The 54,004-nt window shown below is 62.9% G+C and carries 48 protein-coding genes, 1 tRNA gene and 1 rRNA gene; 20 read left to right on the top strand and 30 right to left on the bottom strand.

Annotated elements, in window-relative coordinates:
• The 8 genes from A3AC_RS0128635 to A3AC_RS0128600 all read right to left on the bottom strand — a co-directional run.
• A partial coding sequence (locus A3AC_RS0128635) for a non-ribosomal peptide synthetase (RefSeq protein WP_035476053.1) occupies positions 1-3,764 on the bottom strand: 3,764 nt, incomplete at its 3' end.
• A 115-nt stretch (positions 3,765-3,879) separates the two neighbouring features.
• The gene (locus tag A3AC_RS0128630; protein WP_025603021.1) at positions 3,880-7,524 is read right to left on the bottom strand and encodes a condensation domain-containing protein; all 3,645 of its coding nucleotides are present in this window, start codon (positions 7,522-7,524) and stop codon (positions 3,880-3,882) included.
• A gap of 225 nt (positions 7,525-7,749) precedes the next feature.
• Complete coding sequence (locus A3AC_RS0128625; protein WP_025603020.1) at positions 7,750-8,568, bottom strand: ATP-binding cassette domain-containing protein; 819 nt, start codon at positions 8,566-8,568, stop codon at positions 7,750-7,752.
• A gap of 17 nt (positions 8,569-8,585) precedes the next feature.
• On the bottom strand, positions 8,586-10,232 hold the full coding sequence (locus A3AC_RS0128620; protein ID WP_025603019.1) for a cyclic peptide export ABC transporter: 1,647 nt from the start codon (positions 10,230-10,232) through the stop codon (positions 8,586-8,588).
• Between the two features lie 64 nt (positions 10,233-10,296).
• On the bottom strand, positions 10,297-11,181 hold the full coding sequence (locus A3AC_RS0128615; protein ID WP_025603017.1) for a YqcI/YcgG family protein: 885 nt from the start codon (positions 11,179-11,181) through the stop codon (positions 10,297-10,299).
• A 171-nt stretch (positions 11,182-11,352) separates the two neighbouring features.
• Positions 11,353-12,789 (bottom strand): peptide synthetase, encoded by a 1,437-nt coding sequence (locus tag A3AC_RS0128610; RefSeq protein ID WP_025603015.1) that lies wholly within the window; start codon positions 12,787-12,789, stop codon positions 11,353-11,355.
• Between the two features lie 64 nt (positions 12,790-12,853).
• On the bottom strand, positions 12,854-13,762 hold the full coding sequence (locus tag A3AC_RS0128605; protein WP_025603014.1) for a thioesterase II family protein: 909 nt from the start codon (positions 13,760-13,762) through the stop codon (positions 12,854-12,856).
• Between the two features lie 18 nt (positions 13,763-13,780).
• The gene (locus A3AC_RS0128600) at positions 13,781-14,014 is read right to left on the bottom strand and encodes an MbtH family protein (protein ID WP_025603013.1); all 234 of its coding nucleotides are present in this window, start codon (positions 14,012-14,014) and stop codon (positions 13,781-13,783) included.
• Between the two features lie 346 nt (positions 14,015-14,360).
• On the opposite strand from A3AC_RS0128600, the gene A3AC_RS0128595 reads away from it, so the two are divergent.
• A complete protein-coding gene (locus A3AC_RS0128595) occupies positions 14,361-14,996 on the top strand; it encodes a nitroreductase family protein (protein WP_025603011.1) in 636 nt (211 codons plus the stop codon).
• A gap of 137 nt (positions 14,997-15,133) precedes the next feature.
• The gene (locus A3AC_RS29735) at positions 15,134-15,658 is read left to right on the top strand and encodes a BLUF domain-containing protein (RefSeq protein ID WP_025603009.1); all 525 of its coding nucleotides are present in this window, start codon (positions 15,134-15,136) and stop codon (positions 15,656-15,658) included.
• A gap of 135 nt (positions 15,659-15,793) precedes the next feature.
• Here the strand turns inward: A3AC_RS29735 and A3AC_RS0128585 are convergent, their stop codons facing one another.
• The 9 genes from A3AC_RS0128585 to acs form a co-directional block, all read right to left on the bottom strand.
• Positions 15,794-16,582, bottom strand: a complete 789-nt coding sequence (locus A3AC_RS0128585) for an alpha/beta fold hydrolase (protein ID WP_025603007.1) — start codon at positions 16,580-16,582, stop codon at positions 15,794-15,796.
• 81 nt (positions 16,583-16,663) lie between these two features.
• Positions 16,664-16,975, bottom strand: coding sequence for a DUF4148 domain-containing protein (locus tag A3AC_RS0128580; protein ID WP_025603005.1), 312 nt, complete (start codon positions 16,973-16,975; stop codon positions 16,664-16,666).
• A gap of 376 nt (positions 16,976-17,351) precedes the next feature.
• Entirely contained in the window at positions 17,352-18,383 is a 1,032-nt protein-coding gene (locus A3AC_RS0128575) for an alpha/beta fold hydrolase (RefSeq protein ID WP_025603003.1), read from the bottom strand.
• Between the two features lie 378 nt (positions 18,384-18,761).
• Positions 18,762-19,889, bottom strand: coding sequence for a sensor histidine kinase (locus tag A3AC_RS0128570; protein ID WP_025603001.1), 1,128 nt, complete (start codon positions 19,887-19,889; stop codon positions 18,762-18,764).
• A 438-nt stretch (positions 19,890-20,327) separates the two neighbouring features.
• Entirely contained in the window at positions 20,328-20,516 is a 189-nt protein-coding gene (locus A3AC_RS30585) for a hypothetical protein (protein ID WP_156924677.1), read from the bottom strand.
• Positions 20,517-20,525: 9 nt separating this feature from the next.
• Positions 20,526-20,616, bottom strand: a tRNA-Ser gene (locus tag A3AC_RS0128560).
• Positions 20,617-20,676: 60 nt separating this feature from the next.
• Positions 20,677-22,695 (bottom strand): sodium:solute symporter family protein, encoded by a 2,019-nt coding sequence (locus A3AC_RS0128555; RefSeq protein WP_025602999.1) that lies wholly within the window; start codon positions 22,693-22,695, stop codon positions 20,677-20,679.
• A 4-nt stretch (positions 22,696-22,699) separates the two neighbouring features.
• Positions 22,700-23,152, bottom strand: coding sequence for a DUF4212 domain-containing protein (locus tag A3AC_RS0128550; RefSeq protein ID WP_025602997.1), 453 nt, complete (start codon positions 23,150-23,152; stop codon positions 22,700-22,702).
• 157 nt (positions 23,153-23,309) lie between these two features.
• On the bottom strand, positions 23,310-25,292 hold the full coding sequence (gene acs / locus A3AC_RS0128540) for an acetate--CoA ligase (RefSeq protein ID WP_025602995.1): 1,983 nt from the start codon (positions 25,290-25,292) through the stop codon (positions 23,310-23,312).
• A gap of 413 nt (positions 25,293-25,705) precedes the next feature.
• Here acs and A3AC_RS0128535 point away from each other — a divergent pair, with 413 nt between their 5' ends.
• The 9 genes from A3AC_RS0128535 (at position 25,706) to A3AC_RS0128495 (ending at position 33,403) form a co-directional block, all read left to right on the top strand.
• On the top strand, positions 25,706-26,599 hold the full coding sequence (locus A3AC_RS0128535; RefSeq protein WP_025602993.1) for a DMT family transporter: 894 nt from the start codon (positions 25,706-25,708) through the stop codon (positions 26,597-26,599).
• Positions 26,600-26,879: 280 nt separating this feature from the next.
• A complete protein-coding gene (locus tag A3AC_RS0128530) occupies positions 26,880-27,446 on the top strand; it encodes a TIGR00645 family protein (RefSeq protein WP_025602992.1) in 567 nt (188 codons plus the stop codon).
• Between the two features lie 52 nt (positions 27,447-27,498).
• Positions 27,499-29,034 carry a fumarate hydratase gene (locus tag A3AC_RS0128525; protein ID WP_025602991.1) on the top strand — a complete coding sequence of 512 codons (1,536 nt, stop codon included), beginning with the start codon at positions 27,499-27,501 and terminating at the stop codon, positions 29,032-29,034.
• Between the two features lie 181 nt (positions 29,035-29,215).
• Complete coding sequence (bfr, locus tag A3AC_RS0128520) at positions 29,216-29,695, top strand: bacterioferritin (protein WP_025602989.1); 480 nt, start codon at positions 29,216-29,218, stop codon at positions 29,693-29,695.
• A 123-nt stretch (positions 29,696-29,818) separates the two neighbouring features.
• Entirely contained in the window at positions 29,819-30,706 is an 888-nt protein-coding gene (gene murI, locus A3AC_RS0128515; protein WP_025602987.1) for a glutamate racemase, read from the top strand.
• Between the two features lie 213 nt (positions 30,707-30,919).
• Positions 30,920-31,156 (top strand): (2Fe-2S)-binding protein, encoded by a 237-nt coding sequence (locus A3AC_RS0128510; RefSeq protein WP_025602985.1) that lies wholly within the window; start codon positions 30,920-30,922, stop codon positions 31,154-31,156.
• Between the two features lie 308 nt (positions 31,157-31,464).
• Complete coding sequence (locus A3AC_RS0128505; protein WP_025602983.1) at positions 31,465-32,199, top strand: energy transducer TonB; 735 nt, start codon at positions 31,465-31,467, stop codon at positions 32,197-32,199.
• Between the two features lie 27 nt (positions 32,200-32,226).
• Positions 32,227-32,955, top strand: a complete 729-nt coding sequence (locus A3AC_RS0128500) for a MotA/TolQ/ExbB proton channel family protein (protein ID WP_025602982.1) — start codon at positions 32,227-32,229, stop codon at positions 32,953-32,955.
• 28 nt (positions 32,956-32,983) lie between these two features.
• Positions 32,984-33,403 (top strand): ExbD/TolR family protein, encoded by a 420-nt coding sequence (locus A3AC_RS0128495; protein ID WP_025602980.1) that lies wholly within the window; start codon positions 32,984-32,986, stop codon positions 33,401-33,403.
• 393 nt (positions 33,404-33,796) lie between these two features.
• Here A3AC_RS0128495 and A3AC_RS0128490 read toward each other — a convergent pair whose 3' ends face one another.
• The gene (locus A3AC_RS0128490; protein ID WP_025602978.1) at positions 33,797-34,783 is read right to left on the bottom strand and encodes a LysR family transcriptional regulator; all 987 of its coding nucleotides are present in this window, start codon (positions 34,781-34,783) and stop codon (positions 33,797-33,799) included.
• A 121-nt stretch (positions 34,784-34,904) separates the two neighbouring features.
• On the opposite strand from A3AC_RS0128490, the gene A3AC_RS0128485 reads away from it, so the two are divergent.
• The 4 genes from A3AC_RS0128485 to hemP all read left to right on the top strand — a co-directional run bounded on the left by A3AC_RS0128485 (position 34,905) and on the right by hemP (position 37,392).
• Entirely contained in the window at positions 34,905-35,783 is an 879-nt protein-coding gene (locus A3AC_RS0128485) for a pirin family protein (RefSeq protein WP_025602976.1), read from the top strand.
• Positions 35,784-35,908: 125 nt separating this feature from the next.
• Positions 35,909-36,307 (top strand): OsmC family protein, encoded by a 399-nt coding sequence (locus A3AC_RS0128475; protein ID WP_013339818.1) that lies wholly within the window; start codon positions 35,909-35,911, stop codon positions 36,305-36,307.
• Between the two features lie 95 nt (positions 36,308-36,402).
• Positions 36,403-36,885: an SRPBCC family protein gene (locus tag A3AC_RS0128470; protein ID WP_025602973.1), complete on the top strand. Its 483-nt coding sequence runs from the start codon at positions 36,403-36,405 to the stop codon at positions 36,883-36,885.
• Between the two features lie 240 nt (positions 36,886-37,125).
• Complete coding sequence (gene hemP, locus A3AC_RS0128465; protein WP_025602972.1) at positions 37,126-37,392, top strand: hemin uptake protein HemP; 267 nt, start codon at positions 37,126-37,128, stop codon at positions 37,390-37,392.
• 312 nt (positions 37,393-37,704) lie between these two features.
• Here hemP and A3AC_RS0128460 read toward each other — a convergent pair whose 3' ends face one another.
• The 5 genes from A3AC_RS0128460 to uvrB all read right to left on the bottom strand — a co-directional run bounded on the left by A3AC_RS0128460 (position 37,705) and on the right by uvrB (position 43,416).
• Complete coding sequence (locus tag A3AC_RS0128460; RefSeq protein WP_025602970.1) at positions 37,705-39,111, bottom strand: 4Fe-4S binding protein; 1,407 nt, start codon at positions 39,109-39,111, stop codon at positions 37,705-37,707.
• Positions 39,108-39,953, bottom strand: a complete 846-nt coding sequence (locus A3AC_RS0128455; protein ID WP_025602968.1) for an FTR1 family iron permease — start codon at positions 39,951-39,953, stop codon at positions 39,108-39,110. Before A3AC_RS0128455 ends, A3AC_RS0128460 begins: the two co-directional genes overlap by 4 nt.
• An 81-nt stretch (positions 39,954-40,034) precedes the next feature.
• A complete protein-coding gene (locus A3AC_RS0128450) occupies positions 40,035-40,367 on the bottom strand; it encodes a cupredoxin domain-containing protein (protein WP_025602966.1) in 333 nt (110 codons plus the stop codon).
• 117 nt (positions 40,368-40,484) lie between these two features.
• Positions 40,485-41,033, bottom strand: a complete 549-nt coding sequence (locus A3AC_RS0128445; RefSeq protein ID WP_025602964.1) for an iron transporter — start codon at positions 41,031-41,033, stop codon at positions 40,485-40,487.
• A gap of 289 nt (positions 41,034-41,322) precedes the next feature.
• Complete coding sequence (gene uvrB / locus A3AC_RS0128440) at positions 41,323-43,416, bottom strand: excinuclease ABC subunit UvrB (protein ID WP_025602962.1); 2,094 nt, start codon at positions 43,414-43,416, stop codon at positions 41,323-41,325.
• Positions 43,417-43,749: 333 nt separating this feature from the next.
• Between uvrB and A3AC_RS0128435 the strand changes: the two genes are divergently transcribed.
• Positions 43,750-44,949, top strand: a complete 1,200-nt coding sequence (locus A3AC_RS0128435; protein WP_025602960.1) for an amino acid aminotransferase — start codon at positions 43,750-43,752, stop codon at positions 44,947-44,949.
• A gap of 109 nt (positions 44,950-45,058) precedes the next feature.
• Here the strand turns inward: A3AC_RS0128435 and A3AC_RS0128430 are convergent, their stop codons facing one another.
• Both A3AC_RS0128430 and A3AC_RS0128425 read right to left on the bottom strand, forming a co-directional pair.
• Positions 45,059-46,297, bottom strand: a complete 1,239-nt coding sequence (locus A3AC_RS0128430) for a DUF3734 domain-containing protein (RefSeq protein WP_025602959.1) — start codon at positions 46,295-46,297, stop codon at positions 45,059-45,061.
• A gap of 10 nt (positions 46,298-46,307) precedes the next feature.
• The gene (locus A3AC_RS0128425) at positions 46,308-47,105 is read right to left on the bottom strand and encodes a 3-hydroxybutyrate dehydrogenase (RefSeq protein WP_025602958.1); all 798 of its coding nucleotides are present in this window, start codon (positions 47,103-47,105) and stop codon (positions 46,308-46,310) included.
• A 243-nt stretch (positions 47,106-47,348) separates the two neighbouring features.
• Here A3AC_RS0128425 and A3AC_RS0128420 point away from each other — a divergent pair, with 243 nt between their 5' ends.
• A complete protein-coding gene (locus A3AC_RS0128420) occupies positions 47,349-48,320 on the top strand; it encodes a potassium channel beta subunit family protein (protein ID WP_025602956.1) in 972 nt (323 codons plus the stop codon).
• A 237-nt stretch (positions 48,321-48,557) separates the two neighbouring features.
• Complete coding sequence (locus tag A3AC_RS0128415; RefSeq protein ID WP_025602954.1) at positions 48,558-49,403, top strand: 23S rRNA (adenine(2030)-N(6))-methyltransferase RlmJ; 846 nt, start codon at positions 48,558-48,560, stop codon at positions 49,401-49,403.
• A gap of 48 nt (positions 49,404-49,451) precedes the next feature.
• On the opposite strand, the gene A3AC_RS0128410 is transcribed toward A3AC_RS0128415, so the two are convergent.
• The 4 genes from A3AC_RS0128410 to cueR form a co-directional block, all read right to left on the bottom strand.
• Complete coding sequence (locus A3AC_RS0128410; protein ID WP_025602952.1) at positions 49,452-50,492, bottom strand: ABC transporter substrate-binding protein; 1,041 nt, start codon at positions 50,490-50,492, stop codon at positions 49,452-49,454.
• 222 nt (positions 50,493-50,714) lie between these two features.
• Positions 50,715-51,071 (bottom strand): hypothetical protein, encoded by a 357-nt coding sequence (locus tag A3AC_RS0128405; RefSeq protein WP_025602951.1) that lies wholly within the window; start codon positions 51,069-51,071, stop codon positions 50,715-50,717.
• Positions 51,072-51,302: 231 nt separating this feature from the next.
• On the bottom strand, positions 51,303-51,449 hold the full coding sequence (locus A3AC_RS30285) for a DUF3563 family protein (protein WP_006053111.1): 147 nt from the start codon (positions 51,447-51,449) through the stop codon (positions 51,303-51,305).
• 284 nt (positions 51,450-51,733) lie between these two features.
• A complete protein-coding gene (gene cueR, locus A3AC_RS0128395) occupies positions 51,734-52,171 on the bottom strand; it encodes a Cu(I)-responsive transcriptional regulator (protein ID WP_025602949.1) in 438 nt (145 codons plus the stop codon).
• 121 nt (positions 52,172-52,292) lie between these two features.
• Here cueR and A3AC_RS0128390 point away from each other — a divergent pair, with 121 nt between their 5' ends.
• The gene (locus tag A3AC_RS0128390; protein ID WP_025602947.1) at positions 52,293-52,556 is read left to right on the top strand and encodes a heavy-metal-associated domain-containing protein; all 264 of its coding nucleotides are present in this window, start codon (positions 52,293-52,295) and stop codon (positions 52,554-52,556) included.
• 12 nt (positions 52,557-52,568) lie between these two features.
• A complete protein-coding gene (locus A3AC_RS0128385; RefSeq protein WP_025602946.1) occupies positions 52,569-53,492 on the top strand; it encodes a dTDP-4-dehydrorhamnose reductase family protein in 924 nt (307 codons plus the stop codon).
• A 293-nt stretch (positions 53,493-53,785) separates the two neighbouring features.
• On the opposite strand, the gene rrf is transcribed toward A3AC_RS0128385, so the two are convergent.
• Positions 53,786-53,899, bottom strand: a 5S ribosomal RNA gene (gene rrf / locus A3AC_RS0128380).
• Between the last annotated feature and the right edge of the window lie 105 nt (positions 53,900-54,004).

Genomic DNA, 54,004 nt, shown 5'->3' with positions numbered 1-54,004 from the left:
GCAATCGCGCGCGACCATGCGTCGAGTTGCGCATAGGTCACCTGATCATTTCCGTCGACGAGTGCAATCGCGTCGGGACGCTCGCGGGCCTGCGCCGCGATTCGCGCCGTCACCGGCTCGTACGTAAACGAGACGGCAGATGTCGCGGCGAAATCTGCAGTGTGGCCTGTTGTCAGATCGCGCACCCGCACGTCGGTATCATGGCTCTCGACGAGCGCGGTCACGAGGCAATCCAGCATCTGCTCGAAATACCCGGCGACGCTCGCGACGCCCTCCGCTGACACGCGCGCCGCATGCCGGTGCCATTCCAGCCTGAGCGCGTCGCCTCCGCCCACATGACGGGGCGCGACGACCAGCATCAGCGGCAAGTGAGTGCGGTTGTGCGCCTCGACGGCGCGCACGCGCAGCGTGCCGCGGGTTTCGCTCGCTGCTCCGATTGCACCAAGCGCGTCGTCGAGCGGATAGTTTTCGAACACGATGAGGCTATCGAACAGCGCATCGACGCTCGAATCCGCCCATTGCTGCAAGCTCGCGAGCGGAGTGTGCTCGACGTCGCGCAACTCAGCGTTATGCCGCTGCAACGCGGCGAGCCACGCACGCACCGGCGCGTGCGATTCGACATCGACCCACAGCGGAAGGCTGTTGATAAAAAGACCAACCGTCGATTGTGCATCCGGCAGATCGACCGGCCGGCCCGACACGGTCATGCCGAATGCAACTTGCGTGCGCCCCGAGAAGCGCGCGAGCACCAGTGCCCACGCGGCCTGCACAAGCGTGTTCAGCGTGACCTGCGCGCGCTGCGCGGCGCGCTTCAGACGCGCGTGCGAGACGCCGTCGAGTTCGCGGATCAGCGCTTTTGCCTCGGCTCCAACAGCGCTGTTTTCGGACGACGGCCGCCACGCACTGCCGAGCGCATCGGCGAGGCGCGCCGGATCATCGCGCGTCGCGAGCCGCGCGCGCCAGAACGAAGCGGTGTCGGGCTGGCCATGCAGCCAGCGGACGTAAGCCTCATAAGGCACGCCGGGCGATGCATCAGGGGCGCCGCCAGCCTCGATCGCGGCATATGCGCGCGCCACTTCGGTCACTACCTGCGCGGTGCTCCAGCCATCCGTCAGAGCGTGATGATGAGTCCACAGAAGATCGTGAGCGCCGTCGGGACGCTGGAAAACATCTACGCGCATCAGCGGCGCGACGCCCGGTTCGAAGCCGCGCGCGACGAGCGCCTCGCGCGCGGCGTCGTATGCAGCCTCATATTGCTCTTCTGTCGACGCGTTGACAGGCGAACCCGGCGCCCCATCGGCAATGCGCGCATGCACTTCGAACGGCATGCGCACGTGCCGCTCGACGACCTGCAACGGCTCGCCGCCCGCGGGCCACACGAAGCGCGTGCGCAAAACCGGATGACGCGCGATCACCGCGTCCCACGCCGCGCGCATCGTGTCGATGCGGAGCTCGTCGATCGTGAGGCGCAACTGCGACACATACATGCCGGGCTCGCCGTCGAGCATGCCGTGAAAGAGCAGGCCCTGCTGCATCGGCGTGGCTGGGTAGACGGCCTCCACGGCGTCGCGCGAAACGCCGGCTTGCGCGAACCAGGGCTCGTTGGGAGCAGGTTCGATGGCGCGCGATGCGTTGGGTGCCTGAGTCGCTGCCGTTGGGGCCGCGGTGGTGTTGCCGGCGGTCCTGCTTGCGGTTGCGGCGCTAGTGATTGCGAAGGCCTCCGCGGAGGTGGCCGCGGATGCGCCAGAGGACGTGGCCACGCTTTCGCGTGTGCGCGTATGCGTAGTCGCAGGCGCACCGGCACTCACAATCGCGCCCGCCGGCACACTCGCACGCCCCCCCGCCACCGCCACAGCCACCCGCGCCGCTGCCTCGATAGTCGGATAGTCGAACATCTGCTTCGGCGTCAGCCGGAGTCCTGCGCCGCGCGCCTTCGCGATGATCTGCAAACTCAGAATCGAATCCCCGCCGATCTCGAAGTAGTTGTCCGTTACGCCGATATCGTCGCGTTTGAGCACTAGCTTCCAGATGCCTGCGAGCGTGCGTTCGGCGTCGTTGCGCGGCTCGACGCGCGCGGCATTCGCGGCCCCGCCCTGCTGCTGCGGGACCGGCAACGCGGCGCGGTCGACCTTGCCGTTGGCGGTGAGCGGCAACGCGGCCAGCACCTGTAGTGACGACGGCACCATGTAGTCCGGCAGATCCGCAGCGAGACGCGCGCGGATCGCGTCGACGTCGAGCGTGCCGGCCGCGCTCAGATAGGCGACAAGGCGCGGCGCCGCGCCCTCGCTGTCCGCATGCGCGATCACCACGGCGTCGCGCACGCCGTCCTCGACGCGCAGGCGTACGGCGACCTCTTCCGGCTCGACGCGAAAGCCACGGATCTTGACCTGGTCGTCGAGACGTCCGAGGAACGCAAATTCGCCGTCGGGCAGGCGGCGGCTGCGGTCGCCCGTCCGGTAAAGCCGCGTGCCGTGACCATGCGGGTCGGGCACGAAGCGCTCTGCCGTCAGCGACGGCCGGTTCAGATAGCCATACGCGACGCTCGCGCCGCCAATGCAAAGTTCACCCACCGCGCCCTTCGGCACCGGGTTGCCGTCGGCATCGACGATGCGCGCGTCAACGTGCGCGAGGGGCTTGCCGAGCGGCAGTGTCGCCGCCCGGCTTTGCGCGCCGCAGCGCGTGAGCACGCCGACGGTGGTCTCGGTCGGTCCATAGTGATTGATGAGGCGGCATTCGGGACGCAGCGCTGCAACACGCTCGGCAAGGCGCCTCGGCGCGGGCTCGCCGCCCATCACGAGGCAACGGCGCGGCAATGCCCGCTCGGGAAATTGCGCCTGCAGGAGCGCGTCGAGATGGCTCGGCACGATCTTCAGCAGATCGACGGCATGCGCGTGCATGTAGTTCGCGAAGGCATCCGGATCGGCGACGACATCGGCGTCGAGCATATGCAGCGTCCAGCCATGCCAGAGCGCGCCAAACAGCGACGTGTGGCCGAGGTCGGCGGCGGGTGTCGACAGATACGCGGCGCTCGCGATCTGCTCCGGCAGCCGTTCGGAGACGCCACGCAGATACGCGGCGAGCGCCGCATGGCTCAGCACGACGCCCTTCGGTCGACCAGTCGAGCCCGATGTGTAGATCACGTAGGCGGGCCAGGCGAGGATGCTGTCGTCGGCTTGCGGATAAGCAACGGTGAGATCGGCGCTATCCGCGCAAGTGGCGCTACTGGCGCCTGCGCGCAACGCGTGTGGGTTCAGCTGCACCACTCCGTTGGGCAGCCACGCGGGCCTGGCTGATGTTGGCGCGGCGCTGGTTCCTGAATTGGTGGCGGTGTTAGCGATGGTGTTGGCTGCGGTGTTGGCCGCGGTGTTGGCCACTCCTTCGCAACCCAGATCACCCATAGTTCCAACCACCGCCTCGAACGGCTCGCCGGTCACCACCACTCGCGCGCCGCAATCCTCAGCCTGCCAGCGCAGCCGCGCTTGCGGCAACGCGGGATCGAGCGGCACATAGCACGCACGCACTCGCCACACCGCGAGGATCGTCGCGACGAGCGCCGCGCAGCGCGGCAACGCGAGCACCACGCGGTCGCCGGGCCGCACGCCCGCGTCGACGAGCGCCGCGGCGAGGCCGCCCGACCAGGCCCACAAATCGCGCCAGCCGAGCGGCCCCGCGCTGTCGGCGAGCGCAACGGCGTTCGGCCGTTCAATGGCAAACCGCGCGACGCGCGCAGGCAGGAAATCGGTGTCGAAATGGATGGCTTGCATGGTGTCCGTGGTGTGATCCAGGTGTCTGACGCCCGCGCGGGCAAACGCGGGCCACTGTGTTTCGAGTCGAGTCGTGGTGACGAAGGCGACACGAAGGCGCCCTAAACTCGCGCGCTCAGGGCGCGTAAGCCCCCGCGCCGCGCGCAGTGCTTTCAGCCGCTTCATCGTCGTCGAGGCGGAATTCGCCGATAGCACGCAAAGGCGCGTCCGCAATCTGTTCGAGTAGTTCGACGTAGTGCCGCGCTAACTGCGCCACGAACGCATCGTCGTAAAGTGCAGCGGCGTACGCGAACACGCAGCGCAATTCGCCGGCGCGCTCGCGGAACACGTCGAGCGCGAGTTCAAAGCGGGCATCGCTCGCGTCGGCGTCGATCAGTTCGCACCGCACGCCGTCGAGATCGAGCGTCGTGTCGAATTCGTCGTGCAGCACGAACTTGATCTGCGCGAGCGGACTGCCGCCCGCGCGGCGCCCCGATTGCAGCGCCGCCGCAACGCGCTCGAACGGCACGTCGGCGTTCGCCTGCGCGTCGATGCTGTCGTCGCGCACTTCGCGTAGCAATGCGGCAAACGTCTTGGTGCTTTTCACGCACGCGCGCATCGCCAGCGTGTTGACGAAAAAGCCGATCAGCTCCTCGGTTTCGAGCCGGTCGCGGCCGGCGACGGGCACCGCGATAGCGACGTCCTGCGCGCCGCTGTAGCGCGACAGCAGCGCGGCGAATGCAGCGAGCAGCACCATGAACAACGTGGCGTTTTCCGCGCGCGCGAGCGACTCGAGGCGGCTCGCGAGAGCAACAGAAATGCGTGCGCCGACGCGCGCGGCAAGCGGCTCATACGCACGGCCGCGTTCGTGCACGGTCGGCAGATCGAGCACAGCGTCGTAGCCGGCGAGACGGCCGCGCCAGTAGTCGAGCTGCGCGTCGAGCTGCGCGCCGCCGTCGGCGCTAAAGCGCTCGCGCTGCCATGCGGCGTAATCGGCGTATTGGACTGCCGGTGCAGGCAGTCCGGGCGGCGTGCGCGTGCCGCCGCGTAGCGCGGCGCGATAACCGGCGGCGAAATCGCGCAGCAGCACGTTGATCGACCAGCCATCCGCGACGATGTGATGCATGACGAAATGCAGCACGTGCCGTCCATCGCCACGCGCGAACAGCGTCGCGCGAAAGAGCGGCCCGCGTGTCAGATCGAACGGCTCGCGGGCGCGTCGGCGCAACTGCGCGTCGAAATGTTCGTCGGTGCTGTTGCGCGCGTCGACGGTTTCCCAGTGCCACGCGTCGCGAAGATCCGCCGCGTCGGCCACTGGCGCAATCAATTGGCGCGGCGCGTCGCCGGTATCGTCAAAACGTGTACGCAGCATCTCGTGACGAGAAACCAGCGCATCGAGCGCGCATTTCGCGGTGTGAGCATCGAGCGGACCTGTCAACGAGAGCGCCGCAGAAACGTTGTACGCGGGGCTGTCCGGATCGACTTGCCACAATACCCAGAGGCGTTCCTGGGGCAAGGACAGCGGCGCCGCGCCGCGCTCGCTCGCAGCGCGTCGTGCAAGGCGGGCAACGCTCGTGCCTGCCTGCGATGGAGTTGCCCAGCGCGCATCCAACGCGGCGGCCAGATCCATAAGCTTCGTATGACTAAACATCAGCCCAACTGGCACGTCGCGCCCTAGTTGCACACGCAGCCGCGATGCGACCTTCGCCGCCAGCAGCGAGCGGCCGCCAAGCGTGAAAAAAACATCCGATGCGCGCGGTGTCGGCACGTCGAGCACCTCGCTCCAGACCTGCGCGATGATCTGCGCCGTCGGCGTCAACGTCGCGCCGCTCGCTTCTGATGCGCTCGCGCCCGTTGCGATGGCTTGCGGCCGCTCTGATCTCGCGTCGCGTACAGCGAACGGCATGAGCGCGCCGCTTTGCCACGCGGCCACACAGGCGCTGCGCTGAAGTTTGCCGCTGGAAGTTCGCGGCAGATCGCCGGGTTCGAGCAGCAGGATCAACGCGGCTTCGTACTGGAATGCGTCGCCGAGCGCTGCCGCGATCGCAGCGAAAATCGTCTCAGGCGCCACTTGCCGCGTCCTGCCTCGCGGGACTTCGGCCGCCACGCCAATCGCCTCCGCGCCGTCGGCCGTCTCGACCGCGAACGCGGTGACGCGCCCGCGGCGCAGCCATTCGACACGCTCCGCGAGCACCGTCTCGAGGTCCTGCGGATACACGTTCTCGCCGCGCAGCACGATCATGTCTTTGCGGCGTCCGCAAAAGAACAGCTGACCGCCGTGGACGAAACCGAGATCGCCGGTACGCAGCCAGCGTCCCGGAAAACCTGGCGCGTCGTCGAGAAACACCTCGGCGGTGGCCTGCGGGTTTTGCCAGTAGCCACGCGTGATGCTCGGACCGGCGCACCACACTTCGCCGACATAACGGTCCGGCAGGCGCGCGCCCGTCTGCGGCTCGACAATCGCAAGCTCATGGCCGAACGCCGTTACACCGCAACCGACGACGGCCTTATCGTCACCGTGGCCGGCGCGGTTACCGTGGTCGCCGTGGTCGCCGTAAGCGCCATGGTTACCGCCATTGCCAGCAGCCACAGACCGCGCGAGCGGAGACGGCTGCGCAAGTGCGGACGCAGAAAAACGCGTCTCGGGCGAGCCCGAGCCCACCTCCACGCCCGTGAAAAACAGCGTCGCCTCGGCAAGTCCATAACATGCGTACATCGCGCGCGGATCGAGGCCGTGGGCGCTGAAGCGCTCAGCGAAACCGTCGAGCGTCGTCTGGCGAATCGGCTCCGAGCCGCAGAACGCCACGCGCAGCGACGACAGATCGAGCCCGGCCAGCTGTGCTTCGCGTACGCGGTCCGTGCATAGTCGATAGGCGAAGTCGGGGCCGCCCGTTACGGTCGCGCGCTCGCGTGCGATGCCGGCGAGCCAGCGCGCCGGACGCTCCAAAAAATGCAGCGGCGAAATCAGCGTGACCTCAAAGCCGCACAGCACCGGCATCAGCACGCTGCCTATCAGCCCCATGTCGTGATAGAGCGGCAGCCACGAGAACATGCGGTCGCCCTGCCGGCAACCCATGCCGCGCGACATCGCGCTTACGTTAACGCATACGTTCGCATGACTAACCATCACCCCCTTCGGCGCCGACGTCGAACCGGACGTGTACTGCAGGAATGCTATCGCGTCGGGTTCGACGCGACCGATGCAGAAGTTTTCGTCGCGGCTCGCCTCGTCTGGCGACAGGAGCGTCGCACCGTTCAGCTCGAGCTCGTACTCCAACTCGCCCGACGGCGCACGCGAGGCGCGGTCCACCACTGCGATTCGTGCCATGGAATCGCCCGAGATGCGCTGCAACCGTTCGATATGTCCGCTTTGCAGCGCTTGCGGCGGATACGCCGGAACCGCGATCATCCCCGCATACTGGCAGGCGAAGAACGACGTCACGTAGTCGAGCCCGCTCGGCAGCATCAGCAGCACGCGGTCGTTCGGTGCGCCGTGTTGGCGCAGGAGCGCCGCGAGACGCCGCGCGCGTGCATCGAGTTCTGCGTAGGTCAGCTCGTGAGCGTCCGCGTCGCCGTCCGCGAGAAAACGCACTGCCAGTTGATCGGGGCGCTCGCGAACGTGCAGCTTCATCACCGCGACCATGTCCATCGCGGGCGCCGCAGCTGGCTTGAGCGGCGCGTCACCGAACAACGCGGTGCTGCTGGCTTCCTGGTCCTGAGCAGCGCGATTCGCCGCATGCTGGTCCGCGCCATCGTGGCGCGGCGTATTGATAACAGACATCCTCGCCTCCCGAGATTTGCCGCGCGCCGCGCGGCTGTCGTCGCCCTGCACCGCATCGGCGCGGCGCAAAGCAAGCGTCGCCGTCGCATGCGTTGCGCCGGCGGCGTGAATATCGTCATTGCGGGGAAAGCAAGGCGTCTCTTGGGAACGCCGTTATGTGACGCCGGTCAGCCGTGCCGGCCCGCTTGCATCATGGCGACGCAAGGGCCGGCCGGCGGGTGCCGGTCAATACGCGAAACTGATCGGCGTGCCGCCGCGCGGATGCGCAACGGTGCCCATCGGCACGCCGTAAATCGCGCCGAGCATCTTCTCTTCGATCAGTTCCGGCGCGCTGCCGCTTGCGAGCAGGCGGCCGCCCTTCAGCGCCACGAGGTCGTCGCAGAAACGCGCCGCCATGTTGACGTCGTGCAGCACGACCACCACGCCGAGACCACGTTGCTGACTCAGCGTGCGCACGAGGTCGAGCACTTCAAGCTGATGCGCGATGTCGAGTGCGGAGATCGGTTCGTCGAGCAGCAGGCACTGGCTGTCCTGCGCGACCAGCATCGCAATCCATGCGCGTTGCCGCTCGCCGCCCGACAGACTGTCCACCGCGCGGTCCGCGAAACGCGCGATGTCCGTCAGCTCCATCGCCTCGCGGACCTTGTCGCCGTCGACACCGGTAAAGCGTCCAAGCGCGCCGTGCCACGGATAGCGCCCAAGCGCGACCAGCTCGCGCACCGTCATGCCGCTAGCCGCCGGCTGCTGTTGCGGCAGATAAGCCACCTGACGCGCGAACTCGCGGTTCTCCCATTCGCGCAGCGCACGGCCCGCGAAACGCAGCGTGCCTGCGGTAGGCGCCTGTTGACGCGCGAGCAGCTTGAGCAACGTCGATTTGCCGGAGCCGTTGTGACCGATCAGGCCGCACACGCGTCCTTTCGGCAGCGTCAGCGCGAGCGGATGCAACAGCACGCGCTCGCCGATGTGAAACGACACGCCGTCGAGTTCGTACATCGGCTCGCCGTGCCCGACAGCTGCGGAAATAATGGACGGATTGGCGTTCATGAAAAATGAATCCTGAATCAGTGATAAGCGGACGCGAGGCTCGCGGCATGCGCCGCGCCTGGGCCGTCCTCGACGATCTGGCCGAAATCCAGCTTGATGAAGCGCTCGGCGAGATGGAAGTAACGATCGTCGTGCGTGATGACGAGCACGGTCTTGCCCTTGGCCTTCAGCTCGGGCAGCAGGCGCTTGTAGAACACGTCCTTGAAGAGCGGATCCTGGTCCGCTGCCCATTCATCGAACACATAGAACGGACGATCCTCCAGATACGCGACGACGAGCGCGAGCCGTTTGCGTTGCCCCTGCGAGAGGTCGAGGGTCGAGAACCTGCCGTCCTTCACGCTGACCTTGTGATCGAGTTGCAGATCGACGAGCAGTTGCTGCGCAAGCGCGTCGAGTCCTTCAGAGGGCATGCCGAGCAGCGTGTCGAACAGGAAAAAGTCGCTGAATACCACGGAGAAATGCTGCCGGTAGGCGTCGCGCCGCGCTTCGTCGACGGGCTCGCCGTTCAGCAGCACGCGCCCGCTCTCCGGCACGTAAAGCCCGACCAGCATTTTCGCGAGCGTGGTTTTGCCGCTGCCGTTGCCGCCGATCAGATAGACGAGCTCGCCTGGCCGGAACACGAGATCGACCGGCCCAAGCGTGAACACCTCGTTTTCCTTCTCGCGGAAATAACGATGCGTGGCGCCGTCGAGCGCAATGCTTTCGAACGATGCCGCGACCGGTGGTTCGAGCATGACCTCGCGCGGCAGTTCCGCATTGACCTGCTCGATGCGCTCCAACGCGACGCGCGCCGAACTGAGGCTCGGAATCGCGGAGAGCACGGCTTCGATCGGCATGATCATGTAGACGAACACAATCGCGTAGCCCGACATGACATGAGGATCGACTCTGATGTAGCGCGCGAACACGAAGAGCGTCAGGCCGATGAACGCGAACAGAATGAAGTTGCCCCAACTCGTCGCCGCCGCGTACAGCATGTAGCCCCGCGTACGCTGCACGCGCACGGCTTCGACGTTGCTCGCGAGCGTGTCCTCGACGAAAGCGGTCTTGCGGGCGCGATGCAGCTTCAGTTCCTTCGCGCCGTCAAAGAGCGCGCGGAAGTGCCTGACGAGATCGTCCTCGCGCTTGCGCGAGGCACGCAAATGGAACATCGCGCGGGTGTGCGCGTAGCGAAAGCCCGTCATTCCCAGCACGATGGTGACGATCGCGACGAGCAGGATCGGCCACGACATATAGCCGAGATACGCGAGACAGCCGACGATCACCGCGCTTTGCATCGCGAGCGAAGGCAGGCTCACGAAGAACACCACGATCGTGTCCAGGTCCTGCGTGAGGACAGCAAGCGATCTGGCCGCGCCCTGCTTTTCCAGCTGCGCAAACGCGGCGTCGCCAATGCGGCGGATCGTGCGCATGCGCAATGTCGCTTTCGCCTGCTGGCCGAGCCACATGAAGAGCGACTGCGCGAGCGCGCGCATCGCGAGCACGCCGAGACCCACTGCGAGGAACTGCATGCCGAGCCGCGCGAGACCATCCGGCGTCGCGACTAGCGCCTGATTGATGAGCGCGAGCAAGGCGGCATTGCCGAGACCGCCCAGCACGCTCGCAATGAGCGCGGCGGCGATCATCCAGCGCGACTTGCTGACCAGTTGCAAAAGTACGGACATGAAGCTCCTCTCAGTGCGGCCTGCTTTGGCGAGGACGCGAGCAGGTCCTCGCGCTCCGGCCGCGTCAGTTATCGACACCTCGCGCATCGTCTCCATGCGTGAAGGTTCTTTCGTGTTCGTTGCGCGCACCATGTGCGGACACATGACGGCGTGCCTGTGCAGCGTGAGGCATAACCTGCGCGCGGCGCTTCAGAAACGGACAGCGCTCCTCGATGGGCGCGTTTGCGTCGTCGAGAAAGTACTGCTTCCATTCCAGGTTGCCCGGATCGCCATAAAAGCCGAGATCGGGATGCGCGGGAATATCGTCCCACGTTTGCAGACGCTTGCGCACCTCGTTGCGTGCTTCGCGGCCGATCACCTTGTTCGTGATGGTGTCAACGAACACCGAACGCGGCTGGAACAGCAGCACCATGCCAGGCCCCAGATTGCGGCTATGGCGCGCGCGGAACGACGGGCACGCGCATACGACGAACATCTGCACGCCCGCATAGGAGAACTCCCACGCCTCGTCCATCGGGTCGGGCTGCTGGTCCGCCGCCGGATCCGGATCGATGTCGTGCAACTGCTGCAGGATGCCCCAGAACCGGGTCCTGTATGCATCGTGCGAAAGCGGTTGCGGGTCCGGCTCGAAAAACACGGCGATGTTGTTTCTCCTGTACTGCGGCTGCAACGCAAGCTCCGCGAAGGTTTGCATCGTCGCGGGCAGATCGCGCAGATCGCCGCCGTTGACGAACGAGTAGAACATCTCGCCGCGCCGCTCGGCCATCGTGCCGAAAAAACACGGATACGCCGGATCGAGCACCTGCTCGCGCAGCGTCGCATACGAAGCGTCCAGCCATGCGGGTGCGCGCACCGCCGCTCCCGTCGCCCTGCCGGCAATGATCCGGCTCTTCCAGTCGCTGACCTCGAATCGATCGGCCTCTGCCATAGCACTATTGCCTGCTTGCATCGTTCGCTCTCTCTTCCTGACCCACTGTTGTGCGCGCCGAACGCGCGAGGCATCCCGGACCGGGTGGCCGGAACATCGATACAGCTGTCGTGGGGAAGAGGCACCTTTGTTGTCGATCTTTGCCGTGGGCGCCTGCATGATGCTGCCGTTTTCTTGCTGCTTTGCCTGCGCTCAGTTCGACGCTGAGGCTGGCTCGTCGAGCTCGGCGACGAGGGCCGCGACCCACTCGTCGGGAATGATTGGCTGGTGATACGTGCATTCGCCCGATACCACCGTCGAGCCGTGCAGGCGGCCGTCCGGAATCATCACCATGTCGCCTTTGTGCATGGCGTGTTGCATGCCGACGTTGCCCCAGAACAGCATGTCGCCCTCTTCGATCGTGACGAGACGATGATCGTTGTGCACGTGCGTCGTCGAGCACATTTCGTGCGGCTCGACAAAGGTCTCGCGGTCGATGCCGGGACACTCAGCGTCGATACGCGAGCTGATGCGGCGCGCGAAAGCGACAAAGTCGCGAATCGACGAAAGCCAGCGCAGTTGCTCGCCGAGATCCCAGCGCGCGCGCCCGGCCAGCCGCTCGCCAGCGACGACGCCCTGCACGCAGTGAGCGCGCGCCGCCTCGCCGAAATTGTCGGCCACGCGCCGCAAGGCCCGCGCGCAGCGCTGTTCCAGTGCACTTTTCAATGCAGTCGCGTCGGCGGGAGCACGGCCGGCAGGCTGCAGATGCGCGCACGCGCGTTCCAGCGCAAGACCGAACGCGAGCCATTCGGCTTCGGCCGCGAAGGCCGCGCCGATCAGGCCAAACGCGCGGTCCGGCCGGCGCGCAAGCGCATACAGCAGGTTGCATTTCGCGGTGCTGGTCGGCAGATAGAACTGCCAGTACGCGTGCTGCCTGCGCGTGACACCGCTTGCGGCGGCCACGCGCTCAAACAGTGCGTCGTCCGGTGCCTGGCGATGAAGGCCTGGCCGCTCGTCGGGCGGCAGCATGTCGAAGAAACCGCTCGCGCCGGCTCGCGCGAGTGCGCGGCGCTTCGAGACCGCGAGCGCCCAACATTGGACCATGATGAAGCGCAGCCCGTCTTCGAGGTAGTCGTTGCGCATGAGCCGCTCGAACGTGGCGCTCCAGAATGCGAGTTCCTCGTCGACGATATGCGCGACGCGCGCGCTCGCGGCGCCGGCGCCTTCACTCACGTCGACGTCTTTCGTCAGGTATTCAAACGCATATGCTTCGAGAAACGGCGCGATCTGCGCACCCAGTTCGCGCGTATCTTCGCGGTAGAAGCCGGTGAAGCGCTGCCAGTCTGCCGGCTCCGCGCCCACAGGCGCACGCGCGACGTCGAGCTCGTAGATCGACATGAGCGTGCGACCCGACGCGAGCGCCGGCAGGCGGCTCACGTTGTGCTCGCGCACCGGCCTCATGAACTTGAGGAACTCGAAGTCCTCGGGCCGCAATGGGCGGCGATGGAAGTCGTCGTCAAGCAGCAGTTCGTCGACAGTCGCGCTGCGAAACGGCTGCGCCGCCGCGAACTGTTTGATGAGCGCGACGTAGCGCTCGCTGTGGCCAACGAACGGCGAGAAATCGAAGATCGGCAGCGAAGCCTGGCTCATGGTCATTCGGTCCTTATCCGGTTTGCCTCAAACTGCGAGTGATGGTGGTCAAGCGCTTCGCACGTTAGACTCGCGCAAGGGGTGTACGCGACGGTTTGGGCGGAGCACCTGCGCACCGCGAGTCGTCCGGCTGCTGTGTCTGCTGGGCGCTTTGCACATGTCGCACGTGTTGCGTCAGCTGCACTTGCCAGATCCGTTGCGCGAGCGATCCGGCGATGACCTCGAGTACCGCCTCGCGCGCCGTGTCGATGAAAAAATGCCCGCCGTCGAAGCGGTGCACCGTGCATGTGCCACGCGTCTGCTGCGCCCACGCATCGACGTCTGCGCGATGCGCCGTGGCGGGATCGTCCCGGCCGACGAAGACGTCGATGGGACAATCCAGCGTGGCCGCCGAGCTGTTCGCCACCTCCGCGCGCGTTTTCATGCGCGCCTTCATGTACGCCGGATGCATACCGCACAGATGAAAATCGGCGCGCAACAGCGGCAACATGAAGTCCACGAAATCCGCATCGTCCAGTAGTTCAGCAGGCGTGCCGCCGCGTTCGCGCAGACAGGAAATCATTTCGGCATGCGAACAGTTCAGCCAATGCGTTTCGTGTTTGCGGCGGGCCGGCGAAATGGTGGCCGACGCACCGAACCAGAATGGCGCAGGCTTGCCCCGCTCGCGCAGTGCATGCATGAGCTCCAGTCCGACGAGCGAGCCCATGCTGTGGCCGAACAATGCAAACGGAGCGCCGCCCCCGACCAGCGCGAGCAGTTCGTCCGCGAGTTGCTCGACGAGCGCGGGCCATTCGGTATGCGCCGGCTCGCAACGGCGCATTCCGTGGCCCGGCAGTTCGAGCATGCACACATGTACGAACGACGGCAGCCGGTCTTGCCACTCGCGATACAGCGCTACGCTGCCGCCGGCATGCGCGAGGCAGACGAGCGTGAGCGCGCTGCACGGGTGCGGCACGCGGTTTGACGAGTTCATCGGTTCAGTGCCCGCGCATCACGTGTTGCTAACGCCTTCGGGCGCCGCGCTGTCGGCCATTGCCTGGCGCAAGCTGAGCGGACGCATATCGGTCCACACTTCGTCGATCCACTGGAGACATTCGTCCTTCCTGCCAGACTTGCCTGCTTCGCGCCAGCCAGCGGGAATGGCCTTGTAGTCAGGCCAGATCGAGTACTGTTCTTCATGATTTACAACGACAACGAAATTGCTGTTTTCGTCACCCCAGCTCATCGCGGCTCCTGAATGAAGTTGTCTGCGTGTGGTTGATCTGGTGAAGGCGCTACATCGCCCTTCTGCATAAAGCACCTAATGGACCTCTGATTCACATCCAGCCCCGGTTTTATCCTTGGCGCATCTAAATGCGAATCATTTGCATTAAAATCTACTCGTCCGCCACGACGTGTGTCAAGTCGCGTGACCTGCCGGTTTCACCGGCCCGGGGCAACGCAAACGTGTGCGGCTCAGTGAAAACGCAGCTTAAGGCAAAACGTTTCGTCAGACAAGCAAATAAGAATCATTTGCATTCTCGTGCATTTCTCGCCATCATCCGGGTCATCGAAAACACGAGCGGATCGCCATGGATAACTCGCAGAGCTGCCATACCAACGACATCGCTTCCGACACCACGTCGCCAGCGCAGCAGGCTTTCTTCGACACTCTGCTGTCGCGCCAGTCGTACTGGCCGCTCGCCGAGCCGGGGCCGAACGACACCGAGCTGGGCCTCATTTGCGACGCCGCGATGCGTGCGCCGGACCATGGAGCGCTGCGTCCGTGGCGCTTTGCGCTGATACGCGACGACGCGCGTGCCGACTTCGGCGAGGTGCTCGTGGATGTCGCGGCGCGCCGCGAACCGGCGAAACCGCGCGCGGAGCACGAGCATCGGCGGCGACTTGCGTATACGGCGCCGCTCGTCATCGTGATAGCGGCGGCGCCTTCCGGCGACTCGCACATTCCGGAGACCGAGCAACTCCTTTCGGTCGGCGCAGCCGCGATGAACATGCTCAACGCAATACACGCACTCGGCTATGGCGGCTTCTGGGCGACTGGTGCGGACGCCTATGACCCGAACCTGCAAGCCGCGCTCGACTTTGAGCCGTCCGAGCGTGTGCTGGGCTTTCTGTTTGTCGGGACACCGAAATCTCGCGGACCTTCGGCCGCGCGGCCGCCGCATTCGCTCTACGTGCGCGAATGGTTGGGGCGCGCTTCGATCTGAGGTATCGATAGGCCATTTTCGCCGCCTTCATCCTGCACTGTGCGTCGAGCATTAGTCAGATCCCGACTACCCTCGCTTGGCAAGCGGCAAGCGAATTTATACTGTGCCCTCGCGATGTCTTTGCAGAGACCCATGGTATGCGCTCAGATGAATCCGGTTGCCCCGGCCCGCGCGGCGACGACGAGCCCCTGTTTGCCGCCGTATATATAAGCAACGTGTCTGCGGGCGTAGGTATAGCGGATGTCGAATCGATCGTGTCGGTCTCTCGCGTTCTCAATCGGGCCGATGCGCTAACCGGTTTTCTCGTCCATGCGGGCCGCAACTTCGTTCAGTACCTGGAGGGCGATCCAGCCGCTGTCAGAGAATGCCTGCGCCGCATCGGCAACGACCAGCGTCACTACGAGATGAGGATTGTCGCGATCGGGTCGCTTGAGCGGCGGCGTTTTGTCGAATGGTCAATGGGCTATTTCACAGGCGACCTGGACGGCTCCGAACGCATGGAAAGCGTGCTGACCAGCTGGTCGGGCACGGACCGCTCGCTGCTAGAGGAAGTGTGGCGCATCTGCCAGGCTGCGCGCACACTGCCAGAAGTGACCGAGTCGCATCTCGTAGCCGGCCGGTTCGACGTTCTTCTGCGGCGCGACGCACAATCGTCCCTGTGAGGTGCCCGCTCGCGCATGGCACCTCTTGGACCTCGCCGCAAGCGGCCCGCGGTCATCGTTTCGGCATGCTTATAGTTCCCGGCAACGTGCGGTCTCAGGCATGGGCGAAATGACGGCACGTAGCAAATTCCATTGCTACTGCGCGGCTTTCGCAGCGGCAATGATCGTCTCCGCCACCGCTCGCGGCTGGCTCAGCATTGCGACGTGACTGCTGTCCACCGTGGTGACATGCGCACCGATGTTTTTAGCCATGGCCTGCTGAAGCTTCGGATCGATCATCTGGTCTTTCGCCGCGACCACGAAGTAAGACGGCTTGTCGTGCCATGCCGCGGCCGTGACCTTTTCGGCGATACAGCCCGATGCCCACGGCACCTGTGTTGCCGCAATCAGGCGCCGTTGCGGCAAGGGCAGATCCGGTGCGAAGTCGGCTAACACGGCCTTCGTCGACAGCGTCAGGTAGCCAGCGGAGTCTTTCCGCAATTCGCTTGCCCAGGCCGGCGCGGGCTTATCCTTCGTTATGTCTTCGATGGACTGCCCGGTGTCGGGCGCAAAGGCCGCCACGTAGACGAGGCTCTTCACCTTCTCGTCATTGCCCGCCTCGCTGATCACTACGCCGGCCCACGAATGACCGACCAGCACGACGGGACCAGCCTGCTGGTCCACCGCGCGCCTCGTTGCAGCGACATCGTCAGCCAGTGAGCTCAGTGGGTTCTGCACCGAAACGACGTGAAGCCCGTGCTCCTCGAGGAGCGGAATCACTTTGTCCCAGCTCGAGCCGTCGGCGAATGCGCCGTGCACGAGCACCACGTTCTTGCCCTTCAGATCCTGGGGCGGCGCCGCATGCGAGACCTGCAACGCCTGCACCGCGAACAGGCCGCCGAATAGCATCGCGGCCCCGAAGAGTCTCTTCAATAGCGTGATCATCGTTCTTCTCCCCACAACTCGTAGTGATGTTGGCGTGTTCGTTCGATGGCAGCGCGCGTGAGCGTGCTGCCATCGTCAGGATTACGAATGAGCATAGATCCGACCGAGACCGATCGCGTCCTGCGACGAGCGCGAGCCCGCAGCCGATGCACCGTTCTCCACGCCGCCGTACGCGGCAGCAGCTGAGCCGTTTTGTGCGTCGATACGCATCTGCGCGGCCTGGATGTTGTTCGGATATTGCGTGTTATCGCTGGCCGGGCTGTACCCTGCCTTCTCGAGCTGAACCAGTTCCGCGCGCACTTCGGCACGCGTCAACGCGTGACTGGACTGCGCGAAAGAAAGAGCGGGAATGGCAACGAGTGCTGCAACGACAAGCGATTGAACGAGTTTCATGTGTGTTCTCCAGAAAGTAGCAGTATTCAAAGGTAAGAAGTTCAGGGACAACCCGTCTTGAGCAAAGCATGTAGACCGTCGCGTCGCCTGAATCCAGCGCAGTGTTGCGAATCAACCTTGCGTGTAGATATTTGAACGCGCCGACGTATCTGGAATGTGTTCGCGGACCCCATGCCCTGCAACGCAGTTTGTCGGCTCGCAGTCCGGATACACTGCGATACAAAATTGCTCCGGGAGTATTCAGGCGCCCAACGACAAAAGGCCCCGAAGCAGAAAAGTCGGGGCCAGCGAAGAGCTTGAAGAACAGCGCCGCGAAAATCCGGCGCAGGCACACTAAAGGGCCACGGCGAAATGCATCGGCGCCCCTTTGCTTCAGTTAAAGGCGGGCGACGTCGATAATGGCATCGGCGAAAGCCTTCGGCGCTTCCTGAGGCAGGTTATGCCCCACGCCCCCGCCGATATTGCGGTGCGCATACTTGCCGGTGAACTTCTTCGCGTAGGCGGCAGGTTCAGGATGCGGCGCGCCGTTCGCGTCCCCCTCCATCGTGATGGTCGGCACCGAAATGGTCGGCGCTTTGGCGAGACGCTGCTCCAGTTCATCGTATTGTGACTCGCCCTGAGCAAGCCCCAGACGCCAACGATAGTTGTGAATGACCACGGCGACGTGGTCCGGATTGTTGAACGACTGCGCCGTGCGATCGAAAGTGGCTTCGTCGAAATTCCATTTGGGCGAAGCGAGACGCCAGATGAGCTTGTTGAACTCGTTGCGGTTCTTGTCGTAGCCGACGTAGCCGCGCTCGGTAGTGAAATAGAACTGATACCACCATGCGAGCTCCGCCTTCGGCGGCAGCGGCGCCTGATTCGCTGCCTGGCTGCCGATCAGATAACCGCTCACCGACACCATCGCCTTGCAACGCTCCGGCCACAGCGCCGCAATGATATTCACCGTGCGTCCGCCCCAATCGAAGCCGCCGAAAATCGCCTTATCGATTTTCAATGCGTCCATCAACGCAATGATGTCGACCGCAACGACAGCCTGCTGTCCGTTGCGCGGCGTATCTGGTGAGAGAAAGCGCGTAGTGCCGTAACCGCGCAGATACGGCACGATGACCCGGTAACCCTGGGCAACGAGCAAGGGCGTGACTTCCGCGAAACTGTAGATGTCGTACGGCCAGCCATGCAGCAGGATCACAACGGGCCCATGCTGCGGACCCGCTTCCGCATAACCCATGTTGAGCGTGCCGGTGTTGACCTGCCGAAGGTTCTCGAACGAAGCGAGGCGCGACGCTGCCGCGGTAGACGTGGTCTGTGCGTTGGCGAGGCCGCTCAAGCCCAGTTCCATCAAGCTGAGGCCCGCGACAGTGGTGCCGAGCAGACGACGGCGCCGGGTATTGATCTGTTCAGACATGGCTCGTTTTCCTTTGTGTAGAGAGCTTTGAAAGAAGGAAGCAGTAGTCGAAGGTCCGAATGATTCGTGTCGCGCAACGCTGGCTACGTTTGCGCTTTCCGGCGGCAACGCCCGTTCGACTCGCGTGAATGCGATTAAACGCGGCGGATGTATCTGGCTGATGTCCACAGCGGCTACGGGTGCAACGTTATGTATCGTGTCACCGCCCGGATACATTGCGATACAAAGCGGACCTCCGCTGCCATCGCACGGCTGAGTGAAACGTATATATCAGGTCGAACTCGTTGACTGTTACGGACATCTAAATGAAGCGGCCGCAGCTCGCATGGCTATGGCTGCTCACTTCGGGCTCAATCTGATCCATTTCGGCCTGTTTGCTTATCCGTTCATTGTGCGTGGTAGCGACACCGAGAAGACGGTCTCCGTGTCGTCGGAACTTGCTTCTATCGCTCCGTGATGGGCCGTGGCGATCTCGCGTGCAATGTACAGGCCGAGCCCGAGGCTTCCGTCGCTGCCCGGTATCTGCGGGGAGCCCGCTCCCCGCGTCAGCGGTTCGAAGATGCGCGCGAGCGTCGCGCGCTCGATCGCAGGTCCGCGATTCCTGACGTCGATACGGATCTGCTGTGCATCGCCACTCACCTCGACGCGCACCGGCGTGTCCGGCGCGCCGTATTTGAGCGCATTCAGCACCAGATTCTGAAGGAGTTGCTGCAGGCGCCGGCTGTCCCAGCTTCCCTGCACATTGCCGCTGACGCTCAGTTCCAGTTGCCTGTGCGGATGCGCCGCGCGCAATTCGTCCAGTTCGTCGGCGAGTACGTCCGCGAGATCGACACGCGCCGGTACGACGTTGATGCCAAGACCAAGCCTCGTTCTGTTGAAATCGCAGAGATCGTCGAGCAGCGCCTGCATCCGCCCTCCGCTGCGGATCAGACGGTCAGCAGCGTCCGATACGACATCACCCGCATTCAGCGCCGCGAGATAGGATGCGGTCATCTGGATTGCCTGAAGCGGACTGCGCATGTCATGTCCCAGCATACCGAGCAACAGGTTGCGGTTCTGTTCGACCTGCGCGCTGAAGAAACTGATCGATTCCGCCAGAGCCTGGTCGATCGCTTCGTTGAAACGGACCATGTCCTCCAGATCGGGCGCGCGAGGCTCGCACTCGTCCATCCACAGGCGCAGCACGCTTGCGCGCAGAGCGCGGTATTCGGCAGCAAGCTGATTGATGTTGAATCCCGCCCGCGCCCGCAGCAGCGCATGCGTCTGGGCGGCGGTTTCGGTGGCGTCGATCAGCATCGGCGCGTGCCCCAGCGACTTCTCGCGTTGCGCCTGCCGGGTCTGGGAAGTCCGCAAGTCTTTTGCTACGGCGTGCAGGATTTGCTGCGCATGGTCACGCAGCGCGAGCGACTCCAGATGGGCCGCTGCCGGCAGGAGCGTGGCGGCGAACGCCTCCCACTGCGCCAGAATCGACTCCATGTCTCGCAGGATAAAGTCAGCCAGTCGCATCCAGGTCTCCACTGCTTGAGCGGGGGTATGACGAAGTAATCAGTGTCCTTTCATGTTACACGTGATTGGCGGCCGGCTTTGTATGGTGGAAGCCCGCAGATGCGCCATCCCCCCGCCCAATCACGAGAAACGAACCGTTAGCCGCCGCGTCACGTTCGCCCAGGACAGTTCGCCATCTTTGACTCTCGAGATGGCGACACGATTGCGCTAATCGAGGGTGCGGCCCGCGCGGCGAAGCTTTCGGCGGTGACGGTCGACGGGCTCAGGGCGACGCCGGTTTATACGGGGGACGGGTGTTGCGGTGAGGTTGGCGGGGGCGTAGTTGCTGCGGGCGGTGCTGCGGGGCGTCGAGCCGCAGCGCCCCAAGTCAAGGCGCTATGCCTGCGTGCGCCATTGTGTATTTGATGCCAGCCTCGAGGGCCGTACTGAGACGTTTCTTCACAACTGCCGCCGCACCGGATTGCCTTCAGCGAAGAACGAATAGAGGATGGCGAATGTTTTCGACGCAAACTTGTTGAAGCGATCGATGTTTTCAGCGTCGGCCATTGTGGTCGGAACAACAATTTGCCGATTGGCGGGTTCTTTGGCAGGTAGAAACAAAAAACGGGCCGAGTGGCCCGTATTCATTGATGTTCCTGGCGGAGAGAGGGGGATTCGAACCCCCGATAGGCTATTAACCTATACACGCTTTCCAGGCGTGCGACTTAAACCGCTCATCCATCTCTCCGCGGGGAGCCGAATTATAGCAAACTTCGCGCCGTCCGCCACTCCCCTCGAATGAAGTCGTCTAGGGATGGCGGATATAGTCCACCAGCGCCGTCGTATAAGCATCCGGCTTGCGGTCCAGAAGGCTTACGCCGATCGCCACCAGGAAGCCCGCCGGCACGCCGAACACGCCGGAGCTGATCGGCTCGATACCGAACCAGCGCGGTCCCGCGAAGCCCGTCATCTGCGCGAAGAAGGGATACGTCGAAACGATGTAGTAGATGCACACCAGAAGCCCCGCCAACATGCCGGCGACCGCGCCCACGCGCGTAGTGCGCTTCCAGAACACGCCGAGCACCAGCACCGGAAACAGGCTCGACGCCGCCAGCGAAAACGCCGCGCCCACCAGGAACAGAATATTGCCGGTATTCAGCGACGCCACATACGACGCGAACAGCGCCACCCCCAGCAGCAGAATCTTCGAAATCGTCACGCGCCGCTGACTCGACGCGCCGGGGTCGACCATGTGGTAGTACACATCGTGCGATAAAGCATTGGCGATCGTCAGCAGCAAACCATCGGCCGTGGAAAGCGCCGCGGCCAGCGCGCCCGCCGCGATAAGACCGGACATCACATACGGCAGCCCCGCAATCTCCGGCGCGGCCAGCACCACCATGTCAGGCTGCATCTGAATCTCGCCCCATCGCACGATGCCGTCGCCGTTCGTGTCCGCGAGGCTGATCAGACTCGGCTCGACCTTGCGCCATTGCGTGAGCCATTGCGGCAAATCCGCAAAGTGATGACCGACGAGGTTCGTCAGAATCTCGTACTTGATCAGCACCGCGAGCACCGGCACGGTCACGTAGAACAGCGCCACAAAGAACAGCGTCCAGCCGACTGAGCGCCGCGCCGAAGCCACCGAGGTCGTCGTGTTATAGCGCGTCAGAATATGCGGCAAGCTCGCCGTCCCGAGGGACAGGCACAGCAGCAGCGAAAGAAAGTTGCGCTCGTGCATGCGCCGGTCGTCGTCGCTCGTCGCGGGAAACGGCTCGTGCATCGGCAGCGGCGCGGCCGCACGCATCAGCATTTCATCGCGCTGTTGAGTCCACACCACCAGTGCAGCAGCGGCATCGCGTGGAAACTGCTCGAGCGCCTTTTCGCGCTCCTTGATCTCGCGCAGCGGACCATTGCGGCGCCGCAAGTCAGCCACCTGCTGCGTGAGCCGCAGTTTCTCCTCGACGAACGAATGCGGCAGCATGTCCAGCCGCTGCTGCATCAACGCGGCGCCGCGGCGATAGTCGTCGCGCACAGTCTGTTCGAGCGGCTCGTCGCGCACCTGCTTTTCGAGGCTCTCCATGCGCTCCATCAGTCGGCCGTAACTCAGTTGCGGCACCCAGCCGAGCCCGTCCTTATGCGCGATCATCGAAACCGGAATCAAGATCGCGGCGATCAGGATGATGTACTGCGCGACCTGCGTCCATGTCACCGCGCGCATGCCGCCCAGAAACGAGCACACGAGAATGCCCGCGAGTCCGCAGAAAATGCCGACGGCGAAGTCGACGCCAATGAAGCGCGTCGCAATCAGACCAACGCCCTGGATCTGCGCGACGAGATAAACGAACGAACACAGAATCGCCGACAACGCCGCGAGGCCACGCACCGCGTTGCTCGAAAAACGCGTGCCGAGGAAATCGGGAATCGTGTAGCGCGCGAGCTTGCGCACGTACGGCGCGAGCAGAAACGCGACGAGGCAATAGCCGCCGGTCCAGCCCATCAGATAAGCAAGGCCGTCGTAGCCGGTTGCGTAGATCGAACCGGCGAGCCCGATGAACGATGCCGCGGACAGCCAGTCCGCCGCCGTGGCCATGCCGTTGAACGCGGATGGCACGCGCCGCCCTGCCACGTAGTATTCGACGAGATCGGACGTGCGCGACAGCAGGCCGATCACCGCATACACGGCGATCGGCACGAACAGGAACACATACCCGATCCACATGCCCGGACCGGTGGTGCGCTCGATGCGCCACATCACATAGATGAAAAGCAGGAAGCCGAGCGTATAGAACGCGTAGGAGCGGATCAGCCGGTTCGTGAGCTTCATCGGCTCAGCTTCGGCGCGCGCCGGAATCTGCGGCGGCTGTGGGCTGCGTCGGTAGGCATTCTTTCGCAGCGGCGCGAGTGGCGTCATTTGCATCGCGAAGACTGTGTGCGCCATGAGCAGCGGCGTCGGCGTCTGCATCGAATGCGCGTTGCAACCGGCGGTCGGCGCGCTGCATCGACAGAATGTAGACGACGATCAGCGCAAGGTAGATCAGGATCGCGCCTTGTGCGCCGAAGTAGAACGGCAGGCTGAAGCCGGCAAAACGCACGCCGGCGAGCGCGGGCGCGGCGAGCGGCAACAGGAACGACACTGCGAAGCCGACGGTCATCAACGCGGCAATTAGTGCGACGTTGAAGCGCCAGTACTTCTGATGCGCGCGAGCCAGCGCCTCCGACACCGCCGGCGGTTCGGGTGCGGGATTATGCGTAACGTGAGAGACGGGGTGCGGCGCGGCCATGCGCCTATGTATCAAAAAGGCATCGCGCAGGCAATCGGGATTGTCCGCGCGATGCCGCTCGCGGCGCCCGGCGCGAGGCGCCCTTTGCCGGGCGCGTCATTCGACACACCACCGCCAACCACCGCCATTCATAGGCGCCGCAAAGACCAGCGCATGCTTACAGCGACTCGCCGAGCTGATCCAGAATCGCCGGATTCTCGAGCGTGGAGACGTCCTGCGTGATCGCCTCGCCCTTCGCAAGCGAGCGCAACAGACGACGCATGATCTTGCCCGAACGTGTTTTCGGCAGGTTCTCACCGAAGCGGATGTCCTTCGGCTTCGCGATCGGACCGATTTCCTTGCCGACCCAGTTACGCAGTTCGTTCGCGAGCTTCACCGCCTCTTCGCCTTCCGGACGCGCGCGCTTCAACACGACGAACGCACATACCGCTTCGCCGGTCGTTGCATCCGGGCGCCCGACGACTGCCGCTTCCGCGACGATCGGGTTGGACACCAGCGCCGATTCGATCTCCATTGTGCCGAGACGGTGACCGGACACATTCAGCACGTCGTCGATGCGGCCCATGATGGTGAAGTAGCCGGTCTCCTTGTCGCGCACGGCGCCGTCACCGGCGAGATACAGCTTGCCGCCCAGTTCCTCGGGGAAATAGCTCTTCTTGTAGCGGTCGGGGTCGCCCCACACGTTGCGCAGCATGGAAGGCCACGGCCGCTTGACGACGAGAATGCCGCCCTGCCCGTTCGGCACGTCCTGACCGGTTTCGTCGACGACCGCCGCCATGATACCCGGCAAAGGCAGCGTGCACGAACCCGGCACGAGCGGCGTCGCGCCCGGCAGCGGCGTGATCATGTGACCGCCGGTTTCGGTTTGCCACCACGTATCGACAATCGGGCAACGGCCGCCGCCGACGTTCTCGTGATACCACACCCAGGCTTCCGGATTGATCGGCTCGCCGACCGTGCCGATGATGCGCAGCGTCGACAGGTCATAGCTCCTGGGATGCACTTTGTGATCCGCCTCGGATGCCTTGATCAGCGAGCGGATGGCGGTGGGCGCCGTATAGAAGAGCGACACCTTGTGCTTCGCGATCATGTCCCAGAAGCGGCCGGCGTTCGGATAGGTAGGCACGCCTTCGAACACGACCTGGGTGCCGCCGAGCGTGAGCGGACCATACGTGATGTAGCTGTGGCCGGTGATCCAGCCGATGTCGGCCGTACACCAGAACACGTCGGAGGGCTTCCAGTCGAAAGTCCACTTCATGGTTTGCGCGGCCCACAGCAGATAGCCGCCGGTGCTGTGCTGAACGCCTTTCGGCTTGCCCGTCGATCCGGACGTGTAGAGGATGAACAGCGGATGTTCCGCGCCGACCCATTCGGGCGCGCATTCATCGGACTCGGCTTGCGAAAGCTCATGCATCCACAGATCGCGGCCTTCGTTCCACGCGATCTTGCCGCCGGTGCGCTTGTAGACGATCACGCTCTTCACCGCTTCGCAGCCGCCCATGGCCAGCGCTTCGTCGGCGATGTTTTTCAGCGGCAGTGCCTTGCCGCCGCGCATCTGTTCGTCGGAGGTCACGAGTGCGACCGCGCCCACGTCGACGAGACGCTCGTTCAGCGACTTCGACGAGAAGCCGCCGAACACCACCGAGTGCGTCGCGCCGATACGCGCGCAAGCCTGCATCGCGACTATGCCTTCGATCGACATAGGCATATAGATGACCACGCGGTCGCCCTTCTTCACGCCGCGCTTTTTCAACGCGTTCGCAAAGCGCGACACGCGCTGCAACAGATCCTGATAGGTGACGTTGGTGACGGTGCCGTCGTCGGCCTCGAAGATGATCGCGACGCGTGAGCCGTTGCCGGCTTCCACATGACGATCGATGCTGTTGTACGACGCGTTCAACTGACCGTCTTCGAACCAGGTGTAGAACGGCGCGTTCTTTTCGTCGAGCACCTTCGTGAAGGGCTTGTTCCAGCTTAGCGTCTCGCGAGCAAGACGCCCCCAGAAGCCTTCGTAGTCCCGTTCCGCCTCGGCGGTCAGCGCATGATAAGCGTCCATGCCGGAGATCGTGGCGCCAGCCGCTGCTTCAGCGGAGGGCGGAAAAACACGGCGTTCCTGAAGAACCGATTCAATCGCAGACATCGACAACCCCTTGGTGAAGATTAAAACCTGTGCCGGCGCACTTTGGGTGCGCCCTGTCATGTTGACGCCGCAATCGAAGCACGATTGACGACGCGCTGTCTCCCGCCCTCGCGCCAACGACCCGCGATGGATCGCCGCGCCGCGGCCGCTCACCTCTCATCGCTCATGTGGCATTGCACCATGAACGAAGACAAAGCCGCGTCCGCTCTCATGTTCAACCATAAGCGGTGCAACTTACCGGCCACTTACGCGAGCCCTGCCGACGTGCCCGCAAAAACCCTTACACAATTCGTACGACGCTTTCGATGCAGCGTCCATAGCATTGCAGCCACGCGCGCACGAACCCGCTCGCCTTTACGCTGCGTTCAAGCGCCTAATACAATGCTAACTGAACTAGCTGCCCGGATTCCAGTTTGAATCGCTACGCCCTGCTTCTCATTACTTCGATGCTGTTGGTCGGCAGCAATGTCGGTATCGGTAAATCGATTGTCGAGTTCGTCCCCGTGCCTCTTTTCGCGCTGTTGCGGTTCGTGATCGCAATGGCCGTACTATGGCCGCTTCTTCGCGTGGCAAAGCTGCGCCGCGTGAAGCGCGATGAGTGGCTCAATCTGTTCTTGCAGGCACTGTTCGGCACCTTCGGGTTTACGCTGCTGATGCTCAATGGCGTACAGCGCACTAGCGCGGTGGCGGCGGGCGTCATCACGAGTACGATTCCCGCGGTCGTCGCATTGCTGTCGTGGCTGATACTGAAGGAGCGTCCGGACCGGCGCGCGCTTGCGTCGATTGCCTTGGCGATTGCAGGCGTGGTCGTCATCAATCTCGCGCATGCCGGTGCTCATGGTGCCGGCGAAACCTCGCTTGCCGGCAATCTGATGGTGCTCGGCGCAGTGTGCTGCGAGTCGCTCTATATCATCCTGTCGCGCCGCCTCACGCAAACGCTCGCACCCATCGACATCTGCGCGTACACGCATCTGTTCGGCCTGCTGTTGATGCTGCCGCTCTCCGCGGGCGCCCTCGTGCATTTCGACTATCGCAGTGTGCCGGCGAGCGTCTGGAGCCTCGTGCTGTGGTATGGGCTGTCGGCAAGCATCTTCTCGTTCTGGCTCTGGATGAAAGGCATTCGCCACGTGCCGGGCAGTCTCGCCGGCGTGTTCAGCGCGGTGCTGCCGGTCGCCGCGGCCGTCTACGGCATTGCTTTTCTCGGCGAGCGGCCCACGCTCGCGCACAGCATTGCGCTTGCCTGCGTGGTCGCGGGTATCGGACTCGCAAGTCTCAAGGTGAGGCGCGTGCCGCCGGTTGCAACGTAAGGTAAGCGCGGCGCCTGGCTCCTGCCGCCGCCTGCCCGCCGCGCCGCAGCAAATCCGGCCGACGCTGTACAATAGCGCGCCTGACATGAGCGTTGCCGGCGGCTCGTCTGCTTGCTGTCTGCCTGCGCCGCGTCGTCCGCGCCTCGCTTGGCGTGCCCGATCCATGCGCGTGACCCGCACGCAGACCGGGCGCATCTGGCCCACGTTCCGTCACCTGCGTTAGATCCGACTCTTGCCTATGTCCGCTTCGCGACCCGACTCCGCGCGTCAACGCCGCCCCATGCGCCCGCTGCCTGTCGTCATCTTCATGAGCCGTTGGCTGCAGGTGCCGCTCTACCTGGGCCTGATTGTCGCCCAGGCGGTCTATGTGGTGCTGTTCCTGAAGGAAGTCCTGCATCTCGTCACCGCCTCGATGACGCTTGACGAAACCAACATCATGCTGGTCGTGCTCGGCCTGATCGACGTGGTCATGATCTCGAACCTGCTGATCATGGTGATCATCGGCGGGTATGAAACCTTCGTGTCGCGGCTCGGTGTCGAGGGTCATCCTGACGAACCGGAATGGCTCGACCACGTGAACGCGGGCGTGCTGAAAGTAAAGCTCTCCATGGCGCTCATCAGCATCTCCTCGATCCATTTGCTGAAAACGTTTATCAGCCCCGACCAGAACACCACGCATACCATCATGTGGCAGGTGATCATCCATGTTGCGTTCCTCGTCTCCGCGCTCGTGATGGCCTTCGTAGACCGCCTCACCACGCACACGCATCCAAGTCACTTTCAGGAACCCGCGGACTTGCAGCCGCTGGGTTCCGCCGGTTCCTCTCCCCTGAAAGCGCACGACTGACCGCATAGCCTGCGAACAGAAAAAAGCGCCACTGTCCCCACCGAGCTTAGCCATGACCGTCATCAAACAGGAAGATCTGATCCAGAGCATTGCTGATTCGCTTCAGTACATCAGCTACTACCATCCGCTCGATTACATCCAGGCCCTGGGCCGCGCGTACGAACTCGAACAGAGCCCGGCCGCGAAAGATGCGATTGCGCAGATCCTGACCAACAGCCGCATGTGCGCGGAAGGCAAGCGCCCGATCTGCCAGGACACCGGCATCGTCACGGTGTTCGTGAAGGTCGGCATGGACGTGCGTTGGGCAAGTGAAAACGGCAGTGCGACGATGAGCGTCACGGACATGATCAACGAAGGCGTGCGCCGTGGTTACCTGAATCCGGACAACGTGCTGCGCGCGTCGATCGTGAGCCCGCCCGAAGGCGCGCGTAAGAACACGAAAGACAACACGCCGGCCGTAATCCACTACGAGATCGTGCCGGGCGATAAAGTCGACGTGCAGGTCGCGGCCAAGGGCGGCGGCTCGGAAAACAAGTCGAAGTTTGCGATGCTCAATCCGTCGGACTCGATCGTCGACTGGATTCTGAAGACCGTGCCGACCATGGGCGCGGGCTGGTGTCCGCCGGGCATGCTCGGCATCGGCATCGGCGGCACGGCCGAGAAAGCGATGGTGATGGCGAAAGAATCGCTGATGGACCCGATCGACATTCAGGACGTGATCGCGCGGGGACCTGCGGACTGGATCGAAGAACTGCGCATCGAACTGCACGAGAAGGTCAACGCGCTTGGCATCGGCGCGCAAGGTCTGGGCGGTCTCGCCACCGTGCTCGACGTGAAGATCATGGCCGCGCCGACGCACGCCGCGTCCAAGCCGATCGCGATCATCCCGAACTGCGCGGCTACGCGTCACGCTCACTTCACGCTGGACGGCTCGGGCGTCGCGAAACTCGAAGCGCCTTCACTCGACGCATGGCCGAAAGTGCAATGGGAGCCGAACACGGAAACCAGCAAGCGCGTCGATCTGAACACGCTGACGCCGGAAGAAGTCGCTTCGTGGAAGCCGGGCCAGACGCTGCTGCTCTCCGGCAAGATGTTGACGGGCCGCGACGCCGCGCATAAGCGCATCGCCGACATGCTGGCAAAGGGCGAGAAGCTGCCGGTCGACTTCACGAACCGCGTGATCTATTACGTCGGCCCGGTCGATCCGGTGCGCGACGAGGCCGTGGGCCCCGCAGGCCCGACCACCGCCACGCGCATGGACAAGTTCACAGAGACCATGCTCGCGCAAACCGGCCTCATTTCGATGATCGGCAAAGCCGAGCGCGGACCGGTCGCAATCGAAGCCATCAAGAAGCACAAGGCCGCGTATCTGATGGCCGTGGGCGGCGCTGCTTATCTGGTGTCGAAGGCAATTCGCAGCGCCAAGGTGCTCGCATTCGAAGACCTCGGCATGGAAGCGATCTACGAATTCGACGTGCAGGACATGCCTGTCACGGTTGCGGTCGATTCGAGCGGCACCTCCGTGCACCAGACCGGCCCGAAGGAATGGCAAGCAAAGATCGGCAAGATTCCGGTCGCAACCGCCTGATTCACCGCTCACGCATGTTGCGTGTCGTGAGAAGCCGGGACCACGGTCCCGGCTTTTTTATGGCGGGCACGCGTTGCGCACAAAGCCTGACACGACGTCGAAAGATGTTCTGTTCTCTTGGCTTTTTCAGGCATGGCGTTTATTGTTGTTGAAAAATTGAAGTTCCCACAAAGGAAAGATCATGCAAGGCGACATTAAAGTTATCGAGTATCTCAACGCGCAGTTGAAGAACGAACTGACCGCGATCAACCAGTATTTTCTGCACGCGCGGATGTACAAGCATTGGGGCCTCGAGAAACTCGGCAAGCATGAGTACGACGAGTCGATCGGCGAAATGAAGCATGCCGACTGGCTGATCGAGCGGATTTTCATGCTCGACGGTCTGCCGAATCTGCAAGACCTGCACAAGCTTCTGATCGGCGAGGAAACGAAGGAAATTCTCGAATGCGATCTGAAGCTCGAGCAGATTTCGCAAAGCACCTGCAAGGAAGCCATTGCGTATTGCGAATCGGTGCGCGACTTTATCTCGCGCGAAATCTTCGTGAAGATTCTCGACGACACCGAAGAACACATCGACTGGCTCGAAACGCAGCTTGACCTGATCGACAAGGTCGGCATTCAGAACTATCAGCAAAGCGCCATGGGCTCGGTGGAGTCCTGAGCGGATACCACGCCAGCGCCACGCGTCGGTGCATGAACCGGCTTATCCGGGATAGCATGCGCCGCGCCGGCGATATACTTCCCGGATTTGCCTGAGCGCCGCGTCGCAGCGCCTCGATCGTCTATGTCCGCAGAATCGACTCCGAATGCATCAATCGCCACCGCAGGCTCGGCTTCATCTGCGCCGGTCGGCATTTTCGACTCGGGTCTTGGCGGTTTGTCGGTGTTGCGAGCGGTTCGCGCCCAATTGCCTGACGAAGCGCTGCTGTACGTCGCCGATTCGCTGTACGCGCCGTACGGCGAGCGCGACGACGACTTTATCGCGGACCGCACGCTCGCCATCGGCGACTGGCTTGCCAGGCAAGGCGCCAAAGCGCTCGTCGTGGCCTGCAATACGGCGACCGCACAATCCATCGCTCTGGTGCGCGAAAAGCTGCCCATCCCGCTGGTCGGGGTGGAACCGGGCATCAAGCCGGCCGCCTTGCAATCCAGATCGCGCGTGGCCGGCGTGCTCGCCACCCAGGTCACCCTGCGCAGCGCCCGCTTCCAGGCACTGCTCGAGCGCTACGCCGCCGATTGCCGCTTTATCTGCCAGCCCGGTCATGGGCTCGTGCAGGCGGTCGAGCGCTGTGACATCGGTTCGGCGGAACTGCGCACACTGCTCGCTGGCTATCTTGAGCCAATGCTCGAGGCCGGCGCCGACACCCTCGTGCTCGGCTGCACCCACTATCCGTTTCTCGATGCGGCGATCCGCGACATCGTCGGCGACCGGATGGCGCTCATCGACACGAGCGTAGCCATTGCCCGCCAGCTCGAGCGCGTGCTGGAGCAACACGGCATGCGTGCGGCTCCGCAAGCGGCGGCGGGTGCCCCGCTGCCGCGCTTTTTCTCCACCGACGACGGCACGCATCTGCGACAGCTTGTCGCTACGCTGCTCGACATCGATGCCCGTGTCGAACGCGTGCCGATTCCTTCGCGCCGTACCGCGGTGCTGTCCTCACAGCCCGCCTGAAGGCCGCCGGAGGCCAGTTTGCGGCGGGAATTCGCCCTTTTTATGCCGTTTGAGTGGGTTTATGGCGTCCGGCGGCACCGCTGGGCACCCGTCGCCAAACCGCCGAAACCCTTCTAACAGTCTGGTTTTGCTAAAAAATCGACCCGGGACGCTTGCCAAACGGCCCAAACAAAATGATAATAATTCGCATTAACGTTAGCTATGACGCCAACCATGATTGTCTGTGTCTGCAAGTCTGTCTCTGACCGAAAGATCCGTGCCTCGATCGCGGAAGGCGTCGACTCGTTCGACGAGTTGCAATTCGAGCTCGGCGTGGCCACGTGCTGCGGCAAATGCGCGGACTCCGTGCGCGACGTCATGATGCAAAGCGGCGTGTGCGCGAGCCGCTGCGGCTTCGAGCATCATCCGCAGGCCGTGCCGGTGACGTTTTACGAACGCAAAGCGGCGTAAGATCGACTACCGCGGCCGGCGCAGCATGCCGGCAGCGCCCGCGCCGTATTGTTTGCCGCTGCGACTGCCACTGCTTCTGCCCCGCCTTCCGTTTTAGCGCTGATTCAGCGCTGTTTCGCTGTTTGGTTAACCCACTGCCGTCAGCAAGCCAGTATTGCTACCAGCCAGCTACCGCTCGTCCATTTGAGGAGCTTGAGATGGAACTGCTGATTGGTTTCGTGACCACATTGTGTATTTCGCTGCTGATCTTCCGAACATGACGATGTCTTGTCAGGCCTGCTGCATCGACAGCGCGCCGCCACGCTAATATGCAGGCTTCGCATACCGTTTCAGCCGGCACCGCGCCGGCTTTGTCCACCCGAATGAATCCCCGCGTCCTGACCGCGACCGCGATGGTTGCGGCCGTTCACGTCGCATTGCTGGCCGTCATCCTGACGGTGCGGCACGAGCCGGTTCAGCCGGCGCTCGAGTCGCGCGTGATGACCGCTCAACTGCTGCCGCCGGCGCCGCTTGCCGCGCCGGCCGCCGTTCAGTCGGTCGCGCCGCCGCCGCCCACGCCCACTCCGCCCGTGCGCAGCAAGCCGAAGGTCCAGCCCAAGCCGGCGCCAAAGCCCACCCCTGCGCCGCTGCACGAGGCGCCCGCGCCGTCGCGAACGCCCGTCGCCGCTGCCGAACCGGCGCCGGCTGCGCCGCCCGCTCCCGCGGCACCGCCTGCAGCGCCGGCCGCGCCCGCCATCGGCCGTCAGACGATGGAAATCGCCGCGCCGAAAAATGTCTCGCATCTCGACTGCAACATCGCCAGGCCCGACTACCCGGCGCTCTCGCGGCGCCGCGGCGAGACCGGCACCGCGTATGTGAAGTTCGTGGTCGGTTTGACGGGCAAGCTCGAGAACATAGAATTGAAAAAGAGCAGCGGCTTCAGCCGTCTGGACGACGCCGCGCTCGCCGCCGCGCATGCGAGCGCATGCAAGCCCTATCTCGAGGACGGCCAGCCCGTTCGCGCCGCTTATACCCAGCCTTACAACTTCAATCTCGAAGATTGAAGCGGATTTCAAAACAAAGGAATTGCAATGCAAAACTACGGATTGGCGCACGTGTGGGCGCAAGGGGATTTCGTCACGCGCGGTATCGCGCTCGCCTTGCTGGTGATGTCCGTCATGTCGTGGAGCGTGATCGTCATCAAAGGCTGGAATGTGGTTCGCCTGAACCGCCTCACGAAGAACGCCGAGCAGGCGTTCTGGCATTCGGACGACCTCGCCGACGGCGTGAACAAGCTGGGCGCCGGATCGTCCACGCCGCAGAACAACCCGTTCCTCGCGCTTGCGCTGTCTGGCCAGGAAGCGGCCGATCATCACCATCAGACACAGCCGCATTTGCACGACCGCATGGACGTGTCCGATTGGGTCACGCGCTGCCTGAAGGACACCATGGATGAAAGCGTCGCGCGCATGCAAAGCGGTCTGGCGATTCTCGCGTCGATCGGCAGTACCGCGCCGTTCGTCGGTCTGTTCGGCACCGTGTGGGGCATCTATCACGCGCTGCTCGCCATCGGCGCGAGCGGCCAGTCGTCGATCGATCAGGTGGCCGGTCCGGTCGGCGAAGCGTTGATCATGACCGCATTCGGTCTCTTCGTTGCGATTCCGGCCGTGCTCGGCTACAACGCGCTGACGCGTGCCAACAAGGCGATCGTCGCCAAGCTGAGCCGCTTCGCGCACGGTCTGCACGCATTCTTCGTGACGGGCGCGCGGCTTTCGTCGACGAAGCGCGACGGCCTGCGCCTCGCCACTCGCGCCAACTGAAGCGCCAACTGAACAGCGAGGCACACAGATGGCAATGAGCCCCTTCGCCGGCGACGATGACGACGGCCTGATGAACGAAATCAACATGACGCCGCTCGTCGACGTCATGTTGGTTCTCCTGATCGTTTTCATGGTCACGATTCCCGTGATCCGCCATGCGGTGAAAATCGATCTGCCGCATGCAAGCAGTCAGAAGGAAGACACGAAGCCCGCGCAAGTGACAGTCGCGGTCGATGCCAACGGCAACGTCCTGTGGAACGACAGGAAGGTCGACGAAGCACAGTTGAGCGCGAAAATTGCAGAGGCCGCGGCGGCGAATCCGCAACCCGAACTGCATCTCGACGCAGATCGTAAAGTGCCTTACGAAAAGGTCGCGCAGGTGATGTCGGCGGCGCAGGCAGGCGGTCTGACGAAGATAGGTTTCGTCACGCAGCCCAAAGGCAAATGATGCGTTCGAGGCCGAGCGACGCGCCAGGCGCGAGCTTCGCGAAATGAAGAAAGGACCTTGAAACAGGGGCTGAAAAGTAAAAGGCCTTCATCGTCAGATGAAGGCCTTTTTTTGTGCGCGCTCGGCGCCTTCGGGCGGCGGGATCATTTGCCATTGGTCGAAGACTGCTGGCTCGGGTCTCCGCATGCGACAGCCGTGCTCGACACGGACAGCGCGGTCAGCCCTATCAGGCTCGCTATGATAGCGGCCATGAGTTTTCGCATAAGAGACTCCTTAGCGAAGGGATTTCAATATAGCGCCGCGAGCTCACGCATTCAAGCAAACGGTCATTGAAAGTACTCATGACAGGCCGCGCTTCAATGCTAAAAGCGATGCCGCGATGCGCGCGATCTGCTACGAGGCGACCGCTGCCGCGGTTCGCGCAATGGTCGCCCCCTCGCCTGCCGGGCACTCGCGCATGATGTGCTTTCCTTCGTCGGGATCGAGCATCTCGACCAGATAATCGACGAACGCGCGCACGGCCGGCACCATCCCCTGCCGCGAGACGAAAACGGCGTATAACTGCGGCGCCGGAAAAGTCCAGCCCGGCATGACCGGCGAGAGCTGCCCCGCGCGCAAGGCGGCGCCGTACATCATCTCGGGCAAGGCGGCAATGCCGACGCCGCAAAGCACCGCTTCGCGAATCGTGGACAGATCGGCGGTCACAAGACGCGGCTCGTGTTCGTGCACGTGACGGCTGCCGTCCGGTGCAATCAGGTTGTAGACATGCCGTCCGTCGCTTGTCGGCACGTCGAGCGTTTCAAAGCGCGACAGATCGTCCGGCTGCAACGGCGGCGCATTCTGCTGCAACAGGCTCGGCGCGCCCACCAGCATCTGCTGCGTGCGCCACAGCGGACGCACGACAATGTTGGCGTTTTCCGGCGGAGCGGAGCGCACGCGCAATGCGACGTCGATCGCATCTTCGAACAGATCGACGACGCGATTCGTCACACGCATGACGACGCGCACTTCCGGATAGCGATGCATGAACTCCGGCAGAATCGTCGACAGAATGGTCTGCGAGATAGTGACCGGCACGCTCACGCGCACCGTGCCGCGCGGCGACGAGCGCAGCTGCTGCACGACGTTGACGGCCGCCTGGGCCTCGCTCAGCATTGCCTGGCAGTGCTGGTAGAAGAGTTGACCGGCTTCGGTGAGTGCAAGCTTGCGGGTCGAGCGCTGCAGGAGCCGCACGCCGAGCGACGCCTCAAGCTCGGTCAGACGGCGCGACAGACGCGACTTGGAGATACCCAGCACGCGTTCGGCGGCAGAAAAACCGCCATGTTCGACGACCTGCGAGAAGTACATGAGGTCGTTCAGGTTGTGTGAATCGATCTTCATCTATCGTTCCAGTAATAGAACAATCCATTGCGTGGCGGCGGCTGGCACCCGTAAAAACGGTCCCTATAATAGCCCCATGTTTCAAAAATAACGCTATTCCCGAATTTTCGAGGTGATATTGATGACCGCGACACGCACGATCGAACGCACATATCCCGCCGTTCGCACGACCGAAGGCGGCGGCTTCGTGGTCCACCGCCCGTTTCCGACCCGCATGCTGATGGACTTCGACCCATTTCTGCTGCTCGACGAAATGGGCCCGGTCGATTACGCGCCCGGCGAGGCCAAGGGCGCGCCGGACCATCCGCATCGCGGTTTCGAGACCGTCACCTATGTGCTCGAAGGCGAGTTCGGACATAAGGACTCCGCCGGCCACTCCGGCACACTGCGCACCGGCGACGTGCAATGGATGACGGCCGGCGCGGGCGTCGTGCATAGCGAAATGCCTGACCCATCGTTCGTGCGTACAGGCGGACGCGTGCACGGCTTGCAACTGTGGGTGAATCTGCCGCGCCGCGACAAGATGATCGCGCCGCGTTACCAGGACGTGCCGTCGGCGAAGATTCCGGTCGCAACCTCGGCCGACGGCAAAGTGCGCGTGAAGGTGATTGCAGGCGAGGCGCTCGGCGCGAAAGCCGCGGTCGAGACGCGCACGCCCATTCTGTACCAGCACTTTTCCTTGCAGCCAGGCGCAACGATCCGCCAGCCGGTGCCCGCCGACTATCGCGTGTTCGCCTATGGGCTGTCGGGCAAAGGCTTCTATGGCGAAGGCGAGGCTCGCCAGGAAATCGACGCGCGCCAGATGGTCGTGTTTCGCGACGACGGCGACTCGGTGACGCTCGCAGCCGGCGACGAACCGCTCGAAGTATTGCTGCTTGGCGGCGTGCCGCTGAAGGAGCCCGTCGTGCGCTACGGCCCGTTCGTCATGAATACGGAAGATGAAATCCGCCAGGCGGTGGTCGATTATCAGGCTGGCCGGATGGGCACGATCACGCACTGAACGGGCACACGGCGCAAACGCCGCCGACTTCGTTCACAATAGCGATTCCTGCCGCGCGCGCTCTTTCGACCTTGAGGCGATGCAGCCGCCGCGCGGCGATTTTCGTCCCTGCTTCAGGAGCGCGCATGGCAGAAGCCACCGTCACCGCCCATATCGGTTCGACGAATTACCAGGTCCATTTCGACGACGGCAAGCACACGTGGCTCGCCGACGAACCCGAATCGCTCGGCGGCGGCGATCGCGGCCCGACGCCGGTCTCGTTGCTGCTGTCGAGTCTCGGCGCATGCACGTCGGTCACGCTGAAGATGTACGCGCAACGCAAGGGCTGGCCGCTCGACGAAGTGCACGTCACGCTTGACATCGAAACCGGTGACGAAGGCTCGACCATCGACCGCAAGATCCAGCTGCGCGGCGAGCTATCCGACGAGCAGCGGGAACGGCTCTTGCAAATTGCCAATGCGTGCCCGGTTCACAAGATTCTCACGCGCTCGATCACGATCCGTTCGGGTCTCACCGTCGCGTGACTCGCGCATGGCAGGCGAAGAAAAATGGACTGGTCCGCGTTAACGTTTTTGCAGCGTTTGCGGCCTTTGCAACGCTTTCATAGGATGCTGTCGTCTTGAATTTCGAACACCTTATCCAGATCAACGACCCGTTGAACCCGTTTGTCGACTCGATGACACGCGAGCAGTTATGGGAAGGGCTCGTGCTGCGCGCCGAACAGCCGCAACTGTTCGTGATCGGACTCGACAGCTGCACGATTCTTTCGCGTGAAGGCAATACGCTCGAGCGGGAACTGCACTATGGTCAGGCCACGGTCCGCGACCGCGTCACGCTGCGGGAAAGCCAAAGCGTGCGCTACGACATCCTGCCGACGGCCGATTATGTCGGCGGTTCGCTGACCATGACCATCGAGCAGCCGGACGAACTGCAACTGTTCCTGCGCTTCGAATACGCGACCACGCTGCCGGTTTCCAACGACCAGGACGCCGTGCAGACGCAGGAGATCGTCAAGTCCGCTTATCGCGAGAACGACATTGACACCGTGCGCCTGATCCGTCAGTACGTGCAGGCAAAGCAGGAGCCGGGTTCGCTGCACTGAGTGCGTCTTGCAGTCCGCGCCGGGCGCCTCCTTGACGAGTTCCAGGCAGCGATGTCCGCACCGGCACGGCTGCTGCCGCCGCCTGCAACTTGCGGCTGTTGTCCATTTCCCAGCAGCGTCGTTCGCTTCCCCCTGCCCCTTCGACTATCGAAAGTCTGATCCGATGAATTTTCGGCCCTTGTAAATAGGAATGGTTATCATTTAGAATTCATCCATCGAATCAAGCAACAGCAAAGACGAATGACAGATACCACTCGCTCTTCCACGCTCAGCCTGCGCCGCCCCGCCGCCGCGTTGACCAGCCGCCCGAAACCCGCGGTGGCCACGGCAACAGCCGTCGCAAAGCAGCCCGCAGCGAGCCGTGCGAACGATCCGGCACAAACGGCCGAGCGCGTGGTGCGCAGCGAGGCTTTGCTGCAGGGACACAGTCACATCAGCATCGTGCATAACGGCGAGACGTATCAACTGCGCGCCACGCGTCTCGGCAAGCTGATCCTGACCAAGTAACCACGAACGAGATTGCAGTACCGGGTATTGTGGGGACCACCTCCTCTGAGAGGTGTTGGGCATTAGCCAGCCACGACGGCTTGCACGCGAGAACTAGACCCCTTCGTGCAGACACCAAGCCAGCCGTCGCAGCCAGCCAGGCCGCTTTTTTGGTTCCCGCCGACGCGAGCACGAAAACGCCGCGCACCGTCATGTCAATGAAAAAAAGCCGTGGAGATGAACGACGTCATCTCCACGGCTTCTGTTTTTGTGTTGCCGGATTCAGCAAGCCCAGCGGCCAGCTGCTTCGCTACAGCGCTTTGACTAACGCATTTACTTCGACGCCCAGCCCCAGAACATCAGCCACCACGCGCTGTCGACCACGGCGAGGGCCGCGGCGAACCAGAGCATGGCGAGTGCGCGTTGCACGAAGCGCTCCCTGTAGCGTCGCGTGACGAGCCATGCAAGCCATGCGCTCCACAGATTGGCGATCGCCAGAATCGCGATGCGCACGTCGGACGCCCACCATAGCGGCACATGCTCGGCGCGCAGCAGCGACAGCGTGGTCGCCGACAAACCGAGAAAGACGCCGGCACCGGCAAGCGGAATCAGCCCTTGCGTCAGATGATGCAAACGCACGCTGCTGAAACGCCCGAGCATGCGCGTCGCGCCCATCAGCAGCACGAGCAGCACGGTGCCGTAGACCAGCGCCGTCGCGAGGATGTAGCCGATCACCATCGTGCCGTCGAGCCACGAGAAGACGTCGTTCTGTTCGGGGTAATGCGTGAAGAGGAACCAGGGCGCATTCGTGTCGAGCGGCCACGTGACGTCATGATCGACGAGCCAGGTCGCGAAGAACATCTTCAGGTCGATGAACCAGCGCGACGCGGTCCAGTGAAACGCGCCGATCGCAATGCCGAGCAGGCCGTACAGAATCAATGCGGTATCCCACACGCTCGCGTTCTTGTCGCCGAGCTGCACCACTTCCGACGACGGCGCGCGCCACGTCAGCGCAATCGCGTCGCGGTGGCCGCTGCAACGGCCGCACATATGGCAGTCGGACGCGCCCTTCATGTTGCGCAACGGCACGAGCGGCGCGCAATTGATCGGAATCACACGATGGCCGTGCTCTCCGTTCTTGTACGAACGGCGCCACGCGTCTTCATCGACTTTGTAGTGGAACGGCGCGAGACGCGCCAGAAGCGAAAACACCCCGTTCACGGGGCAGAGGTACTTGCACCAGACGCGCTTCTCGCGCCCGTAGAGCAGACCGATGACGATAGCCGCCAGCGTCGAGCCGCCGAGCACCAGCAGCACCGCCTTCGGATACTGATACACGCTCACCATCTGACCGTAGATGGTCGTGATGCCGAACGCGACGAAGGGCCAGCCGCCCCAGCGCATCCAGTGCGGAATCGCCTTGCCACGGCCGTGCTTGCTCGCGAATTCCGCGAGCGCGCCTTCGGGACACAGCACGCCGCACCACACGCGTCCGAGCATCACCATCGAAAGCAATACGAACGGCCACCAGATGCCCCAGAACACGAACTGGGCGGCAAGCGTCAGGTTGTTCCACAAATGCGCGCTTTCGTCCGGCAGCGGCATGACCGCCGGCACGATGATGAGGAGCGCATACACCGCGACCACGACCCACTGCATACCGCGGATCACCGAGCCGTGGCGCTGCATCCACTGCCCCGCCGCGGCAAGACGCCCCGGACGGGTCATGACTGTACTCATGCTGCGCGCTCTGCAGTTTGCCGTGTCGGCTTGCGGTTCGCGCGCCGCAGCAGAAGATAGACGACGGCCCAGTACACCGCGTACGCAACGAGGTTCATCAGCGCCGGATGCGCGCGATAGCCGGTGAGCGTCGCGACCAGGGAGCCGAAGGTGCTCGAATCGTCGAGGATGGCGGATGTGTTCCAGACCTGGTCGACGATGGTCGGCAGCAATTCCTTGTCGATCAGCTTGTCGACACCCGTCTCGAACAGACCCGCGCCGAGGAACAGCAGCATGATTTCGGTGACGCGGAAAAAGAGCCGCCACGAGAAGATCTTGCCGCCGAGCTGCAGCATGTAGAACGTGAGGAACGCAAGCGCGAGGCCGATCGCGACCGCAAGCATCTGGGCGCTGTCCACGTGACCCGACTGGCCGAAGCCGAGACCGTACAGGAAGATCACAGTCTCGCTGCCTTCCCGCGCGATAGCGAGCGCGACGAGCAGCGCCACGCCCCACCAGTTCGAGTCGCGTTGACTTTTCTGCAGCGACTGTTCCATGTCGCGCTTCAGCGAGCGGCCGTGCTGCTTCATCCACAGCACCATTTGCACGATCAGCACGCAGGCGACCAGGACCATGGCCGTCTGGAAATAGTCCTGTGCGTCGCCGGAAAGCACTTCGGTGAAGCCGACCAGCGCCGCGCCGAGCGCCACCGCCGCAATCAGGCCGGCCGCGACGCCGCCCCACAGGTACGGCAAACCGCGGCGCGCGTCGTCGTCGCCATTTTTCAGCCATGCGTACAGGATGCCGACGACCAGCAACGCCTCGACACTCTCACGCCACACGATGAATAGAATCTGACCCATCAAGCACTCCCGTTCTGCTCTGCTACTACTGTCGCGGACGGTAGCGGGGGCCGAGCCCCGCGCCCGCCCCGGCAACGCGTGCTACTTCGCGACGATCACGCCCTGCGCCTGCTGGTGGAAATCGTCAAAGAACTTGTACTCGCCCGGCGTAAGCGGAGCGATCACCACGAACGAATCCGCTCCCGGCGCGAGGACTTTTTCCTTGCGCAACTGCACGCTTTCGAACTCGGCCGCGCCCTTGCCGGTATTGCGCACCTCGATCTTGATACGCTGCCCCGCCGGCACTTCGATGCGCGCCGGCGTCAGCTTGCCGTCGTTCATTTCGAGCTTGAAGGTGGGCAGATCGGCGGCATGCGCCGCGCCCGCCAGCAAAATCGACGAGGCAAGAACCGCGATCTTTCGGTTGATTCTCATTGGCGTTTCCAGAAAACGCGGCGCGATGCGAAAAGCCCGCGCCGCCTGCTGCATTCACTCACCCGTCACAGCTCGCTCGCACATCGCTCAATCGCAAGCTGCGACGACGCGGGGAGATCAGTACCCGCCCTTCTTGCCGATGCCGGCGAACGTGAAGTCGTATTCCAGCGTGATCGGCTTGAACCACGGACCCACGCCGGTTTCCTTGTCGACGTGACGGCCAAACGCCATGTGGCCGGTTTGCATCGGCGCTTCGACGATCAGCTTCAGGTGGTATTTGCCCGGGCCTTGCAGCTTGACGTTGTCGCCATAGTGGGGACCGTCGTTGGCGACCATTGCCATCAGGTCGCCCTTCTGCGTGTCTTTGGAACCGGCTTTCGTCAACTCGTAACGCACTTGCAGATACGGCATCCAGTCGCCTTCCGCGAAGCCCGTCGGATTGTTCTTGACTGCGTGGATGTCGGCTTCGAGGTGGATATCCGAGTCCGACGCCTTGCGCATCATGCCTTCCGGCTCCATCGTGATCGGCTGCAGATACACCGCGCCGATTTCCATGCCGCCCTGGATCTGCTGCTTGCCGATCGGATATTCCGCTGCCGTTGCCGAGAGTGCCGCAAGCGCTGCGGCCGCTGCGACGCCGCCACGCACAAATGAAGAAATCCGCATTGAAACTCCTTGTTTTTATCTGATTCGATTCGATTCCATTGGAACAGTGCGTCGGACGACAAACCGAAGCAGATCGCATAGTTGAACGTTAATGCGAACCATTCTCAATATTGGGCGAGTTTATCATTGTTCGTCTGCGGGAACAATTGCGAACGCACGCCGAGCCTTGTGGCAGCAGGGTCTTAAGGGTGTCTTAAGGAACGAGGTGTGGGGGTGATGGGCGTGGCTGGAGCGGCTTTTGGGCTGTAAGGGAGGCGCGGCGGATTGCCGCGCCCTGTGCAGTCGAACCTTACTCGACACCCGACACGTGATCGCCGACGTTCGCCCCGAACACGCGCTGCCGCAGTAGCGCGAGCTGATCGCGCGTTTGTGCGGCCTTCTCGAATTCGAGGTTCTTCGCGTGCTCCATCATCTGCTTTTCGAGGCGCTTCAGTTCCTTCGCGAGCTGTTTCTCGGACATGTCCTCGAACCTGGCGCGGGTTTGCTGTTCCTTCAGCTCGGCGCGAGCGTCGTCCACGTTGTACACACCGTCGATAATGTCGCGAATGCGCTTGACCACGCCGCGCGGCGTAATGCCGTGCTCGAGGTTGAAGGCGATCTGCTTAGCACGCCGCCGCTCGGTTTCGTCGATAGCACGGCGCATCGAATCGGTCACCTTGTCCGCGTAAAGAATCGCCTTGCCGTTCACGTTACGCGCCGCCCGGCCGATGGTCTGGATCAGCGAGCGCTCCGCGCGCAGGAAGCCTTCCTTGTCGGCATCGAGAATCGCGACGAGCGACACTTCCGGAATATCCAGACCCTCGCGCAGCAGGTTGATGCCGACGAGCACGTCGAAGGTGCCAAGCCGCAAGTCGCGGATGATCTCGACGCGCTCCACCGTGTCGATATCGCTGTGCAGGTAACGCACCTTGACGCCGTGGTCGGCGAGAAACTCCGTCAATTGCTCGGCCATGCGCTTGGTCAGCACCGTGACCAGCACGCGGTCGCCTGCCGCAACGCGCTCATTGATCTCGGCGAGCACATCATCCACCTGGCTGCGCGCGGGGCGCACCTCGATCTCCGGATCGACAAGTCCCGTGGGACGCACCAGTTGCTCGGCCACCTGTCCCGAGGTCTTCTTCTCGTAGTCCGCCGGCGTGGCCGACACGAACACGACCTGGCGCATCTTGCGCTCGAACTCGTTGAACTTCAGCGGCCGGTTGTCCAATGCCGACGGCAGGCGGAAGCCGTAGTCGACCAGATTTTCCTTGCGCGCGCGGTCGCCGTTATACATGCCGTTTAACTGGCCGATCAGCACGTGCGACTCGTCGAGCAGCATGATCGCGTCGGACGGCAAATAATCGACCAGCGTGGGCGGCGGCTCGCCGGGCGCCGCGCCGGAAAAATGCCGCGAGTAGTTCTCGATGCCTTTGCAGAAACCCAGTTCCTGCAGCATCTCAAGGTCGAAACGCGTGCGCTGTTCGAGGCGTTGCGCTTCGACCAGCTTGCCTTCGCTATAAAAGAACTCCAGCCGCTCGCGGAGCTCCGCTTTAATGGTTTCGACGGCCCGCACGACGGTATCGCGCGGCGTCACATAGTGCGACGACGGATAGACCGTGAAACGCGGAATTTTCTGACGCACGCGTCCGGTGAGCGGATCGAAGAGTTGCAACGTTTCCACTTCGTCGTCGAATAATTCGACGCGCACGGCCATTTCCGCGTGCTCGGCCGGAAAAATGTCGATCGTGTCGCCGCGCACGCGGAACGAGCCGCGCTGGAAGTCGGCTTCGTTGCGGTTGTACTGCATGGCGATCAGCCGCGCGATGATATCGCGCTGGCCGAGCCGGTCGCCGGTGCGCAGCGTCAGGATCATCTGGTGGTATTCCGACGGATTGCCGATACCGTAAATGGCCGACACGGTCGCGACGATCACGACGTCGCGCCGCTCCATCAGGCTCTTGGTGGCCGACAGACGCATCTGCTCGATGTGCTCGTTGATCGACGAGTCTTTCTCGATGAACAGGTCGCGCTGCGGCACATAGGCTTCCGGCTGATAGTAGTCGTAGTAGGAAACGAAATACTCGACCGCGTTGCGCGGAAAGAACTCGCGAAATTCCGAGTAAAGCTGCGCCGCGAGCGTCTTGTTCGGCGCGAACACGATAGCCGGCCGGCCGAGCCGCGCGATCGTGTTGGCCATCGTGAAGGTCTTGCCGGAACCGGTCACGCCAAGCAGCGTCTGGAACGAGAGACCGTCCTCGACGCCTTCGACGAGCGTGTCGATCGCTGTCGGCTGGTCGCCGGCAGGAGGATACGGCTGATAAAGCTGAAACGGCGAGCCTTCGAATCGGACGAATTTGGATTCGTCGAGCGTATCTTCGGCTTCTGTCAGATGTTGTTCGGACATGGGGCGGCAGCGGCCTTGGGCAAAAAACTATTCTAACGGGTTGCAGAAACCCGGATCGGGGACGGACTGAACGGATCCGCGTAGGATCGCAGCGCGCACAACTCAGCCCGTGTCAGGCATGTGGCGCCGCCCTGCCTCTTTTTCAAGCAAATGAGTCCGCCAACGGACGTTATCGTCCGAAAAACGTTCGCAGATTCGTTACAATGCGAAGTTGCGCTCGCTTGCAGTTGTCCGCGTTTTGCGTCATTCGGCGCTTGCGTTTTGCATAAACGCAGCCGGCGCGGTCGCGCATGCTCGTAGCCGCCCTCTTTTTACTACTGCTGGCCACCCACCATGTCTCTGTTCTCCGCCGTCGAACTTGCTCCCCGCGACCCGATTCTGGGCCTGAACGAAGCCTTCAACGCCGACCCGCGTCCTACCAAGGTCAACCTCGGCGTTGGCGTGTATTTCAATGAAGAAGGCAAGATTCCGCTGCTGCGCGCCGTGCGCGATGCGGAAAAGGCACGCGTCGAAGCCGCGTTGCCGCGCGGCTATCTGCCGATCGAAGGCATTGCCGCATACGACGCAGCAGTGCAAAAACTGCTGCTCGGCAACGATTCGCCGCTGATCGCCGCGGGCCGCGTCGTAACGGCGCAAGCACTGGGCGGCACCGGCGCGCTGAAGATCGGCGCGGACTTCCTGAAGCGCCTCGACCCCAACGCCAAGGTCGCCATCAGCGACCCGAGCTGGGAAAACCACCGCGCGCTCTTTGAAGCCGCGGGCTTCGAAGTGGTCTCGTACCCGTACTACGACGCGCATACGCACGGCGTGAACTTCGACGGCATGCTGAGCGCGCTAAACAGCTACGCAGCCGGCACCATCGTCGTGCTGCACGCGTGCTGCCATAACCCCACCGGCGTCGACCTCACCGTCGACCAGTGGAAGCAGATCGTCGAGGTGGTCAAGGCACGCAATCTGGTGCCGTTCCTCGACATCGCGTATCAGGGCTTCGGCGACAACATCGAAGCAGACGCCGCGGCCGTGCGCCTCTTTGCCGCCTCGGAACTGAACGTGTTCGTTTCGTCGTCGTTCTCGAAGTCGTTCTCGCTATACGGCGAGCGTATCGGCGCACTGTCCATCATCACGGGCAGCAAGGAAGAAGCGACTCGCGTGCTGTCGCAACTCAAGCGCGTGATCCGCACGAATTACTCGAACCCGCCCACGCATGGCGGTTCGGTGGTCGCCGCGGTGCTCGCTTCGCCGGACCTGCGCGCCACGTGGGAAACGGAACTCGCCGAAATGCGCGACCGCATCCGCGCAATGCGCAATGGTCTCGTCGAACGCCTGAAGGCGAGCGGCGTGGACCGCGACTTCAGCTTCGTCAATGCACAGCGCGGCATGTTCTCGTACTCGGGCCTCACCGCGCCGCAAGTCGACCGCCTGCGCGAAGAGTTCGGCATTTATGCCGTCAGCACCGGCCGCATCTGCGTGGCTGCGTTGAACACGCGTAACCTGGACGTAGTCGCCAACGCGGTTGCGCATGTGTTGAAGTAAAGCGTTTCGCAAGGCGCGCTCAAGCGTACCTTGCTGAAGCTGAACCTGGAAACGGCGCCCCTTCGAGGGCGCCGTTTCTATTTGCGGCTCGGAATTTGCGACGCCTCTTTCAGCGCGAGTCGCGATGAATGTCGTGCGTGACGAAACCTGCGTCGTTATCGGGCATGGCAAGCCAGTCCGGTTGCGAAAGCGAATGACGGATGTCATCAAGGCCGCTTTGCCAATGCTCGCGCATTGTCGACAGACCAAACTGGAAGTCCTTGTAGTGGCCTTCGTACTCCTTGTGCCGGTAGATGAGATGAATCACGTTGTAGCGCTTCGAGCACGACAGATCTTCCGCTAGCCTGCACCAGGGGTCGTCGCGCTGCTCCGGCGATACGCGGTCCAACACCTCGCGCAGCACATGCCGGAAGCGTTGCGAGCGCTGCAGCATGTCGGTCACGAGACGCGTGCGGCTCGAATACTGAATATCTTTCATGCGCCCCTGCACGTCGGTGATGTTGTCCGGCACCGGCCCGATAGCGCTCCACAGATCGACCTGGAACGCGAGCGTGTCGCGCCGCGGCGTGGTTTGCACCACCTCGTAGAGCGGCGTGTTCGACATCAAGCCGCCGTCCCAGTAGTACTGCCCGTCGATTTCGACCGCCGCGAAACCCGGCGGCAACGCGCCGGACGCCATGAAGTGCTCGGGCGTGAGCGTGGTCTGCGTATTGTCGAAATAGGCAAAGTTTCCGGTGCCGCAATTGACTGCGCCCACGGACACGCGCATTTGCCGCGAGTTGATGCGGTCGAAATCGCATAGCGTTTCCAACGTCGCTTTCAGCGGTGCCGTGTCGTAGTAACTGGCGGCCTGAGGCGGCCCCGACACGGTTGGCAAGGGCGGCGGAAAGCGTGGCACAAAAAAGCCCTTTTGCCCCTCGACTAGCGCGCCCATCGCCTGGGCTGCCGTGAACGCCTTGCGTACGGCGTCGCTCGAGTTGAAGAACGCGTGTTCGATAAACGCCGGCAGCGGCGGACCGAACGCCGGTTGACAGATGGTCTCCCAGAACTGCAACAGCCGTTCGACGCGCTTTTCGGGCGGATTGCCCGCAATGATGGCGGTATTCAAGGCACCAATCGAAATGCCCGCCAGCCAGTTGGGCTCGATACCGGCCTCGTGAAGTCCCTGAAAAACGCCGGCCTGATAGGCACCAAGCGCACCGCCGCCCTGCAGCGTGAGCGCAATGGTTTCGTAGCCCGGCAATTGCGTGCGCGCGCGAGGCGCCGCGGCGGACACCGCGCCCGGTCCCGCGCCTTCCTCATTGCCTGGCACACCGAGGCGCGCCTGCTTGAGCGTGCGTTGCGCCATGCGCGCCTCCTTATTGCATGTACCAGCCGTGGCTCACAATGAAGGACTGGCCTGTCAGTGCCGCCGTCGGGAAAGTGGAAAGAAACAGCACGGTTTGCGCGACGTCTTCCACGGTAGTGAAGATACCGTCGACGGTGCCGCCCAGCATCACGCGCTTGACGACTTCTTCTTCGCTGATGTTCAGTTCCTTTGCCTGCTCGGGAATCTGCTTGTCGACAAGCGGAGTGCGCACGAAGCCGGGACACACGACATGCGAGCGCACGTTGTGTTTTGCACCTTCTTTGGCGAGCACGCGCGCAAGCCCGAGCAGCGCATGCTTGGCCGTCACGTAGGCGGACTTGAGCGGCGACGCCTCGTGCGAGTGAACAGAGCCCATGTAGATGACGATACCGCCGCGATCTTCCTTGTACATGTGCTTGAGCGCCGCCTTGGTGGTCAGGAAGGCGCCGTCCACGTGAATCGCCTGCATCTTTTTCCAGTCGGAAAACGAGTAGTTTTCGATCGGATTGACAATCTGAATGCCCGCGTTGGAAACGAGAATATCGACCGAGCCCAGCTCTGCCGCCACTTTGTCGATGCCCTGATTGACTGCATCTTCGTTGGTGACGTCCATGGCGATGCCGATCGCCTTGCCGCCGCCCTTCGTGATTTCTTCAGCGACGGCGTTGGCCCCGTCCTGGTTCAGGTCTGCGATCGCGACCGCGGCGCCCGCAGCCGAGAGCGTCAACGCGATCTGCTTGCCGATGCCGCTCGCGGCGCCGGTAACCACCGCGACCTTGCCATTCAGATTTGTGTTCAGTGACGACATCCAGAACCTCCATGCAGTTGATGAGCAATGAGACCACGAGCCGCGCGCAGCGGGAAGTCGGCCGAATGGCATAGGCGCGCATAGGCTCCGTCCTATACCGTTCGGCCGAATGTTGCACTGCGGCCAATGCTGCTATTGTGCATGAACCGTGTGGAAGGGGCCGGTAAAAAGCACGCGGAGCCTGATCTATTTACACTAGGCGTTCTGGCAGGATTCCGGTCGCTTCACTCTCAGGAGAATTGCATGAATTATCGGCGTCTAGGCCGCTCCGGCCTGCAGGTCAGCGAACTGTCCATTGGCTCGTGGGTCACGTACGGCAATCAGGTCGATCATCGCGCGGCGCGCGAATCGCTCGCGGCCGCGCGCGACGCGGGCGTGAACTTCTTCGACAACGCGGAGGTCTACGCCGGCGGCAAATCGGAAGAGATCATGGGTCAGGCGCTCAAGGAACTGGCATGGCCGCGCGTGAGCTACGTAGTGTCGACCAAGTTTTTCTGGGGACTCCAGGAAGCGCCGAATCAGTATCACACGCTGAACCGCAAATATCTGCTGAACGCGATCGATGCGTCGCTCAAACGTCTGCAGCTCGACTATGTCGATCTGGTGTTCTGTCATCGTCCGGACCCGAACACGCCTGTCGAGGAAACGGTATGGGCAATGAGCGACATGATCACGCGCGGCAAGGCGTTGTACTGGGGTACGTCGGAATGGAGCGCCGACGAAATCCGCGCCGCATATGAGATTGCAGAACGTCATCATCTGCATAAGCCGGTCATGGAGCAGCCGCAATACAACCTGTTTCATCGCACGCGCGTGGAGCAGGAATACAAGCGTCTTTACGAGGATATCGGTCTGGGGCTGACTACATGGAGTCCGCTGGCGTCGGGCCTGCTGACCGGCAAGTATCGCAACGGTGTGCCGGCGGATAGCCGCGCGCAGTTGCAGGGTTATGACTGGTTGCGCAAACAGTTAACCGACGAAGGCAAGAACAATGTGGTCGGCAAGCTCGGCGAGGTGTCCGACGAACTGGGCTGCACAGTGGGCCAGCTTGCCATCGCCTGGATCCTGAAGAACCCGAATGTCAGCACGGTGATTACTGGGGCATCGCGCGTCGAGCAGATCGCCGAAAACATGAAGTCCGCAGCAGTTGCCGATCAGATCACGCCGGAGGTTAAGGAGCATATCGAAGGCATTATCGGCGACGCGTACGACTGACGGCGCGCTGGACATGCGCTGGGTATGGCCACGGCAGCATCATGGTCTACACGGCGCATCTGGCTGGCGCGAACACCACACGCGGCGATTTACGGCTCGGCGCGGCGCAGCGCCCCGCGTCGCGTACAATACGCGACCGCGCTGAACAGCGGCGGTCTTTGCCGCGCTGCCGCCGCGTTGCATCCGCATCGCCAGTTCCAGCCTGGAACAGCACGCCCTCTTTCAGCGTCTCCTCATATGCTCAGCTACCGCCACGCCTTTCATGCAGGCAATCACGCCGACGTTCTCAAACACGCGGTCGTGTTGCAGTTATTGCGCTATCTCGGCCAGAAGGACAAAGCCTACTGGTATATCGACACACACGCCGGTGCTGGTGTCTACTCGCTGAAGGAAGGCTACGCGGTGAAGACGGGCGAGTTCCAGACAGGCATCGCAAAGCTGTGGGGACGCAACGATCTGCCGCCGCTTTTCGCCGATTATGTCGACGAAGTCGCCGCACTCAATCCCGACGGCCAGTTGCGCTTCTATCCCGGTTCACCCTATATCGCGTGGCGGCAGATGCGCGAGCAGGACCGGATGCGTCTGTTCGAACTGCACAGCACGGAAATCGACGTGCTGCGGCACAACTTCCGCGATGCAGGCCGTCGCGCAATGCTGTATGCGGGCGACGGCTTCGACGGCATTCTGGCCTTGCTTCCGCCCGCGCCGCGCCGTGCACTGGTGTTGCTCGATCCGTCATATGAGGACAAGCGCGACTACGCCCGCACGCTTCGTTGCGTCGAAGAAAGTCTGAAGCGTTTTCCGACCGGCACCTACGCGGTCTGGTATCCGCAGGTGAAGCGCCCGGAATCGCAGCGCTTTCCCGAGCAGCTAAAAAAGCTGCAAGACCGCAACTGGCTGCATGTCAGCCTCACCATCGGCAATCCGCCGGCGGACGGCTTTGGTCTGTTCGGCAGCGGCATGTTCATTCTCAATCCGCCATACACGCTGCCGAAAATGCTCAAAGATCAGATGCAGTGGATCGTGAAAGCGCTCGGCGAGGACAAGGCCGCGCAGTTCACGGTGGAATACCGCGGCGATTGAGATTGCGGTGAGGGCACACGCCGGTACAGGCGCGCCCTCACCACGCCGTTACTTGAGTTGTGCCGCGGCCTTGCGTGCGAAATCGTTTGTGTAGGTCGCGTTCAGATCGATCTTCTTGGGATCGAGCCGGTTATCAAACGACGCCAGCGCGCGCAGCGAAGTCGCCGGGCCGTCGGCGGGCATGAGTCCGTCGGGCGAGTAGGCGTCGCGCACGTTGTGGAAAGCCTCCACGTACAGCGCTGAATCGTTGAGCAGATACGCCGGCGGTACCATCTTCAGCAGATCCGCATCGCTCGCGGTCTGCAACCAATGATCGGCGCGCACGATTGCATTGGCGAGCGCCTGTGTCGTCTTCGGGTACTTCTGGATGAAACTTTCCGGGGCGTAGAGCGTGGCGGCCGGCATCGTTCCACCGAACACCTCCTGAGTGCCCTTGACCGTACGCGTATCCACGAGCACCTTGATTGCACCGCTGCGCGTGAGCTTCGTCATCATCGGATCGACATTGGACAGTGCGTCGATCTGTCCGTTGCCGACCGCCGCGAGTACCGTTGCGCCGCTGCCCACGCCGATTGCGGCGATATCGCTTCTCTGCACGCCGGCTTTGCGCAATGCGACGGTAAGAACCAGGTCGGTCGACGAACCCGGCGCGCTTACGCCGACCTTCGCCCCTTTGAAGTCCGCGAGCGTTTTTATTTTGTCGGCCTTCGACGTCAACACCGCGACGACGATCTGCGGCGCGCGGCCCATCAGCGCGAAAGCCCGGTAGCGCTGGCCCTTGGCCTGCATGAACAGCGTGTGCTCAAAGGCGCCGGCGCCGACGTCTGCGCTGCCCCCCACCACCGCCTCCAGGGCTTTCGAGCCGCCCGCGAAATCTTCGAGCGTGACTTCCAGACCCTCGTCCTTGAAATAGCCCAACTGTTGCGCGGTCAGCACGGGCAAATAGTAAAGGCCAGGCAAACCGCCGACGGCCATTGTCAACGTCGGCTTTTCGGGCGTGTCCTTCGCAAACGCTACGCCGTGCAGCACGGCAACGGCAAAAAGCGCGACGCAGACATCGGCGGCACGCCGCATCCAGTGTGAGAGCATTGACGTCTCCTTTTTTGTAATTTCGTTCGATGCGGTGGCCGAGCCGGCTACCGTAGGCCAGACTTTGGGCGCGAGAAGCCGCCTGACGATTGTCGTCTCCGTAGTCGGGGCGCGCCATGCGCCCAAACCCGAATGGTCGTGAGCCGCAGCGGGTATTGACGGCTGAATGCGCCGACATGCATTTGCGAGTGTGGACCTACGGGTAGACGTGGTCCAGCCACGCTATTGCCGGTGGTACGGCGCTGGACCCGGCTGGGGCTGGGGCTGGAGCTGCGGCTGAAGCGTGGCGCCGCCGACAGGCAGTTGGATATAAGGCGCGACGACGATCGGCACGGACGAGTTCGGCGCGAGTTCGGTAGGTGTGGCGATGGGTTGCGCTTCGACGATAGGCTGTCGGGAGAGCGGCGCCGTCTGCAGCACGCTGCCGCTCTGGCCGTCGCTGATGCCGCTCTGGGTATCGAGGATAACGGGTTTGCGGCTATTGCTCGACGCGGCAAATATGCTCGACGCGGCACAGGCCGTGGCCAATGAAATTGCGATGACGGCCGCGGAGCGTTGGAGCGGGCGGATCAGAGACATGGGCGGACCGTGTTAAGTCGGAAAACCCGGATTACGGGGAAACGGCTTACATTACCGCGACATGCGTTCCGAAGCTAGTCGATATTCGCCATCTCGAGTGTCTGGACGTCCAGCTGCCAGATGTACAGCGCCCAAATGTGACAAAGCCCCGCGATAACGGGGCTTCATACTGAACAACGACTTACAGTGACTCGGCCGCGCCGGCCATGTAACCCGGGCCGGCCTGGAAACTTACAGCGAGTAGCCGTTGGTTTCCAGCGAGCGGATACGCTGCTCGAGCTGGACGATGTCCGATGACGAAGCCAGATAGGCTTCACGGCGATCGCGTTCGGCAGTTTCAAACCACGTGCTGAGCTTTTCGAGGATATACGCAAACATGATGTTCTCCAGAGATCGAATGAATCCCCGGTGAATTGGCATCAGGGATTTCCCGTAAAAGGGTTAACCCGAATTATAGGCTGATGGTGCAACCGCGCCAGTGAAATGCACGCATGATGTGCATTCCGTTTTGGAATGACGCACCGTCACAGTGCACAAAAGATATTGATTTTATTGCCGTTACGGCGGGCTCCGTGCCCAAGCTCGGACTTGCGCGGCCCGGACGCACGATTTATGTGCAAAGCCAACATGGTTGCACCCGCACTCGGTTGGCTCCGAGCCTTTCAGGACGGTCTTGCCTTGCAACCGGTGCCACCCTCTTGCAAAACCGTGTCAGCAGCGGCGAGCCGTTCAATGATGGGACAATCGGGGCGGTCGTTGCCTTGACAATGGTTGGCAAGGTGCGCCAACGTGTCGCGCATTTCGCGGAGTTCGGAAATACGCCGATCCAGTTCGGCCACATGATCCAGCGCGATCGCCTTCACTTCCGCGCTCGCACGCGTGCGGTCGTGCCACAGCGCCAGTAGCCGCCGGATATCCTCGACCAGGAAACCGAGCCTGCGCGCCTGACGGATAAAGCGCAAAGAGTGCACCTCTTGCGGGCCGTAAACCCGATAGCCGGCGCTCGTGCGGGCTTTCGCCGCGAGCAGCCCGACGCTTTCGTAGTAGCGAATCATCTTCGCCGTGACGCCCGACGCGCGGGCCGCTTCGCCAATGTTCATGACCTTTTCTCCACTGATTGCGTCGATCGTACACGTTCCCATGATGGGAAGGTCAGCGACTTAATTCGGTCAGGCAGGCATAATTCAACTGTCGCAACGGTCATTTCCAAAGGCAAGTCCCATGAAGGCTGAATTCCACGTTGAAGGCATGAGTTGCCAGCATTGCGTGGCAGCAGTCACGAACGCTATCCGCGAGCATGACGAAACGGCGCAAGTGCAGGTCGATCTCGAGGCGGGCCGAGTCGCTGTGGAATCGACGCAATCTATCGACGCATTGAAGGCCGCCATTGACGACGCCGGCTACACCGTCAAGGCCGTGTTGCCGGCTGCATGGGGCGGCGTAAGCGACCGAACCGGTGGCGCCAGCGGCGGCACCTCGCGCTAGGCGGATGCGATCATGTTCAGGATCGCCGTGATAGGAGCGTCGGGTCTACTCGGTCGCGCAATTGTCCAGGAGTTGGCCACGCAACCGGCCTGGCAAGTCGTCGGGACTGCATTCAGCCGTCCTACGCCGAATACGGTCGCGCTCGATGTCCGCGACTCGCGAGCAGTCGAGCAGTTTGTCGAACGCGAAGCGCCGGATGCGCTCGTGATTGCCGCCGCCGAGCGCCGACCGGACGTATGCGAGCGTCACCCCGAACTGGCCCGCGCCCTGAATGTGGATGCCGTGCGCGCGATCGCTGCTGCCGCGCATCGGCGCGGCGCATGGACGCTGTCGATTTCCACCGATTACGTTTTCGACGGCACTCGCCCGCCGTATCGGCCGGACGCCGAGCCCGCGCCGCTCAATGCGTACGGTCGCAGCAAGCTGGAAGGCGAGCACGCGTTGACCGGAACCACCGACTTCGGCTGCGTGTTGCGCTTGCCGCTGCTGTATGGGCCGATCGTCGATTGGGCGGAATCTGCGGTGACGAGCCTAGTGCCGGCGATCGCCGCGTCGGCCGGGGAGCAAGGCAAAGCGGCCCGCATGGACGCGTGGGCAATTCGCTATCCCACTTTCACGCCGGACGTTGCGTTCGTGATCCGGCAAATGCTCGAGCGTCATGCCGCGGGCAACGCGATTCGCGGCATCGTGCATTGGTCAGGCAACGAACCGATGACCAAGTACGAGATAGCCGTGCGTCTTGCCGAAGCGTTGCAGCTCGACGCGCGGCTCACGCCGCAACATACGCCCACCGATGCGACGCCTCGCCCGCATAACTGTCACCTTGCGTCGGAACGGCTGGAGCAGCTCGGCATTGGCCGACGCACGGCTTTCGATACGGGGATTCGCGAGGTGTTAACCGCCTTTCCGTGGCGCGGCGATGTGACCACTGATTAAGCTCCGATAGGCAATATCAGCGGTTTTGCCGGCTTCAGTGAAAAGACAGGCAATGCGACGGTGATTCGCAAGACGTTGAGTTTCTGATGCTTGAGACCACCGGCCCCAGTAAATCGTGGGCAATGGCGCTGACGACGATTGTCAGGCATTCACGGGCGCAGCAAAAATTGCGGGGGAGACTGAGCGAGCGCCCCGGCGCTCGCGAACATGTCCGTGAAGTTACGGACGTTTTTCTGCCGCGTAAACGCCGCAACCCCACCTTGATGGGGTGGGGTTGCGGGCACTGCTGGGGAGCCTGACGATTACCTACTTTCACACGGGTAATCCGCACTATCATCGGCGTGGAGTCGTTTCACGGTCCTGTTCGGGATGGGAAGGGGTGGGACCGACTCGCTATGGTCATCAGGCATGACTTGTTGTCGTGTCGCCTGTGGGGCGGCACAACCAATCGGGAAGAAGTAGTGGAGAGGAGGCCTCTCCTTATAAGGTATAGGGCTGTGCTGTTTCTGGCA

The sequence above is a fragment of the Burkholderia sp. WSM2230 genome (genome assembly GCF_000472445.1).
Classification (GTDB): domain Bacteria; phylum Pseudomonadota; class Gammaproteobacteria; order Burkholderiales; family Burkholderiaceae; genus Paraburkholderia.
The sequence above is the reverse complement of the archived record's forward strand: the minus strand, read 5'-3'. Positions and strand labels throughout refer to the sequence as shown.

What these genes read in the sequence shown, in the direction of transcription:
- A3AC_RS0128630 (WP_025603021.1), bottom strand. Translation starts at nt 7,524, where the DNA reads ATGTCTGTTATCAATACGCCGCGCCACGATGGCGCGGACCAGCATGCG.
- A3AC_RS0128625 (WP_025603020.1), bottom strand. Translation starts at nt 8,568, where the DNA reads ATGAACGCCAATCCGTCCATTATTTCCGCAGCTGTCGGGCACGGCGAG.
- A3AC_RS0128620 (WP_025603019.1), bottom strand. Translation starts at nt 10,232, where the DNA reads ATGTCCGTACTTTTGCAACTGGTCAGCAAGTCGCGCTGGATGATCGCC.
- A3AC_RS0128615 (WP_025603017.1), bottom strand. Translation starts at nt 11,181, where the DNA reads ATGCAAGCAGGCAATAGTGCTATGGCAGAGGCCGATCGATTCGAGGTC.
- A3AC_RS0128610 (WP_025603015.1), bottom strand. Translation starts at nt 12,789, where the DNA reads ATGAGCCAGGCTTCGCTGCCGATCTTCGATTTCTCGCCGTTCGTTGGC.
- A3AC_RS0128605 (WP_025603014.1), bottom strand. Translation starts at nt 13,762, where the DNA reads ATGAACTCGTCAAACCGCGTGCCGCACCCGTGCAGCGCGCTCACGCTC.
- A3AC_RS0128600 (WP_025603013.1), bottom strand. Translation starts at nt 14,014, where the DNA reads ATGAGCTGGGGTGACGAAAACAGCAATTTCGTTGTCGTTGTAAATCAT.
- A3AC_RS0128595 (WP_025603011.1), top strand. Translation starts at nt 14,361, where the DNA reads ATGGATAACTCGCAGAGCTGCCATACCAACGACATCGCTTCCGACACC.
- A3AC_RS29735 (WP_025603009.1), top strand. Translation starts at nt 15,134, where the DNA reads ATGCGCTCAGATGAATCCGGTTGCCCCGGCCCGCGCGGCGACGACGAG.
- A3AC_RS0128585 (WP_025603007.1), bottom strand. Translation starts at nt 16,582, where the DNA reads ATGATCACGCTATTGAAGAGACTCTTCGGGGCCGCGATGCTATTCGGC.
- A3AC_RS0128580 (WP_025603005.1), bottom strand. Translation starts at nt 16,975, where the DNA reads ATGAAACTCGTTCAATCGCTTGTCGTTGCAGCACTCGTTGCCATTCCC.
- A3AC_RS0128575 (WP_025603003.1), bottom strand. Translation starts at nt 18,383, where the DNA reads ATGTCTGAACAGATCAATACCCGGCGCCGTCGTCTGCTCGGCACCACT.
- A3AC_RS0128570 (WP_025603001.1), bottom strand. Translation starts at nt 19,889, where the DNA reads ATGCGACTGGCTGACTTTATCCTGCGAGACATGGAGTCGATTCTGGCG.
- A3AC_RS30585 (WP_156924677.1), bottom strand. Translation starts at nt 20,516, where the DNA reads ATGAATACGGGCCACTCGGCCCGTTTTTTGTTTCTACCTGCCAAAGAA.
- A3AC_RS0128555 (WP_025602999.1), bottom strand. Translation starts at nt 22,695, where the DNA reads ATGAAGCTCACGAACCGGCTGATCCGCTCCTACGCGTTCTATACGCTC.
- A3AC_RS0128550 (WP_025602997.1), bottom strand. Translation starts at nt 23,152, where the DNA reads ATGGCCGCGCCGCACCCCGTCTCTCACGTTACGCATAATCCCGCACCC.
- acs (WP_025602995.1), bottom strand. Translation starts at nt 25,292, where the DNA reads ATGTCTGCGATTGAATCGGTTCTTCAGGAACGCCGTGTTTTTCCGCCC.
- A3AC_RS0128530 (WP_025602992.1), top strand. Translation starts at nt 26,880, where the DNA reads ATGCGCCCGCTGCCTGTCGTCATCTTCATGAGCCGTTGGCTGCAGGTG.
- A3AC_RS0128525 (WP_025602991.1), top strand. Translation starts at nt 27,499, where the DNA reads ATGACCGTCATCAAACAGGAAGATCTGATCCAGAGCATTGCTGATTCG.
- bfr (WP_025602989.1), top strand. Translation starts at nt 29,216, where the DNA reads ATGCAAGGCGACATTAAAGTTATCGAGTATCTCAACGCGCAGTTGAAG.
- murI (WP_025602987.1), top strand. Translation starts at nt 29,819, where the DNA reads ATGTCCGCAGAATCGACTCCGAATGCATCAATCGCCACCGCAGGCTCG.
- A3AC_RS0128510 (WP_025602985.1), top strand. Translation starts at nt 30,920, where the DNA reads ATGATTGTCTGTGTCTGCAAGTCTGTCTCTGACCGAAAGATCCGTGCC.
- A3AC_RS0128505 (WP_025602983.1), top strand. Translation starts at nt 31,465, where the DNA reads ATGCAGGCTTCGCATACCGTTTCAGCCGGCACCGCGCCGGCTTTGTCC.
- A3AC_RS0128500 (WP_025602982.1), top strand. Translation starts at nt 32,227, where the DNA reads ATGCAAAACTACGGATTGGCGCACGTGTGGGCGCAAGGGGATTTCGTC.
- A3AC_RS0128495 (WP_025602980.1), top strand. Translation starts at nt 32,984, where the DNA reads ATGGCAATGAGCCCCTTCGCCGGCGACGATGACGACGGCCTGATGAAC.
- A3AC_RS0128490 (WP_025602978.1), bottom strand. Translation starts at nt 34,783, where the DNA reads ATGAAGATCGATTCACACAACCTGAACGACCTCATGTACTTCTCGCAG.
- A3AC_RS0128485 (WP_025602976.1), top strand. Translation starts at nt 34,905, where the DNA reads ATGACCGCGACACGCACGATCGAACGCACATATCCCGCCGTTCGCACG.
- A3AC_RS0128475 (WP_013339818.1), top strand. Translation starts at nt 35,909, where the DNA reads ATGGCAGAAGCCACCGTCACCGCCCATATCGGTTCGACGAATTACCAG.
- hemP (WP_025602972.1), top strand. Translation starts at nt 37,126, where the DNA reads ATGACAGATACCACTCGCTCTTCCACGCTCAGCCTGCGCCGCCCCGCC.
- A3AC_RS0128460 (WP_025602970.1), bottom strand. Translation starts at nt 39,111, where the DNA reads ATGAGTACAGTCATGACCCGTCCGGGGCGTCTTGCCGCGGCGGGGCAG.
- A3AC_RS0128455 (WP_025602968.1), bottom strand. Translation starts at nt 39,953, where the DNA reads ATGGGTCAGATTCTATTCATCGTGTGGCGTGAGAGTGTCGAGGCGTTG.
- A3AC_RS0128450 (WP_025602966.1), bottom strand. Translation starts at nt 40,367, where the DNA reads ATGAGAATCAACCGAAAGATCGCGGTTCTTGCCTCGTCGATTTTGCTG.
- A3AC_RS0128445 (WP_025602964.1), bottom strand. Translation starts at nt 41,033, where the DNA reads ATGCGGATTTCTTCATTTGTGCGTGGCGGCGTCGCAGCGGCCGCAGCG.
- uvrB (WP_025602962.1), bottom strand. Translation starts at nt 43,416, where the DNA reads ATGTCCGAACAACATCTGACAGAAGCCGAAGATACGCTCGACGAATCC.
- A3AC_RS0128435 (WP_025602960.1), top strand. Translation starts at nt 43,750, where the DNA reads ATGTCTCTGTTCTCCGCCGTCGAACTTGCTCCCCGCGACCCGATTCTG.
- A3AC_RS0128430 (WP_025602959.1), bottom strand. Translation starts at nt 46,297, where the DNA reads ATGGCGCAACGCACGCTCAAGCAGGCGCGCCTCGGTGTGCCAGGCAAT.
- A3AC_RS0128425 (WP_025602958.1), bottom strand. Translation starts at nt 47,105, where the DNA reads ATGTCGTCACTGAACACAAATCTGAATGGCAAGGTCGCGGTGGTTACC.
- A3AC_RS0128420 (WP_025602956.1), top strand. Translation starts at nt 47,349, where the DNA reads ATGAATTATCGGCGTCTAGGCCGCTCCGGCCTGCAGGTCAGCGAACTG.
- A3AC_RS0128415 (WP_025602954.1), top strand. Translation starts at nt 48,558, where the DNA reads ATGCTCAGCTACCGCCACGCCTTTCATGCAGGCAATCACGCCGACGTT.
- A3AC_RS0128410 (WP_025602952.1), bottom strand. Translation starts at nt 50,492, where the DNA reads ATGCTCTCACACTGGATGCGGCGTGCCGCCGATGTCTGCGTCGCGCTT.
- A3AC_RS0128405 (WP_025602951.1), bottom strand. Translation starts at nt 51,071, where the DNA reads ATGTCTCTGATCCGCCCGCTCCAACGCTCCGCGGCCGTCATCGCAATT.
- A3AC_RS30285 (WP_006053111.1), bottom strand. Translation starts at nt 51,449, where the DNA reads ATGTTTGCGTATATCCTCGAAAAGCTCAGCACGTGGTTTGAAACTGCC.
- cueR (WP_025602949.1), bottom strand. Translation starts at nt 52,171, where the DNA reads ATGAACATTGGCGAAGCGGCCCGCGCGTCGGGCGTCACGGCGAAGATG.
- A3AC_RS0128390 (WP_025602947.1), top strand. Translation starts at nt 52,293, where the DNA reads ATGAAGGCTGAATTCCACGTTGAAGGCATGAGTTGCCAGCATTGCGTG.
- A3AC_RS0128385 (WP_025602946.1), top strand. Translation starts at nt 52,569, where the DNA reads ATGTTCAGGATCGCCGTGATAGGAGCGTCGGGTCTACTCGGTCGCGCA.